A 46,106-nucleotide genomic window follows, 5' to 3' on the forward strand; every position below is an offset into this window, starting at 1 on the left:
TTTCTGTCAGGAGCGTCAGTATGACTTCTACCAGTATGCCCAGTCAGTGACAGAAAATACGGCCATTCAGCATTTTAAATTGATTGCCAAGGAACTAAAGGTCGTTTTACCAATCAGTTTCTATGAAAAAGATGGTAATGTCTTATACAATTCTATTGCTGTCATTGATTCGGATGGAGAAGTACTAGGAGTTTATCGTAAAATTCATATACCAGATGACCATTATTATCAGGAGAAATTCTTCTTTACTCCTGGAAATACTGGTTTCAAGGTCTGGGACACTCGCTATGCCAAGATTGGTATCGGGATCTGTTGGGACCAATGGTTCCCTGAAACTGCCCGTTGTCTTGCGTTAAATGGTGCGGAATTACTCTTTTATCCAACTGCCATTGGATCAGAGCCGATTTTGGATACAGATAGTTGTGGTCATTGGCAACGTACCATGCAAGGACATGCAGCAGCAAATATTGTGCCAGTTATCGCAGCCAATCGTTATGGTTTAGAAGAAGTCACTCCTTGTGAAGAAAATGGAGGACAAAGTTCCAGTCTTAACTTCTACGGTTCATCCTTTATGACCGATGAAACAGGAGCTATTCTAGAGCGAGCTGAAAGACAAGGAGAAGCTGTTCTGCTAGTAACTTATGACCTTAACAAAGGAGCAAATGAGCGCCTAAATTGGGGCTTATTTAGAGATAGAAGACCAGACATGTATAAAGATATTGTCAGATGAGAAAAGCCTAGTATAGGCTTTTTTCTGTAAATACTATAATAATTTTTGATAAAGTATTAGTATAATGATAAAATGGACTTAGTGTTAGCAAGGATAAAATAGACTGGAAAGAGCTAAATCATTTTTTCCTTGAAGAATTAGGCCACGACTGAGGGTTTTTATGGGTAAATGGACATGTAAATGTGGGCAAGCTATGAATGACCACCGAGCGCCCGATCCAAATGCTTATTCAGTTTATTCGGATGAGTTGCTTGAGGATATTTTTAACAATACTGACGAACATGATAGAATTTCCTATGTAGACATTTCGAAGGCTTCCTTTTATATATGGAAGTGCCCAAATTGTGGTAGTTTCATGGTTTTTGGTGAAGAGGATAATCCAAATTGTTTCACTTTTTATGAGCGCCAGACCAATGAAAAAGTTGAACCACTTTTCGATCCTGATCAGGAGTTGAATCTCGTTGTCGTTGAGTTTCAAGAAGGTGGAAATGGATATACTTATATCTGTGATGATCCAAGTATTCATATTGGGCATGGTGTGATTGTACCAACTGGAAAGAAAAATATTGAAAAAATAGCTCTGGTAGTCCAGAAATATCATGCTTACCCAAGAGATATCACTTATCCCGTTGAAAAGTTAAAAAGGGTCATCCGTAGGTATTCTATTTTTGATCCTGAGACTTCGAAAATAGTTTGTAAAAATATACTTGAGCACGGAAGAATTCTAAATGCTTGCTCGAAAAAAGTAAAAATTGAGTCTAAACAAATTTACCATGCAATCAAAACTCCTCTAGGCTATTTTTGGTTGGAGTTAAATAGAGTTCCAATTCCGATGAAAATCACACAAATTCAAGTACAAGATAAAAAGTATCAGGTTGATGGAGCCTTTTATATAAAGCCTGCCAAGGTAAACTACAGAAAATTGTTAGAACTTGAATTATGTGCAGATTTTGATATTGATGCCTCTCGCTGGATTGACGTTCTATCAGACGAAAATGTTTGGGGAAATACCTGGGAATTGAATGGCCTTCAATTTGGAATTACTGCAGGAGAGTCCCCAGAATTTGAAGATGAAGTAGTTGCAAGAAAATTTAGCCGTATCCCACTTTATTATGACTGGCATCCAGAATTTGAAGACTATTATGGCTTTAGCCTAGCATGGAAAAAATACGAGTCTGATAGTGATTTGTCGATTGATTTCTATACGACATAAAAGAAATGCTCGGTATTATTGTGTAAATTATAAAACAGTATTTGAGATTTTAGATGAAAAGTGATTTAATTTTACAATAAAAAGTAGCCCAATTAGGCTACTTTTTTAAAATTCTTTATAAACATAAGGATTATCGGGTTTGTCGACCTTGATGAAAGACTGGACTTCGAGGGTTGGGAGGATTTGGTTGAGTTCCTTGTGATAGTGTTTGCTAATCTTACCTTTGACTTTTACCCAGGTGTTATTTTCGTACTTATTAGTGTTTCCAGTGGTCAAAAGTCCAAAAACACCTGAATCAGCGATACAGTGCATGATACCAAAGCGAAAGACAAATTGACTATCGCTGTGACTAGGATCGTTATAGACAAAGCCAATAAACTCAATCTCTTTACCTTCAAATTCATTGGGATAATCATAGATAGCTTCCATGACCTCCAGGTAATTTTCATCATTTATAACTATACTTGATTGATCTAAGTATTTATCAGCACTCTTCCGAATAATATTTTCATGAGCTGTTTGTGAATAAAATCGACTGGTATTCGGTTTGAGATACTGACTGCTCGTTCCTTCACTTGCTTGGATTGCCTTGTCAGTTCCTTCCGACAAAGGGAAATAATATCCTTTTGCCGATACTGTTTGTGAATCCAGAGTGACAGTTGGAAATGTAAATCCAACTAACAAGGGTAAACTTAAGAGGGCAAAACTAGCAAGCTTGGCTGAATAACTATGCAAGTGACTGTGTTCTTTCAAACGCTTGAAGAAAAGATAGGCTTGAACGATGGCTAGTAACAATGACAAAACCATGGTGATATAAGCCAGATAAGAGTAATGGAGGTTTAGATACTGATTGAGTTTACCTGATATCTGCAGATAAAGGGTTAAGAAAAAATAACTCATCAGAATAAGAAATCGTATCATAGCATCACCCCGACTAAATAAGAATAGACAAGTACAACAAGAGTTACAATCATCATGAACTGCCAAATGAATCGCGTTTTGAGATAATTCTTCATCATGAGTAGATTTTTGACATCAAGCATTGGACCTATAACCAGAAAGGCTAAAACAGGAGCTAGACCAAAACTTGATAGAAGAGAAGACCCGATAAAAGCATCCGCTTCACTACAGAGTGATAGTAGGAAGGATAAGAGCATCAATAGAATAATAGCAAGCAGTGGGCTAGCGCTGATAGATGTCAAGATTCGAGTTGGTACATAGACTTGTACTAGGCTTGCAAAAAGACAGCCAAAGATCAAGTAACGTCCCATATCAAAGAACTCATCAATAGCTTGGATAAAGACTTGAAGAAGTTTCTGACCTTTCGTTAAATGAGAAAAATCATGTTCATGACAAGCCAGCCTATTTTCCTTTTGAATCGATCCCTCCCAGAAAAATCCAAGAAAAATACCCAATATCGTAGCAATGAGTATTGCCCCTAAAGCTCTTAGAAGAACCATTTGAATGGAATTACCAAAAGCTGAATAGGTTGCAAAGAGTACGATAGGATTGATGATAGGAGCTGTAACTAGAAAGGGAACAGCTGTATAGCTTGGAACCTTCTTCTCCAAGAAACGATTAATGATAGGAACAATTCCACATTCACAAGAAGGAAAGAGAAATCCTATAAAGGTGCCAAAAAAGATTCTCCCCAAGCGATTTTTAGGGAGAAATTGATAAACTTTTTCTGGAGTGATGTAGACTTCAATAGCACCAGAGATGATGCTACCAATTAAGACAAAGGGTAAAGCTTCAAGGATAATTGATAGAAAAATGGCACCAGCTTGTAAAACACTTGAAGGCAGGTTTTGAAAGAGATCCATCTATTTTTTCTTTTCTGCTTTTTCTTTCTTTTCTTTGTCATCAGGAAATGTTACTTGTTTTAAATCAGGAAGTTTGGCAAACAATTCGAACATTTTATCTAAGTCATCAGTTTTTGTAAATTTAACAGCCATAAGGCATACCTCGATTCTTTGTGTTACCTCTATTATACTATTATTTCTGGGAAATAGTTATATTTTATAATCAACTTCCTTTTTATCTTTATAAAGTTGAAATAAAGCAACAAATTAATGAAAACAAGCTTTCCTGCTTATGGTATAATAGTTTCATGGATAAAAAATATGAAAAAATTTCCCAAGATTTGGGTGTAACCTTAAAGCAAATTGATACTGTCTTATCTTTGACAGCTGAAGGAGCAACTATTCCCTTTATCGCTCGTTATCGGAAAGACATGACTGGAAGCTTGGATGAAGTAGCTATTAAGGCAATTATCGACCTTGATAAAAGCCTAACTGCTCTCAACGATCGTAAAGAAACTGTTTTAGCAAAAATCAAAGAGCAAGGCAAGTTAACCAAGGAATTAGAAGAAGCAATTCTTTCTGCCGAAAAATTAGCGGATGTAGAAGAACTCTATCTTCCCTATAAGGAGAAACGTCGGACCAAGGCAACGATTGCGCGTGAGGCTGGACTTTTTCCACTTGCTCGTTTAATCTTACAAAATGTATCTGACCTAGAAAAAGAAGCAGAAACATTTGTCTGTGAAGGTTTTGAGACTCCACAAGATGCTTTAGCGGGTGCAGTTGATATCTTGGTTGAAGCACTATCTGAAGATGTCAACTTGCGTTCAATGACTTATCAAGAGGTCCTTAGACATTCTAAGATTACTTCACAAGTCAAGGACGAAAGTTTGGATGAGAAGCAAGTCTTTCAGATTTATTACGATTTCTCAGAAACAGTTGCCAATATGCAGGGTTACCGTACGCTTGCTCTTAATCGTGGTGAGAAGCTAGGCATTTTGAAGATTGGATTTGAGCATGCAGTTGATCGTATTCAAGCCTTCTTTGCTGCTCGTTTCAAGGTTAAGAATGCTTATATAGACGAAGTGATTCAACAATCTGTTAAGAAAAAAGTATTGCCAGCTATCGAGCGCCGTATTCGCACTGAATTGACAGAAAAGGCAGAAGAAGGAGCTATCCAACTCTTTTCAGAAAACCTTCGTAATCTCCTTCTCGTAGCACCACTAAAAGGACGCGTGGTTCTAGGTTTTGACCCAGCCTTTCGTACAGGTGCTAAGCTTGCAGTAGTTGATGCGACTGGTAAGATGTTGACAACACAAGTTATTTATCCAGTCAAACCAGCTTCAGCTCGTCAGATTGAGGAAGCCAAACGTGATTTAGCAGATTTGATTGGCCAATACGGTGTTGAAATCATCGCTATCGGAAATGGAACTGCCAGCCGTGAGAGTGAAGCCTTTGTTGCTGAAGTTCTCAAAGATTTTCCAGAAGTCAGCTATGTCATTGTTAGCGAAAGTGGAGCTTCTGTATACTCTGCCAGCGAACTTGCCCGTCAAGAGTTTCCTGACTTAACCGTTGAAAAACGTTCAGCCATCTCAATCGCTCGTCGCTTGCAAGACCCACTTGCTGAATTGGTTAAAATCGATCCCAAATCCATAGGTGTCGGCCAGTACCAGCACGATGTAAGTCAGAAAAAACTATCTGAAAGTCTTGATTTCGTGGTGGATACAGTGGTTAACCAAGTCGGTGTCAATATCAATACAGCTAGTCCAGCCTTACTTTCACACGTTGCAGGACTTAACAAAACCATCTCTGAAAATATCGTTAAGTACCGTGAGGAAGAAGGTAAAATCACTTCACGCGCTCAAATCAAGAAGGTTCCTCGTCTAGGTGCTAAGGCTTTTGAACAAGCGGCAGGTTTCCTCCGTATTCCTGAAAGCAGCAATATACTTGACAATACAGGAGTTCACCCTGAAAACTATGCAGCGGTCAAGGAACTCTTCAAACGTTTGGATATTAAAGACCTAAATGAAGAAGCGCAAGCAAAACTCAAATCTGTTTCTATCAAAGAAATGGCTCAAGAGCTAGACCTCGGTCAAGAAACACTTAAAGACATTATCGCTGACCTTCTCAAACCAGGACGTGATTTCCGTGATTCTTTTGATGCTCCAGTCCTTCGTCAGGATGTCTTAGATATAAAAGACTTAAAAGTCGGACAGAAGCTTGAAGGTGTCGTTCGTAACGTTGTAGACTTCGGTGCCTTTGTTGATATCGGTATCCATGAGGATGGGCTGATTCATATTTCACACATGAGCAAGAAATTTATCAAGCATCCAAGTCAAGTCGTATCCGTCGGGGATTTGGTAACTGTTTGGGTGAAGAAAATCGATGTCCAACGTGAAAAAGTAAATCTGTCGCTCCTTGCACCAGATGAATCTAACTGATTACGTTAGGCAAGTTTCTTTAGAAGACTTCGGAAAACCTTTCAAACACCAGGCTCAATGGAATACTCGTCTGCGGTCGACAGGTGGACGATTTTTCCCTAAGGATGGGCATTTGGATTTTAATCCTAAAGTCTATCAAGAGCTAGGCTTAGAAGTTTTTCGGAAGATTGTTCGTCACGAACTCTGTCATTATCATCTCTATTATGAGGGAAAAGGTTATAAGCATAAAGATTTAACCTTTAAGGAACTGTTAAAAGAAGTGGACGGTCTCCGCTTTGTTCCTCCCTTATCAAGCACTCGTCAAAAGCCAGTTTTGGTTTATAAGTGTCACTCTTGTGGCCAAGCCTATCAGAGAAAACGTCGAATTGATACAAAACGTTATCGATGTGGTCTTTGTCATGGGAAGCTCATACTACAAAATCAGCCCAAGGACTGATGCAGGGAGCTTTAGTTCATGTTATACTTACTTCAAGAATACCGAAAGAGGTACAAATCATGAATAAAAATTTTTATAAAATGAGACGAAATCGTATGATATCAGGAGTTCTTGCTGGACTATCTGATAGATGGGATCTTGATGTGACACTGGTGCGCTTCATTTTCGCTATCTTTACAATCGCAAATTTTGGACTCGGAATCATCATCTACATCATCCTAGCCTATATCCTACCAACTAAGGAAGATATCGAAGCGGAGATGTACGGAACAGGCCCACGCAAGATCAAAGAAGCTCAACCTATCGATGATGATAAAGGTTGGTTTTGGTAAATAATAAAAAATCAAACCCTTGTAGAATCAAGGGTTTTTCTTTTGCTTAAAAATTTGTGGTAAACTAATAGTAGTTCATATCAAAAAAATAATCCAATCTTACAAAAATGTAAGATTACAGACCTCTTTTGTAAGGTTATGTTATGGAACCAACTCTTTTTTTAGAGTACACTTATATCATAAAGATAAAGGAGCGAAACTATGAAAAATATTATACAAAAGAAACAAACAAGTAAACCGAGTCCTAAGGATATCGAGCGAGTTGAGCTCGGCATCGAAATGATGCAAGCTCAGTTTCAATTAATGGGATATTAAAAAGGAGAAGTTAAAATGACACTATTAGATGTAAAACACGTTCAAAAGATTTATAAAACTCGCTTTCAAGGCAACCAAGTAGAAGCCCTGAAAGATATTCACTTTACCGTTGAAAAAGGCGACTACGTTGCTATCATGGGTGAGTCTGGATCTGGTAAATCTACTCTACTCAATATTCTAGCTATGCTTGACAAGCCAACGCGTGGGCAGGTCTTCCTAAACGGAACTGACACAGCTATCATTAAAAATTCTGAAGCATCAAGCTTCCGTCGTGAAAAGTTAGGCTTTGTCTTCCAAGACTTCAATTTGTTAGATACGCTTTCTGTTAAAGACAATATCTTACTCCCTTTGGTATTGTCTAGAAAGCCTATTACAGAAATGATGAAAAAATTGGTCGTGACGGCCGAAAATCTTGGCATCAATCAATTGCAGGAGAAGTACCCTTATGAAATCTCTGGAGGGCAAAAACAAAGGGTAGCAGTTGCACGGGCTATCATCACAGAACCAGAAATTCTTCTTGCGGACGAGCCAACAGGAGCCCTAGACTCTAAATCATCTGCAGCCCTCCTTGATATCTTCGATCAGATCAACGAGCAAGGGCAAACCATTCTCATGGTGACCCACTCAACAGCAGCTGCTAGCCGTGCAAAACGTGTTCTTTTCATCAAGGACGGTATTCTCTATAATCAAATCTATCGTGGTGAAAAGACGGATCGTCAGATGTTCCAAGAAATCTCTGACACTTTGACTGTTATGGCAAGTGAGGTGAACTAGTATGTTTCGATTAACCAATAAGTTGGCCATATCCAACTTAATCAAAAACCGCAAACTCTATTATCCGTTTGCTTTGTCTGTCATTTTGGCAGTCACTATCAGCTATCTCTTTTACTCCCTAGCCTTTAATCCTAAAATTGTGGATTTACGTGGTGCATCTGCTATACAATTTACCCTACAACTAGGGCTTGTCGTTGTGACACTTGCATCTGCCATTATTGTGCTTTATGCCAACAGTTTTGTCATGAAAAATCGCTCAAAAGAACTGGGTGTCTATGGTATGTTAGGATTAGAAAAGCGTCACTTGATTGGTATGACCTTCAAGGAACTCTTGATTTTTGGGATAGTAACAGTCACTGCTGGTATTGGGATTGGTGCCCTCTTTGACAATCTCATCTTTGCATTATTGCTTAAACTTGCAAAGATGAAGGTAGAGCTAGCCGCAACCTTCCAATGGTCCGTAGTTCTTTCAATCCTTATTGTATTTGGTCTTATCTTTTTAGTCCTTGTGTCCCTAAATGCCCTACGTATCATCCGTATGGATGCACTCCAACTCTCTCGTGAGAAAGCAAAAGGTGAAAAGAAGGGGCGTTTCCTAGTTCTTCAAACACTTGTAGGGCTAATTGCACTAGGTAGTGGCTACTATCTAGCACAAAGCGTAAAAGACCCAATTTCAGCAAGCCTTACTTTCTTTATTGCCGTCATGTTGGTAATAGTTGCGACCTATCTTTTATTCAATGCGGGTATTACAGTTTTCTTACAGTTACTCAAGAAAAACAAAAGATATTACTATAAACCCAATAACCTCATCTCTGTATCTAACCTCATCTTTCGTATGAAGAAAAATGCTGTCGGTTTAGCAACCATTGCCATACTTTCAACCATGGTTTTAGTTACTATGTCTGCAGCAACCAGCATCTACAACGGTTCTGAAAACATGAAAAAACTCATGTATCCTCACGATTTTGATGTTAAGGGAAAAAATGTAGAAGTTGAGGATTTAGAAAAGCTTTTGACTCAATATGCCAGTGAAAAGAACTTAACGATTAGCAACAAAGACGTTCTTAGATATGCCAGCTTCGGCATTTCCAGTCAAGATGGGACCAAATTAACCATCTTTGAAAAAGGGCAAACCAATGTCATGCCTAAGACAGTTTTCCTAGTTTTTGACCAAAAAGACTATGAAAAAATGACTGGACAAAAGCTTCATTTAACGGATAACGAAGTAGGTCTTTGGGTTAAAAATGACCAACTAAAAGGTCAGAAAGCATTTAGTCTTAACAAACAAGAGTACCGTATCAAGGAAGAAATCCAACAAGATTTTATCATCAATCATGTTTCAAACCAGTATGCTCTCTTGATTTCGGATTATAACTACCTTGTTGTTCCAAATTTACAGAGTTTTTTGGACAAATACCAGGATTCTGCTGTCTATACTCAGTTGTACGGTGGTATGGATGTAACCGCCAGTCAAGAGGAGCAGTTAAAACTAGCTAACGATTTTAATCGGTATGTGATCAACTTTAGTCATAATCTCAAGAGCGAAGACGGTATGGTATACGGTGGAGATACTGCAAGTGATGCAATTAGCCAAGCGAACGCTCTCTTTGGCGGAGTCCTCTTTATCGGTATTTTCCTCTCTATCATCTTTATGGTAGGTACTGTACTGGTCATTTACTATAAACAAATCTCAGAAGGTTATGAAGACCGTGAACGCTTTGTTATCCTGCAAAAAGTTGGCTTAGACCAAAAACAAATCAAGCAAACTATTAACAAGCAAGTCTTGACTGTCTTCTTCCTCCCTGTAATCTTCGCCTTTCTACATTTGGCATTTGCTTATCACATGTTAAGTTTGATTCTCAAGGTTATCGGGGTTATCGATACAGCCATGATGTTAACCGTAACACTTTCTATCTGTGGCGTCTTTGCTTTAGTCTATGTACTAATCTTTATAATTACTTCAAGAAGTTATCGCAAGATTGTTCAAATATAATAAGAAGTGTTTGTGAAGGAATCATAGTATTAACCCCAACGAATATTTTGGAAACTGCTAAAGTTTACGATAAAAAAGATTATAGATAAATATTTTCAAAAAAATCTTGGAACGATGTTCGATTAAATGCATATTGGGATTATTATAGATTTTAAAAATAATTTATGAAAACAAGAGACCCAATGAAAGGATAGGGTAGGTGCTTATGAAATTAAAATTATGTATCATTGGCTTTTTCTTTTGTTTGATCGCTGCAATTGGTCTGGTCACTATTAGCGATACCGAAACTCCCATACCTTTACCAATTGATGGTGCTTTTTCTATTCAAGGGAAAAGCAATCTTTCAAATAATGAAATATACGAAATGCTTCGTGACCTATCAAAAACGGAAAAAGTTACCATTTACAAGCCCATCGTTCAGAGCTCGGGTCAGTTGAAGTATGTAAATGTCGATGATGTAAATAATGAACAATTAAAGTCAGTACCGATAATAGGGATGTATTATACCCTTGGGGAAATGGATGTAGACAGTTTGAAACCACTTACGATGACAGGACTGCAAACTGTATATATGGCTTATCCTTGGTATATAGGAGGAATATTACAATTCACTGGAACTTTAAGAATACTGTTAATGGGTTCCATTTACTTAACTTTATTAGTTGTTTTATTTGTTGTTAGGACGAGGCAGATTAAAGAAGGAGTGATACGACGTTCTTTGGGATTGCCTGTATACGATTTAAGAAGAGAGTATGTCATTTCTCTTATTTTTGAACTGATTATGATGTCTTTATTGATGATTTCTTACAGTTCTTTTTTGGGAAATGGTTTCTTCACCTATAGTTCTAAGTTATTTTTCTCTCTGCTTTTAACGAATTTTATACTATTTCAAATCATTGATCTCATCACCTTTGTTTTATTTTGGTTGACGATTCAGATTGAAAAGCCCATTGAAATTATCAAAAACAAGGCAAAAAACAAGCTTATTTTTGTCGTATGGCTTGCCATTATTTCGATTATTATCGTTGTATCAGGAATTTTTTTACAAGAAACAAAGAGTAGTCAATCCAGTATCAACATCCAGATACAGAATTTAGTACCATGGGACACAGTAAAGAACTGGAGAAGAATTGAGTTCCTTGGAATAGAAAATAACTTTGCTAAAAATGGAGAAGTAAGCGATTCGGATGGTCAGTATCTACAGATAGCTGCTTCCTTAAAAAACTTAGATTATTTATATATAGAACGATCCTCGGCCTATGTACCAGATCTTATGAAAACATCTCATGTTTTAGAAGACTTTTCTAAACAATTAGAAAACGATGGAATAACGAATCCAGAAATAAATAAGGACCTGATTTATATCAATCAAACAGGTGCTAACCTACAAAATAAAGTGAATGGAACAAACTATCATCTTTTAGATAATAAGATAGCAACCATTTATATTCCTGAGAAATGGAAAGAAAACCAAAAATCTATTGAGAATACAGTTGTAGCAGAACAATTTATTGGAACACACTATACAACAGAAGAGCTTGCAGTACAAATAATTCCTGATGGTGATAAAATTTTTTATTTCAATGAGGATGCTGATATCGATCATAAAAATAAAGATATTTTACCAATGGAAAGTGTAGCAGATAGCAAAGATAATATTGTTGTTGTGTTAGACACAGACAAAATGATCGAAAACAACAAGTTTTCTTTGGCTAGTAATATACTATATAAATCTCTTTTTAGTCCTGAAGCGGTTAAAAAAATAAATGAGATGACTATCCCGTTAAATTTTTCAATGAATCCAGTAGATGTTTACCAAATTGTGAAGTTGAAGATCCAATCCTTAGAGCACCAAATTCTACTGTCACAAATCTTGCAGAAGATAATTTACAGTATTGTCTTTATACTCATTTATCAATATGTCCAACTTTATATTGCCCTAAAACAGAATGAATATGTGAAAAAAATCATTTTGGGTCTGTCAAAAACATATATAGCAATTTCAAGTCTCAAGTACTTTATGATGACTATTACAATGGTTATTCTATTTACATTTCTTATGACAGGGCAAATAGAGCTGCTATATATTGGTCTTGCTTCTATACTTGTTTTGATGTTGTCAATAACCATGAGTTTTAGAAAATTATCTGAAAGCTATACTAAAATTTTAAAAGGAGATGAAACATGACAATTGACCTTTTGAACGTTTCAAAAAGTTTTGGCTCAAAAAAGATCTTTACAGACTTAAATTTAAGATTTGAATCTGGGAAAAGCTACGCATTGATTGGAGGTTCTGGCTCTGGTAAAAGTACTCTTCTTAATATTATAGGAAGATTAGAAAAAATTGACAGTGGGAACGTTTTAGTTGATGAACAGGATATTTGGAAGATAAAAGAAAGAACCTTCTTTAAAAATACTGTTGGATATGTATTTCAGAATTATTCTTTAATAGAGAACAAAACAGTATATGATAATTTGAAACTTATCACTAAAGACAAAAAAATAATAACTGATGTACTTGAAAAAGTAGGACTGTCGAGCGACCATTTACATCAAAAAATATATGAATTGTCTGGAGGGCAGGCTCAACGTGTAGCTATTGCCAGAATGTTAATGAAACCACGTAAAATTATCTTAGCAGATGAACCCACAGGAGCTTTAGATGGTGAGATTGGAAAAGAAATTATTCGTTTATTATTAAATGAAAGAGATGAAGACAAATATGTTATAATAGCGACGCATGATCCAGCTGTCTATAACAAAGTTGATGTGATCATTGATATGAAAGATATAGGGGATAATGTATGAAAAAGATAATTTATATCGCTTTGATCTTTGTAGCTGGGCTACTTGCTATTTTCTTCTTTGGAAAACAAATGATCATAAAAGAAAATACCAATAAACCAACACTGGAGTTAACAGTTTATACGGTTTCTTCTAGTGATACAGAAAAATGGAATAAAGTGAAAAAAGTAGAAACAGAAGAAGCTACATACTTCATAACTGTAAAAGAAGTAGCGTCTTCAGAAGAAGTATTTTCAAACATCATTGCAAATGGAGCTGCTATGGGGTTCGGAGTTCGTGAAGAAGAGGTGAAGCAATTTAATAATAATTTAGGAGATACTATTGAGGACTCTAAGCATAATAAACTCATTGAAATAGAATTTTTTACTTTTTCTAATGATGACGAGGGATTTGTAGTAGCAAATTTTGACTACGGTAAAGAAGAGTTGAATTCTCAGAAAAAAGATATAAAAGACTTATATAAAAAATTATATGAATCTTTTAAAGAAAAAAGTAAGTGATTGCGATTTATTTGCCTGTTTTGATAGAAAAAAGTCAATTTTTAATTCTAATATCTTATCTTGATAATCGCGCTTTTTAGTTGATAAAACTTACAAATAGTCCTGAAGAAGACAATGACATTCAGTTTACTTATATGTATCATGTGCATACAAAGTTAGTTCCATCCCATCATCAATTTATGTTTATCAATAATTGAGCAGTTGTTGCATCATTTAATATTTCAGAGGTTCAGTACCAGTATTTTATGAAAGAATCACTTTCTCATGTCATGGTTTATAATTAATACTCTTCGAAAATCAAATTCAAACTGCATTAGCGTCGCCTTGATGTACTCAAGTACAGCCTGTGGCTAGTTTGCTCTTTGATTTTCATTGAGTATTAGAGGCAAATAAGCCATTTAAACAGAGTTAGGATTCACCTTCACGACTATAAATCTAGCAAAATTGGCCAGTAGTTTAGACTCTAAAAGGTCTACTATTCAAAAACCACACAGTATTTCTTTCGGCTTGATGCTATTCAAGCTTGAAATCACTGTGTGGTTTTATTTTTAAGCTAGTTTTTCTCAGCATTATTTTTTATCTTAAATACTAAACAACTGTCCAAATAGATAAGTGACACCCATGGTCAAAAGGCCGATACAAAGGTTACGAATCATAGCTGTTTTAGTTGGGGCTTTTCCAAGTTTGGCACTGGTGTAACCTGTAATCAATAGAGAAATCGCAACGATAAAAACAGTAGCAGGGATTCGATAGTCACTTGGAAAGATGGTGATGGAAAGCATTGGTGGTAAACTACCAAGAACAAAAGCGATGAAGCTAGATGCTGCAGCATGCCAAGGATTGGTAAACTCTTCATACTCGATTCCGTATTTTTCCTCAACTAAGGCTTTAAGTGGATTTTTAAGAAAAGCTTTATTGACTAAAAGTTGAGCTGAAGTTTCACACTCACCATTTTGAAGATAAGCAGCATATAGAGATTTCTTTGCAGCCTCGATATCCTTATCCAAAAGTAATTGCTCACGAGCTACTGCGGCTTCTTCGGTGTCTTTTTGAGTAGATACTGAAACATATTCACCTCCAGCCATAGAGAAGGCACCCGCTAAGATGGCAGCCAAACCTGAAAGAAAGATTATCCAAATATTACTGGTTGCACTGGCAACGCCGATAACAACTCCAGCGATGGAAATGATCCCGTCATTGGCTCCGAGCACACCAGCACGTAAAATGTTTAAACGACCAGCGAAGTTTGAATCAATTTCATGTGTAATTTCTGACATAGTCTTCTCCTTTTTATCCATTATAAAGTATAGGAGAAGTAAAAACAAACTTTTTAAACTTTCTGAAAAAAGTTCTACAATTTTAATAATAGCCATAGCTATTACTTATGCCAATATATAACAAAGTTGTATTTGTAACTGACTGACATAGATGATACAATTAAATTAATGAAATCTTTGGAGGTCTGATGATGACTCGTGAATTTAAATTTGAAACTCTTCAATTGCATGCAGGGCAAGTGGTAGATGCTACTACCAAGTCTCGTGCTGTACCAATTTACCAAACAACATCTTTTGTATTTGATGATACACAGGAGGGTGCAGAACTCTTTGCACTTCAGAAGGCTGGTAATATCTATACTCGTATCACTAACCCAACAACTTCAGCCTTTGAAGAGCGTATTGCAGCACTAGAAGGCGGAGTAGGTGCACTTGCCACAGCTTCTGGGATGGCAGCTCTTACTTATACTATTCTTGGACTTGCTCATGCTGGTGATCATGTGGTTGCAGCTTCAACTATCTACGGTGGGACCTTTAACCTTTTGAAAGAAACCCTTCCTCGTTACGGAATCACCACAACTTTTGTTGATATTGATAATCTAGAAGAAGTAGAGGCAGCGATTAAAGATAATACAAAACTTGTTTTGATTGAAACTTTGGGTAATCCAGTTATCAACATTCCTGATATTGAAAAAATAGCTGAAATTGCTCATAAACATCAGATTCCTTTGGTTTCAGACAATACCTTTGCAACGCCTTATCTTATCAATGTCTTTTCACACGGTGTAGATATCGCAGTTCACTCTGCAACTAAGTTTATCGGTGGACACGGTACAACTATTGGCGGTGTCATTGTTGATAGCGGTAAGTTTGACTGGGCTGCTTCAGGGAAATTCCCTCAATTAGTCGATGAAGATCCAAGCTACCACAATATCAGCTATACTCGTGATGTTGGTGCTGCAGCTTTTATCGTTGCTGCTCGCGTGCAATTGCTTCGCGATATGGGAGCTGCCCTTTCACCATTTAACTCATTCTTGCTCCTACAAGGTCTTGAGACACTATCTCTCCGTGTTGAACGTCATGTTCAAAATGCTGAGAAAATCGTTGATTTCCTTGTGAACCATCCAAAAGTTGAAAAAGTCAATTATCCAAAATTAGCTGATAGCCCTTACCATGCCTTGGCGGAGAAATATTTACCAAAAGGTGTTGGTTCAATCTTTACCTTCCACGTTAAAGGCGGAGAAGCAGAAGCTCGTAAGGTGATTGATAGCTTAGAAATCTTTTCAAACCTTGCAAACGTAGCAGATGCCAAATCATTGGTCGTTCATCCAGCAACTACAACTCATTCTCAATTGTCTGACTCTGATCTAGAAGCAGCAGGAGTAACTAAAAATCAAATCCGTCTATCAATTGGACTAGAAAATGTCGATGATTTGATTGAAGATTTACGACTAGCTCTTGAAAAAATCTAAAAATAACTTATATTTATCAAATTAAGCATCCTTCTCACGAATAATAAAGTGAGGAGGATTTTTATGTATAGTATTTCATTTCAAGAAGATTCGCTTTTACCAAGAGAGAGACTAGTCAAAGAAGGAGTAGAAGCACTCAGCAACCAAGAATTACTGGCAATATTACTAAGGACAGGCACAAAACAGGCTAATGTTTTTGAAATAGCGCAGAAGGTCTTAAATCAGCTGACATGTTTAACTGACCTCAAAAGAATGAGTCTACAGGAATTGCAGACTCTATCGGGTATTGGACGTGTTAAGGCTATCGAATTGCAAGCCGTTATTGAATTAGGCTACCGTATCCATAAAAAGGAAACAGTGGAAATGGAGAGTATTCTTAGCAGTCGTAAATTAGCTAAAAAGATGCAGTCTGAGCTTGGAGATAAAAAACAAGAGCACCTAGTGGCGCTCTATCTGAATACTCAAAATCAAATCATTCATCAGCAGACTATTTTTATCGGGTCTGCCACGAGAAGCATTGCTGAACCGAGGGAAATTCTCCACTACGCTTTGAAGCATATGGCAACATCTGTGATTCTGGTTCACAATCATCCATCAGGAGCAGTGGTTCCTAGCCCCAATGATGACCATGTTACGAAGCTTGTTAAAGAAGCCTGTGAATTAATGGGATTGGTCTTATTGGACCATTTAATCGTCTCTCATTCTGATTATTTTAGTTACCGCGAGAAGACGGACTTGATATAGGATTATTTTTTGAAGTTTAGGGAACCCTGCTCAAACGCTTGTAAAGCATAGGACTCAACTTCGTTCATATCAATTTTAGGAAGAGGATCAATTGTAGGGACCAGCAACTTTTCTTGTACGATAACGTCAATAATAGCATTGAAGTCTTCAATTTTATAATACTTTTTTGAGTGGATCAAGATATCTCTGTAAAAAACAAGCGAAGAACGAAATCTGCCTTTAAATTTAGCATCTGCATTTTTACAAAATGGTTTTGCCTTTTTAGACATTTCTTTCAGTTCTTTTTGTTTGTCTTTTAGTGAGAGTTTGTCTAGATACTCTTTATTCTTAGAAAATGATTGGTAACTTTCTGCCGTTAAAAGACTATATAGATTAGAAAGTTGAAAATAAACTTCTATTTTCTTTTCCTTATAGGTTGAGAAATGGTCAATTTCCTTGCTCTTAACAGATGAGAAAACATTAACATCTAAATCTCTCAAAAGCTCATGAGTAGAAGGTGGGTTAAGTTCATTCATAATTAATTAACTAATTTATCGAAATTATAATTCATTGACGACATAGTCGAAAAGTGTTTTATCTTTGGGGCGATTTTCAAAGAGAAATTCAGGATGCCATTGAACACCAAGATAAGGGAAGCCGTCCGTAGTTGTAACAGCTTCAATAATACCATCTTTAGGATCATGTGCTACAACCTTAAGATTAGGAGCTAAATCTTTGATGCTCTGATGGTGGAAAGAATTGATATGAGAGATTTCTCCATAGATTTCTCTTAGAATAGTATCTGGTTCGGTGACAAGCCGATGAGTAGTGTATTCAGCGGAAGTATCTTGCCAATGATCTTCGATATCTTGATAAAGAGACCCACCCATGGCTACGTTAAAGAGCTGAGTACCACGACAGACAGAAAAAATAGGTTTCTTTTGCTTGATTGCTTCTTTAATGAGGGCTAACTCAAAAATATCACGTTGAACGTGGTAATCGTCGCTATCAATAGCTTTTGGTTCACCATAGTATTTAGGGTCAACGTTTTGTCCACCAGTTAAAATAAGTTTATCAATTAAACTAATGTAGTAACCGGCCATTTCTTCATCACCAATTGGTAGGATAATGGGGATACCTCCAGCTTCCTTAACTCCTTCAACAAAGCCTTTGGCAGCATAACTCATCATAAGCTCATCGTCTGGATGGGCTTTTTCGTTTCCTGTAATCCCAATAACTGGTTTTTTCATAAATCAATTCGCTTTCTAATCCTCTTTTCGCATAAAATAGAGGAGGGTTTGAAGTTCGCTAGTAAGATCGACATACTGAACAACTACGTCTTTAGGAAGATGTAGATGAACAGGAGAAAAACTGAGGATACCTTTGATACCAGCATCAACCAAAAGTTCCGCAACTTCTTGAGATTTAACACTAGGAACAGTAAGAATAGCAGTTTTAACATCACTATCCTTAATTTTATCCTTTATTTGAGAGATTCCATAGATTGGAACACCGTCGGGTGTCTTGGTACCAACCTCAGGATGATCATCTAGGTCAAAAGCCATGATGATTTTCATTTTGTTACGCTCATGAAAGCGGTAGTGGAGGAGGGCATGTCCCATATTACCAATACCTACAAGCATCACATTGGTAATAGAATTATCATTTAAGAGATCAGCGAAAAAGTTCATGAGCTTTTTAACATCATATCCAAAACCACGTCGTCCAAGTTCCCCAAAGTAGGAGAAATCACGACGAACAGTCGCAGAATCAATACCAATTGCCTCCGCTATTTGTTTGGAATTAGCTCTTTCAATTTTTTCAGCATTAAATCTTTTAAAAATACGATAGTAGAGAGATAGTCTCTTTGCTGTTGCTTTAGGAATAGCAGACTGTTTTTCTTTCACAAAATCACAACCTTTCTATCTACTATTTTATAGAAAGTTTGTGAAAAAAGCAACAATAACGAAAAAAAAACTAAGAAAAATCTTAGTTTAGCTATTTTCGTGGTAAGATTTTAAAAAACGATAGAGATCACCAAGAAGCCCCTGATAGATTTCTACTCCATTATGTGTTAATGAAGTAATAAGGGTCGTATCAGGAAGAGTTACACAACCTGATAGAGAAAGCATGAGTGCTTCATAATCTTCATATTCTTGCACACGTTCAACTTTATAAGGATCCTTGTAAGTTAATCGAAACATAACGACCTTCTATCTTTCGCTTTTTGTAAATACACCACGTTCAACCAGACTATCCATCAAGAAGTAGAATTTCTCTTGGTGAATATGTGTTTCCTCAGACTTAAAAATATCAACTAAGCGGAGTCCAGATTTATCAGTGATATTAATCTTTGCGCCTGATAGGTCTTTATTGATGATAATCTTAAGCTGGAAACCTTCTCCACTATTTGGAACTTTTTCAAGTAGACGTGTGAGTTCATAATTACCAACTTTAGTTTCAAAGAAAGTATTATCTTTAAGAGTAAATTTCTTTACAGTTGGGCTAAGTGTGTAATCGTAACGGCAATTTTTAAGTTTAATTGTTTGTTCGAATGCCATTGAGTTATCCTCCGATGATATTTTTAAGAGTTTTAGCAAGAGTTATCATTTCTTGTTCTGTATTTTGAGGTGAAATGCTGACGCGGACAGATTCGTGTAAGCGAGGCGAATCTTCTCCATAAAAAGCCTGAAGAACATGACTGACTTGAACAACACCAGCAGTACAAGCAGAACCAGTCGAGATAGAAATTCCGTCAAGATCTAGACGAAGTAGCAGTAGGTCATTGCGTTGTCCTGGAAATCCAATGTTGAGGACATAGGGAAGTTGCTCTTTACCTTGGTTTAGATAGTAGTTTGATCCATCCATTTCACCTAAAAATGTTTCTTGTAGTTTTTGAACTTTTTCGAAATTAGGCTCTATATGTTCAAGATCATCCTTTAGAGCTGCGACCATCCCTATAATTGCAGGAAGGTTTTCTGTTCCTGCTCTTTTTTTCTGTTCTTGATCTCCACCGTGTAGATAAGAATCAAAATCTGTAGAAGCTGCATAGAGGAAACCAACGCCTTTAGGACCATAAAACTTATGAGCAGAAGCACTGAGAAAATCAATCCCCAATTCTTCAGGGAGAATCTCTAATTTACCCACCGCCTGGACTGCATCAACATGATAAACAGCTGGATGATTTTTTAGAACATCACCAATTTCATCAATCGGTAATAGAGTTCCTGTTTCATTGTTTGCAAACATAGTTGAAACTAGAATGGTATCTTCACGGAGTGCATTTTTGACTTGGTCTGCAGTGATTTCTTGATTTTCAGGTTCTAGAATTGTCACTTCAAACCCGAAATTTTCAACCAAATATTCAATTGGTTCAAGAACTGCGTGATGCTCAATAGCAGTAGTAATGATGTGTTTCCCACGCCCTTGGTGGCGAAGGCAGTAACCAATAATTGCTGTATTATTACTTTCTGTACCACCAGAGGTGAAGAAAACGTGCTGTGGCTTTGTTCCTAGTAAACTCGCTAACTCTTGACGCGCTTCTCGTAATAATTTACCTGCTTGACGTCCATGGCTATGAATACTAGAAGGGTTCCCATATGTTTCTTGCATGACTTGAGTCATTGCTGAGATAGCTACAGGTGACATGGGTGTCGTAGCAGCATTATCCAAATAAATCAAAAACTCACCTAATTTCTATTTAAATTTAAATAGTGGACTAACTGGTTTTCTTTCATGAATACGAACCATGGCATCACCAATTAATTCGCTTGCAGTAATGTATTGTACATTTTTTGGTTTTTTACTTTCTGTTACGACAGAATCTGTAACCAAAATTTCCTTGATATTAGCTGCATCAAGCAATTCTGCAGCACCGTCAACGAAAAGTCCGTGACTTGAAACTGCATAGATTTCAGTCGCTCCATCGCGTTCTAAGATTTTGGCAGCTTCAGAGAAAGTACGACCTGTATTTAGAATATCATCAATCAAGATTGCTTTCTTGCCTTCAACCTCACCGATAATATATCCTTGGCTACGTTCAGAATCATCTTGAGCATAGTCGATGATAGCAATCGGTGCATCAAGGTACTCAGCAAGGCTACGAGCACGTTTTACACCTGAATTTTTAGGGCTAACAACAACCACATCTGAACCTGTCAAACCTTTATCACAATAATGTTTTGCAAAAAGAGGAATTGTGTAGAGGTTATCAACAGGAATATCAAAGAAACCTTGAACCTGAACAGCGTGAAGATCAAGTGTCAATACACGACTAACTCCAGCTTTAACCAACATATTTGCAACAAGTTTAGCCGTAAGAGGTTCGCGAGAAGAAGCGATACGGTCTTGACGAGCGTAACCAAAATAAGGCATGACAACATTGATTGTATTTGCACTAGCACGAACACAGGCATCAACAGTGATTAAAAGTTCCATCAAATGATTGCTAACAGGATAAGAAGTAGACTGGATGATATAAACATCATAGCCACGAACACTTTCTTCTATGTTAACTTGGATTTCACCATCTGAAAATTGACGTGATGATAATTTTCCAAGTGGAACACCTGCAGCATCTGCAATTTTTTGAGCAATTTCATGGTTTGATGAAAGTGAAAAAAGCTTCATATTCTTTGTATCTGACATTGATAAACCGTCCTCTATAAACTAAGTGAATCAGCAAAAGGAAACAAATTTAAAACAAGTGTTTTCTGTTACAGATTCTAATATTTTTTATCTCTTTTATTTTATCAAAAAAAGTTGATTATTTCAGGATTTTTTCATATTTTCTATAAATCGAACTAATTTTGAAGGTGCATTCTTGTATTCGATATCATTTGCCTGTAAAAACTCCTGAAAATCAAGACTTCCCTGGTCTCCATTTTCGACTTCCAACTCTAGTTCATAATCAACAACATCGAAGTAGCTACTTTGATCAAGTGCCATCAGTCCGATAGAGGTCTCTTTCTCATAACGAACAGTGGTTAAACAACCTAAAACAATCCATCCACTTGGTGAAACACCTCGATTTGAAAGTTCTTCTAAAATCATTCCCTGAGGAAGTTTACATTCTTCCAAACATTTCTTTGCCTCTTCTAGAGTGAGCGCTTGATTGTATTCCATATTTCCAACTTTTTGAGGGATTTTTATGGTTAATTCGGCACTATTTTCAAATGTACGAATGCGCATGGCAATCTTATGTTGACGAAGATAAAAACCAGGTGTATCTAAGTAGTAATTTTTTTGTGTAATCGGTGAAATTTCTGAAAATTTGCCTTGCAATCTCTGATATTCTTCTTTACTGAGAAGTGTTTTCATTTCAATTTCTAAATGTTTCATTTTTTCAACCTTTTCTTTATATTTGAAAGCGATTTATGGTATAATAAGCATTGTATTTATTGTATCTGATTTTCACTAGAAAATCAAAAACTAGATAAATTATAGTGTAGAGAGAATTGGACGTAAGAGTTATATGATTACAGAATGGGAAGAATTTTTAGATCCTTACATTCAAGCTGTCGGAGAATTGAAAATTAAACTCCGAGGTATCCGAAAACAATATCGAAAACAAAATAAACATTCTCCTATTGAGTTTGTCACAGGTCGCGTAAAGCCGATTGAAAGCATCAAAGAAAAAATGGCACGTCGTGGAATAACCTATGACACGCTTGAACAAGATTTGCAAGATATTGCAGGATTGCGTGTGATGGTTCAATTTGTAGACGACGTGAATGAGGTTGTATCTATCCTTCGTAAAAGACAGGATATGAGAGTTGTTCAAGAACGAGATTATATCACTCATCGTAAGGCGTCAGGTTATCGTTCTTACCATGTAGTTATTGAATATACAGTCGATACTATAAATGGTGCAAAAACCATCTTAGTTGAGATTCAAATTCGTACGTTGGCAATGAACTTTTGGGCGACGATTGAACATTCACTCAACTATAAATACCAAGGAGATTTCCCGGAAGAAATCAAGGAAAGACTTGAGATTACTGCTAGAATTTCTCATCAGCTAGACGAAGAAATGAGTAAGATACGTGCTGATATCCAGGAAGCGCAAGCACTCTTTGATCCTTTGCACAGAAAATTAAATGACGGGGTAGGAAACAGTGACGATACCGATGAAGAATACAGGTAAACGAATTGACCTAATTGCCAACCGTAAACCTCAGAGTCAAAAGGTTCTTTTTGAATTAAAAGATCGCTTAAAAAAGAATAATTTTATCCTGAATGATAAGAATCCAGACATCGTTATCTCTATTGGTGGAGATGGCATGTTACTGTCTGCATTTCATAAATATGAAAACCAACTCGATAAGGTGCGTTTTATTGGGGTCCATACTGGTCACTTAGGTTTTTATACGGATTATCGTGATTTTGAGTTGGATCAATTAGTCACAAATTTACAGCTGGATAATGGAGCTCGAGTTTCTTATCCGCTCTTAAGTGTTAAAATATTTCTTGAAAATGGAGAAGTCAAGTCTTTCCGAGCACTAAATGAGGCTAGTATTCGTCGAGCGGATCGCACTATGGTTGCGGATGTTATTATTAATCATGTTCCTTTTGAACGTTTTCGAGGAGACGGCTTGACGGTTTCAACGCCGACAGGAAGTACAGCTTATAATAAATCACTTGGTGGAGCAGTACTGCATCCAACCATAGAAGCCTTACAATTAGCTGAAATTGCCAGTTTGAACAACCGAATCTACCGCACACTTGGTTCTTCAATTATTGTTCCTAAGAAAGATAAAATCGAACTAATACCAACTCGAAATGATTATCATACTATCTCTATCGATAATAGTATCTATTCTTTCCGAAATATTGAAAAAATAGAGTACCAAATCGACCACCACAAGATTCATTTCGTAGCCACTCCAAGCCACACCAGTTTTTGGAATCGTGTTAAAGATGCCTTTATTGGTGAGGTGGACGAATGAGGTTTCAATTTATTGCCGACGAACATGTTAAGGTAAAAACCTTTCTAAAGAAACATGAGGTTTCTAAAGGTTTACTTGCCAAGATTAAGTTTCGAGGTGGTGATATCCGAGTGAATGGGCATCCACAGAACGCTACCTATCTCTTAGATATTGGGGATGAGGTTGTCGTTGATATTCCTCCAGAAGAAGGTTTCGAGACACTGGAAGCAATTGATTATCCGCTAGATATTCTATTTGAAGATGATCATTTCTTGATTATTAATAAACCCTTTGGTGTTGCATCTATTCCTAGCGTCAATCATTCCAATACCATTGCCAACTTTATCAAGGGTTACTATGTCAAACAGAACTATGAAAACCAACAAGTTCACATCGTTACTAGACTTGATAGAGATACCTCTGGCTTGATGCTTTTTGCAAAACATGGCTACGCGCATGCTAGATTAGACAAGCAATTGCAGAGAAAGGCTATTGAAAAGCGTTATTACGCGCTAGTCAAGGGAGATGGACATCTGGAACCACAGGGAGAAATCATCGCTCCAATAGCCCGAGATGAAGATTCTATCATCACTCGACGAGTAGCAAAGGGTGGGAAATATGCTCATACGTCCTATCAAATCGTGGCATCTTACGGGAATATTCACTTAGTTGATATTCGTCTCCATACTGGGAGAACCCACCAGATTCGGGTTCATTTCTCGCATATTGGGTTTCCATTACTCGGAGATGACCTTTATGGTGGAAGTTTAGACCACGGCATAGAGCGCCAGGCTCTACATTGCCATTACTTATCGTTCTATCATCCGTTCTTAAAAGAACAGTTAGAGCTAGAAAGCCCACTACCGGATGATTTCGACACACTTATTACACAGTTATCAAATAATAAATTATCTTAAAAGGAGTCAAAACTCATGGAAGTTTTTGAAAGTTTGAAAGCCAACTTAGTTGGTAAAAATGCACGCATCGTTTTACCTGAAGGTGAAGAACCACGTATCCTTCAAGCTACGAAGCGTTTGGTAAAAGAAACAGAAGTTATCCCTGTCCTATTAGGAAACCCTGAAAAAATTAAAATCTATCTTGAAATCGAAGGAATTACAGAAGGTTACGAAATCATTGATCCAGAACACTACCCACAATTTGAAGAAATGGTAGCTGCGCTTGTTGAACGTCGTAAAGGAAAAATGACAGAAGAAGAAGCAAGAGAAGTGCTTGTTAATGATGTTAACTACTTTGGTGTAATGTTAGTCTATATGGGCTTAGTAGACGGTATGGTTTCAGGAGCTATTCACTCTACAGCTTCAACAGTTCGTCCAGCTCTTCAAATCATTAAGACTCGTCCGAATGTGAGCCGTACATCAGGTGCCTTCCTTATGGTTCGTGGAACTGAACGTTACTTGTTTGGTGACTGTGCTATCAACATCAACCCCGATGCTGATGCCCTGGCTGAAATCGCGATTAACTCAGCGATCACAGCTAAGATGTTTGGTATCGAACCTAAGATTGCTATGCTTAGCTATTCAACTAAGGGATCAGGCTTTGGTGAAAGTGTCGATAAGGTTGTTGAAGCAACAAAAATCGCTCATGAGCTTCGTCCAGACCTTGAAATTGATGGCGAATTGCAATTTGACGCTGCTTTTGTTCCAGAAACTGCAGCTCTTAAAGCACCTGGAAGTAATGTAGCTGGACAAGCTAATGTCTTTATCTTCCCAGGTATTGAAGCAGGTAATATCGGTTACAAGATGGCTGAACGTCTCGGTGGATTTGCTGCAGTTGGACCTGTTTTGCAAGGTCTTAACAAACCAGTAAATGACCTTTCTCGCGGATGTAACTCTGACGATGTTTACAAATTAACTCTTATCACTGCAGCACAAGCTGTTCATCAATAAGAATTTTATCCCTCTTTTCCTCTTGGATAAAGGGGGATTTCTCTTTTTACTGGCACAATTCATCTGCAAAAATAGCTGAAATATGGTAAAATAGTCAATAATCATCTATGTTAATTAGAATAAGTTTGTATGAAGAAAAGGAAATAAAATGGCAACTATTCAATGGTTTCCTGGACACATGTCTAAGGCGCGTCGTCAGGTTCAGGAAAATTTAAAATTTGTTGATTTTGTGACGGTTTTAGTTGATGCACGTTTACCCTTGTCTAGTCAAAATCCGATGCTGACTAAAATCATCGGAGATAAACCAAGACTATTGATTTTGAACAAAGCAGACCTTGCGGACCCAGCATTAACTAAAGAGTGGCGTCAATACTTTGAATCACAAGGTATTCAGACACTTGCTATTAACTCTAAGGAACAAATAACAGTAAAAGTCGTAACGGAAGCTGCTAAGAAACTCATGGCAGATAAAATCGCTCGTCAGAAGGAACGTGGTATTCAAATCGAGACCTTGCGTACCATGATCGTTGGGATTCCAAACGCTGGTAAATCAACGCTGATGAACCGTTTGGCTGGTAAGAAAATTGCTGTAGTTGGTAACAAACCAGGTGTGACAAAGGGCCAACAATGGCTCAAAACAAATAAAGATTTGGAAATCTTGGACACTCCAGGGATTCTCTGGCCAAAATTCGAAGATGAAACTGTCGCTCTTAAACTTGCCCTTACAGGAGCCATCAAGGATCAGTTGCTTCCAATGGATGAAGTGACAATTTTTGGTCTTAATTACTTTAAAACACATTATCCTGAAAAGCTTCAAGAACGTTTTAAACAAATGAATCTGGACGACGAAGCTCCAGAAATCATCATGGATATGACTCGTATTCTTGGTTTCCGTGATGATTACGATCGTTTTTACAACCTTTTTGTAAAAGAAGTTCGTGATGGAAAACTAGGCAACTATACATTAGATACATTGGAAGACCTCAATGGCAACAATTAAAGAAATAAAAGAAGAACTAGGAAAGATAACTGAACTTGATAGTCCTCTGTTTAAGGAGTTTGAAAAAGATTCTCGTTCAGGTGTTCAAAAAGAAATTGAAAAGCGCAAGAAAGCTATTCAAGCTGAAATTGATGAAAATCTGCGCTTAGAAGGCATGTTATCTTATGAAAAAGAGCTTTACGCTCAATGTATTAGCTTAATTGCAGGCGTAGATGAAGTTGGACGTGGACCTTTAGCTGGTCCTGTTGTTGCTGCAGCAGTCATTCTTCCCCAAAATTGTAAGATTAAAGGTTTGAATGACAGTAAGAAGATTCCTAAGAAAAAACACGAGGAGATTTTTCAGGCTGTCAAAGAGAATGCTCTAGCAATCGGTATTGGGATTATGGATAATCATGTCATTGACCAAGTCAATATCTATGAAGCAACGAAACTAGCAATGAAAGAAGCTATCTCTCAGCTTGAACCTCAACCAGAACATCTTTTGATTGATGCTATGAAGTTAGATTTGCCGATTTTTCAAACATCCATCATCAAAGGAGATGCAAACTCGCTTTCTATTGCAGCAGCATCCATCATTGCTAAGGTTACCAGAGATAAGATCATGGCTAACTATGACCAGGAATTTCCAGGTTATGATTTTTCTCAAAATGCTGGTTATGGAACGGCTAAACATTTAGAAGGTTTAGAAAAGTACGGTGTTGCACCCATTCATCGCACAAGCTTTGAACCGATTAAAACGATCGTTTCAGAAGCTGAAAAAGATAATTAAAGGAGAAAATTATGGAGGAACAGTCGGAAACACTTAGTTCCAAGAAAGAATTTGCCTTTGCGTCAAGTACAATTCTATCTCAAGTAGGGCGAGGAATTATCGTTGGATTAGTCGTAGGCCTTATTGTTGGGTCTTTTCGATTTTCTATTGAAAAAGGTTTTCATGTCATCCAAGGGCTTTATCGTGATCAAGATAATCTTGTACGTAACCTGTTGATTATCTCCTTGCTTTATCTTGTTATTTGCTGGCTTAGTGCTAAATTAACACGCTCAGAAAAGGATATCAAAGGTTCTGGTATTCCTCAAGTTGAGGCGGAGTTAAAAGGTCTCATGTCACTCAACTGGTGGAGTGTGCTTTGGAAGAAATACATCCTTGGTATTTTAGCAATCGCTAGTGGACTCATGCTCGGTCGTGAAGGTCCAAGTATTCAACTAGGTGCCGTTGGAGGTAAAGGAATTGCTAAATGGCTGAAATCTAGCCCAGTAGAAGAGCGCTCTTTAATAGCTAGTGGAGCTGCTGCTGGACTTGCTGCAGCCTTTAACGCTCCAATAGCAGGTCTGCTTTTTGTAGTAGAAGAAGTTTACCATCACTTTTCAAGATTTTTCTGGGTTTCAACTCTGGCTGCCAGTCTGGTAGCAAACTTTGTCTCTCTTCTGATCTTCGGCTTAACACCTGTTCTGGATATGCCGGATGATATCCCTCTCATGAGTTTGAGCCAATATTGGATTTATCTGGTAATGGGGATTTTTCTCGGGCTCTCAGGTTTTATTTATGAAAAAGCAGTTCTGAATGTAGGCAAGGTTTATGAATGGATTGGCCAAAGGCTTCACGTTGATAAAGCTTATCATCCGATTTTTGCTTTTATTCTTATTATTCCCGTAGGAATTTTTCTACCACAGATTCTTGGTGGCGGGAATCAAGTTGTTTTATCCTTAACAGAACAAAATTTTAGTTTCCAAATTATCTTACTTTACTTTATCATTCGCTTTATCTGGAGCATGATCAGTTACGGAAGTGGACTGCCAGGTGGTATTTTCTTACCAATTTTAGCATTAGGTTCTATACTTGGTGCTCTAGTAGGCGTTATTTGTGTCAATCTTGGCCTTGTTAGCCAGCAGCAATTTCCTATTTTTGTAATTCTTGGAATGAGCGGTTATTTTGGGGCTATCTCAAAAGCACCTTTGACAGCTATGATTCTTGTAACTGAAATGGTTGGTGACATCCGAAATCTAATGCCTTTAGGGATGGTGACCCTAGTAGCTTACATCGTCATGGATTTGCTCAAAGGAGCACCTGTCTATGAAGCCATGCTGGAGAAAATGTTACCTGAATCAGCAACTGATGACGGAGAAGTTACACTAATAGAAATCCCTGTTTCAGACAAAATAGCTGGAAAACAAGTACATGAACTCAATTTACCTCATAATGTGCTTATCACAACCCAAGTACATAATGGTAAAAGTAAGACAGTAAATGGATCTACAAGGATGTATCTAGGAGATATGATCCATCTCGTTATTCCAAAAAGTGAAATTGGAAAAGTAAAAGATTTGCTTTTATAAGTAGTATTAATTTACATAATTTTTATTACGAAAAGTTATAATATGTTTTGAAAGGTTTCTCTATGAAAAAAAATAAGGCAATTTTGGTATATTTGCTAGGAACATTTATCCAATTAGTATCAGTTTGTCTAGTTTTCTTTCTATTGAATCGTTACTCTGTTCATTCTGATTTATTAACTATTTCAGGAATCATTCTAGGTGGAATTTCTTCAGCTCTCTGGGGAATAATTGTTGCTAATCGATATTTTCATATTCATTTTAAGAAGATTTTAAAAGATTTTTTTAACATTCATACTAGTTATAAACACTATTTATTATCTTTCTTCCTAATTATATTTGATTTTTCTTTCATATTGTTTGGTGGGAAAATGTTAGAATTTAACTGGTATCTCCCTTTTTTGATGTTCTTCAAATTTATTTTATTTGGAGGAATAGAAGAGATTGGATGGCGATATGTATTTCAACCAATTTTACAAGAACATTTGCCGTATTTCCTCTCCACAATCTTAACCTTTTTTAGTTGGGCTATTTGGCATCTGTTGTACTTTTACATAGATGGTTCTCTGGCAATATTACAATTGACGCCGTTTCTAATTGGATTACTGACAAATTCTTTCATACTATCAGCACTATATATTAAAACAAACAATCTCTGGATTTGTGTAATGACTCATTCAATTATTAATGTCTTGTCTCAACTAACCATAGATACTAATCAATACGAAACTTACTTGATAAAAATCTTCGTCATCTTAGTTTCGTGCTATATGGTAATGAATAAAAAAGAAGAGTATAGTCGTAACTGATTGTATTAGTAAACTTTCATTTTAATAAAATGAAATATAAAACTCCAAAACCAAATCAAATATGATTTGGTTTTTATGATAATAAGAATCAAATTTTACTTGAATTACATTTACTAGAGTTGAAGATCGACAGAGGAGCATTTAGCAAAAAGTATAAAAAATTTTAATCATAATAAATTAATTAAAAGAAAAACTAAAAAAATTTTTGGTTACAATTGCAAAAATTTAGATATTGCATATATCACCTATTACATTTTTCCGAAAAACTATAATTTTCTTGAAAAATATATCTAGCTATGCTATACTACTAGTATAGAAAGATTTGGAGAAAAACATGAAACGCGAGATCTTATTAGAACGGATTGATAAACTCAAACAAGTGATGCCCTGGTATGTTCTGGAATATTATCAATCAAAATTAGCCGTCCCCTACAGTTTTACAACCTTGTACGAATATTTAAAGGAATACGATCGATTTTTCAGCTGGGTTTTAGAATCTGGTATATCGAATGCTGACACCATGGCAAATATACCTTTAGATGTACTTGAGAATATGACAAAGAAAGACATGGAATCTTTTATTCTTTACTTACGTGAACGCCCTTTGCTTAATGCTAATACGACAAAGAATGGTGTCTCCCAAACAACCATCAACCGTACTTTATCAGCGCTTTCTAGTCTTTATAAGTACTTGACTGAGGAAGTTGAAAATGAACAAGGGGAACCTTATTTCTATCGCAATGTTATGAAGAAAGTTGCTACCAAGAAAAAGAAAGAAACTTTGGCTGCTCGAGCCGAAAATATCAAGCAAAAGCTCTTTTTAGGCGATGAAACAGAGGGTTTTTTGAATTATATCGATGAGGAATACCCCAAAACTCTCTCAAATCGTGCCCTATCCTCTTTTAATAAGAATAAAGAGCGAGATTTGGCAATTATTGCACTCCTTCTTGCCTCTGGTGTACGTCTCTCTGAGGCAGTAAATCTGGATCTTCGAGACCTTAATCTCAAGATGATGGTGATTGATGTAACTCGAAAAGGTGGAAAACGAGACTCGGTCAATGTTGCTGCCTTTGCTAAACCTTATTTAGAGCAATATCTCGCTATTCGAGACAAACGTTATAAGACAGAAAAGACTGATACAGCTCTCTTTCTAACTTTATATAGAGGTGTTCCAAACCGTATTGACGCTTCTAGTGTCGAAAAGATGGTAGCCAAGTATTCAGAAGACTTCAAAGTACGCGTAACACCCCATAAACTGCGTCATACACTAGCAACTCGTCTCTATGATGCGACCAAATCACAGGTTATGGTCAGTCACCAGCTAGGACATGCTAGCACACAAGTTACCGACTTGTATACCCATATCGTTAATGATGAGCAGAAAAATGCCTTGGATAGTTTATAATGATACATAATATAGTTTATGTAATATTTAAAATAGAGCGATAGATTTTTGATTATCTAACGCTCTTTTTTTGTTATTATAAAAATTCAATCCAATAATTTCTGTGTGGCTCAATTATAACTGGCTTTCCCCAAAATGACTTTAGATAAGCCAGATTCGCAGGGGTTACGGGTCTTTTTTCTTCATTGTACTTCTCAGCACTTTCTTTCGTTAAAAAACATTTAACAGCTTCATATGGCGTACCGTCACTAGCTGTACGATCAATATCCATATAAGCAATTTCATCACCTTTTTGAGGACTGTCAGTAAGAAGTTTTCCAATAAAGTAGACTGTTTTATTTTTCATTAATTCATAAGCTTTACAATTTTCAAGTCGGTTATTCGCTGCTGCATACATAATACAAAAACTATCCACGATGTCTTTCATTGGCATTAACGCTTCTTTGCTTACGATGATTTCCTCAGGAGCAAGACCCCCAATAATCAAGTCTTTAAAATGAGCTTGCTGAATAACATTGTCTAAGGCCATTCCCAGAGGGATTTGTACAGCTTGAAAACCTAAAGGTTCTAACTCTTGTCTTTTCTTATCGAAGTGTTCTTGTGTGATACTGACATTCAAATCGTATGGATTTGTAGTTTCTTGTTTCTTAAAAAATGCTACCACAGTACGATCTAACTGTTCAAATAGACCAAGATTTTCAACTGGAATCTTTATCATTATTAATTTTTCCTCTATATATTTAAAATTTCCACTATATTATACTCTCATGATGATCGATTATCAAGTTTAAATAAAAAAGAAATCCACATTACATGGATCTCTCTTTCTTTATTCCACCACTGCCTCAGCAATTTCTTCTGCAGTGATTCCTGCGAAGTAACGACCTAGGTTAATGGTTTGAAGTGCTTTAAGTACATCTTCGCGTTCGTATTTAACACCACGAAGGACATCTTCTACTGCTGCTACATCTTCGATACCAAAGAAGTCACCGTAAATCTTAATGTCTTGAATTTTTGATTCAATAACATTAGCAAAGATTTCTACCTTACCGCTTGGGAATTTTGTGCCACGACGGACATTGTATTCAGGAGACTTTCCATAGTTCCAGTCCCAAGTCCCAAACTTAGTTTCTTTGATTCGATTAATTTCAGCCAATTCCTCATCTGAGAAGACATACTCTGTCATTTCAGGGTATTCTTTTTTCATGTATTCCAAAAGTAAGTCACGAAATTCTTCTACAGTAATTTTTTCTGGCAATTCGTCTACGATATTGGTTACTCGTGCGCGAACTGATTTAAAACCTTTTGATTCGAACTTGTCTTTAGAAACCTTAAGTGCGTTAGCTAGGACTGACAAATCTACGTCAAATAGAAGACAACCATGGTGCATGATACGGCCATTGATATAGGCTTGTGCATTTCCACAGAATTTCTTACCGTCGATTTCTAAATCGTTACGGCCTGTAAATTCAGCTTTAACACCAAGTTCAGCTAAAGTATTGATAACTGGAGTAGAGAAGCTCTTGAAGTCAAAGGCCTTGTTTTCATCTTCTTTTGAAATGATTGTATAGTTAAGGTTGTTCAAATCATGGTAAACAGCTCCACCACCACTGATTCGACGGACTACTTCAATTCCATTTTCACGAACATAGTCACGGTTAATTTCTTCAACCGTATTTTGGTGACGTCCTACAATAATAGATGGTTTGTTAATCCAAAGAAGGAAGATTTGATCCTCGTCCAAAAGGTGTTTAAAAGCATATTCCTCTAAAGCAATATTAAAGGCAGTGTCGTTTGAATGATTGATAATGTATTTCATAGTATTTCCAAAAATCTAGTTTTTAAATTCTGTTCATAGCAATCCAATTTTCTAAAGTGGTAAAAAGAAATGTAACGATAACACGTTACATTTCTCGGAAAAATTGAGACAAGAGGCTCAATTTTAAGGCATGGAACTCTAATAGAGGTCGCTGCCGTCCGTACTACTTTAAGAAAATTTAGTTAAAAACTTATTTATTTTTTCTTAGGTGAATGGATGGCCATTCCAAGAACATCAGCAAATGCTTCGTACATAACTTCTGAGTATGTTGGGTGTCCGTGGATTGTCTTAAGCATTTCTTCAACAGTGATTTCCATTTCAATGATACTTGACGCTTCATTGATCAACTCTGCTGCTGCAGGACCAATGATATGAACACCAAGGATTTCACCATATTTCTTGTCTGCAATGACTTTAACGAAACCTTGAGCCGCATCTGATGCAATGGCACGACCGTTAGCCGCAAAGTTGAATTTACCAATTTGAACATCATATTTTTCACGAGCTTGTTCTTCTGTCAAACCAACTGCTGCTACTTCTGGAAGTGTGTAGATAGCTGCAGGAGTTAAGTTCAATTTGGCAACAGCGTGGTTTCCTTTAAGGGCATTTTCAGCGGCAACTTCACCCATACGGAAGGCAGCGTGAGCCAACATCTTAGTACCGTTGATATCACCTGGTGCATAGATACCTGGAACAGAAGTTTCCATGTATTCATTAACCTTGATACGACCACGGTCTAATTCAAACTCAACATCTCCGATACCTTCAAGATCTGGAACACGACCGATTGAAAGAAGGGCTTTATCCGCGATGATATCATCTTTTCCTTCAACCTTGATACGGAGCTTGCCATCTTCTTCGATAATTTCTTGGAGTTTTGTATCAGTCAAGATTGTCATACCTTTACGTTCAAGGATTAAACGAAGGTTCTTAGATACTTCCGCATCCATAGCTGGAACAATACGATCCATCATTTCGATAACAGTAACTTTTGAACCAAATGTCATGAAAGCTTGTCCAAGTTCGATTCCGACAACACCGCCACCAATGATGACAAGGCTTTCTGGAACTTCATTCATTTCAAGGATATCATCACTAGTCATCACAAGAGATGATTCCATACCAGGAACGTTGATTTTGCTTACTTTTGAACCACCAGCAAGGATGATCTTCTTAGTTTCAAGCAATTCAGAACCATTTACCAAGACATTCTTATCTTTAGTAATAGTACCGATACCTTTATGAACATCAACGCCGTAGCTACGAAGTAGTCCTGCAACACCACCAACAAGAGTATTAACAACTTTAGATTTTGTTTCTAAAAGTTTGTCCATATCAACTGTGAAGTTAGGATTTTCAATCACGATACCTCGATTTGCAGCATGACCGATATTCTCGATAATTTCAGCGTTATGGAGGTAAGTCTTAGTTGGGATACATCCGCGGTTCAAGCATGTTCCACCAAGTTCAGATTTCTCAACAAGAGCAACCTTACCACCTAATTGAGCTGCTTTAATAGCAGATACATAACCAGCAGGTCCACCACCAATAACAACGATATCGTAAGCATCATCGCTCTTACCATCATCGTTTGAAGCACTTGCAGCAGGTGCTGGACTAGCTTCAGGTGCTGCTGCGCCAGCTGTTGGGATATTTTCCCCTTCCTCACCAAGATAACCGATAACTTCAGTAACAGGAACAGTTTCACCATCACCTTTAAGGATAGCGATCAAGTATCCATCTTCTTCTGCTTCTAATTCCATGCTGACTTTGTCAGTCATGATTTCCAAAAGGATTTCTCCTTCTTTTACAAATTCTCCGACTTTTTTATTCCATTGGACGATTTGTCCTTCTGTCATATCCACGCCGGCTTTTGGCATAATTACTTCTAAGGCCATATCTTACTTCCTTTATCTATATTTCTAATAATAAATACTTTAAACCAACATTGAGATTGGGTTTTCAATCAAAGCTTTCAGGTCTTTCATAAACTTAGCACCAGCCATACCATCTACGACACGGTGGTCAATTGTCAATCCAAGACTCATAATTGGACGAATCACGATTTCACCATTTACTACAACAGGTTTTTCAACTGTTGAGCTAACACCGAGGATGGCTGAGTTCGGTTGGTTGATGATAGGACCAAATGATTGAACACCAAACATTCCCAAGTTACTGATAGTGAAAGTTGAATTTTGCAATTCGCTAGGAGCTAGTTTACCATCCAAAGTACGTCCGATAACATCTTTAAATGCAACAACCAATTCAGACAAGGTCATCTTTTCAGCATTGTAGACAACTGGTGTCATAAGACCATTATCCATACCAACAGCCATCGCAAGGTTGACGTAGTTGTGGGTGATAATTGTCTTACCATCTTCCGTTAATGACGCGTTAATGTATGGGTGTTTCATAAGAGTCTTAACAACCGCTAGAGAAAGCAAGTCTGTAACAGTGATTTTCTTACCAGTTGCTTCCATAATTGGATCAAGAACTTTCTTACGAAGGGCAAGCAATTCAGACATATCTACATCATAGTTAAGCGTAAAGGTTGGAGCAGTTAAGTATGACTCAACCATACGTTGAGCAATAACCTTACGCATAGGAGTCATCGGAATGCGTTCGATTTCTCCATAAGGCGTTACGTTGTCTGGAACTTCTTCCACTTTCTCAATTTGAGCAGGTGATTTAATGGTGTCATTTTCGATATTTTCAGGAAGATAGGCCAAAACGTCCTTCTTCATGATTTTACCACGATGACCTGTTCCTTGGATTTCTTGCCAAGCAATATTATGTTCTAATGCAATTCGTTTTGCGAGTGGTGAAATGCGAACCACGTTAGTGTCTTTATATGTTTCCACGTCTTCTTTGTGGACACGACCGTTTGCGCCTGAGCCAGAAATGTCATAGAGATTAATTCCTAAATCATCCGCTAATTTTCTAGCTGCAGGAGTCGCTCTTAGCTTATCATCAGCCATGACCTCTCCTATTCTATTTATGATGCAAAGGGCATCAAAAGTCACAGTGAAAATGGGAAAATTGACGAAGAAACTTTAGTTTCTAAGAAAGTTTATCTTTTTCACACAGACTTTAGCCCGAGTTCATTTTTAAGATATCAAGAACGTAGAGGACAAAGAAAAAATAGGAGATTGAGGCTGTGTTCGATGAACACAAGGAAATCTATCTTTTTTCACAGTCCTCCGTCCGGATTCAATTCTACAAGCAACTTGGATACACACGTATCTCAAGTTGCTACGATTGCCGCTATCAGGCGGTCAACCTAGTAGACTTACTAATTCGTTCGTCGAATAGAATCGATTCGACTCACTCATGTCGCATTTTATCTATTTCAAAATGAAAGATAAAACCACGAATATGTTACATAATTTATTTTATGTATTATTGTTTGTTATGAGTTTTACGGATTGCATCTTTGATGCTTTCAACTGTCGGAATCATTGCATTTTCAAGATTTTGTGCATAAGGCATTGGTACATCCTCACCTGCACAACGGCGAATAGGTGCATCTAAATAATCGAACGCTTCTGATTCTGAAATAATAGCTGAGATTTCACCGATAAAACCACTTGTCTTGTGGGCATCGTTGACAAGAACTACTTTTCCAGTCTTCTTAACTGAATTAATAATGATGTCTTTATCAAGTGGAACCAAAGTACGTGGGTCTACTACTTCTACTGAGATGCCTTCTTCGGCCAATTCTTCAGCTGCTTGCATAACACGACGAAGCATTTTTCCGTATGTTACTACTGTTACATCAGTTCCTTCACGTTTGATTTCTCCGACACCAAGTGGGATAGTATAGTCTGGGTCAACAGGTACTTCACCTTTTTGGTTAAATTCTGATTTGTATTCAAGAATGATAACAGGGTTGTTGTCACGGATAGAAGACTTAAGAAGTCCCTTCATATCAGCTGGTGTACCTGGAGCTACAACCTTCAATCCTGGGATATGCGTAAACCAAGATTCCAATGATTGTGAGTGTTGAGCTGCAGAACCAACTCCATTACCGGCCGCACAGCGGATTGTCATTGGTACTTGCCCTTTTCCACCAAACATGTAACGAGTTTTAGCTGCTTGGTTGACGATATTATCCATGGCAATAACTGAAAAGTCCATGAAAGTCATATCAACGATTGGACGAAGTCCAGTCATAGCAGCACCAGCAGCAGCACCAGAAATTGCAGCTTCTGAAATTGGACAGTCACGTACACGTTCTGGTCCAAATTCTTCAAGCATACCTACAGATGTACCAAAGTCTCCACCAAAGACACCGACATCTTCACCCATCAAGAGTACATTTTCATCACGACGCATTTCCTCAGACATTGCAAGGATAATGGTATCGCGGAAAGACATTAATTTTGTTTCCATATTTCTCTACTTCTCCTTAGTCTGCGTAAATATCTTCAAAAGCTGATTCTAGTGGAGGGAATGGACTTTCTTCTGCAAACTTAACAGATGCTTCCACTGCTTCCTTGACTTGAGCCTGAATTTCTTCAAGTTCTTCTGCACTAGCAATTTTATTTTCGACTAGGTACTTGCGGAGGTTTTCGATTGGATCTTTTTCCTTCCACTCATCGACTTCTTCACGTGTACGGTATTTACCAGGGTCTGATGATGAGTGACCAAGCCAACGGTAAGTTACGCTTTCGATTAAGACAGGGCCTTTACCAGAACGAACATGGTCAACTGCTTTCTTAAATCCTTCATATACATCAATTACATTGTTTCCGTCAGGAATAAACATACCAGGAATACCGTAAGCAGCGCTACGCTCGTGAATATGCTGAACATTAGTCATTTTCTTGATGTCAGCAGAAATTCCATAACCGTTATTGATACAGTAGAAAATAACTGGAAGATTCCAAATTGAGGCCATATTAACAGCTTCGTGGAATACACCTTCGTTAGTCGCTCCATCACCAAAGAAGCAGACAACGATTTTACCAGTATTTTTCATTTGTTGAGTAAGGGCAGCACCTACTGCAATCCCCATACCACCACCAACAATACCGTTGGCACCAAGGTTACCTGCATCAAGGTCAGCGATGTGCATTGATCCACCTTTACCTTTACAAGTTCCAGTATACTTACCAAGGATTTCAGCCATCATACCATTAAGGTCGATTCCTTTAGCAATGGCTTGACCGTGACCACGGTGGTTTGATGTGATAAGGTCATCTTCATTAAGAGCTAACATAGCCCCAACGTTAGCAGCCTCCTCACCAACAGAAAAGTGCGTCATTCCTGGCACTTTCCCTTTTTTTACTAATTGAGCAATTTTTAAATCCATACGACGAATTTCTTCCATCTTACGGAACATCTCAAGCAAAAGATTTTTATCTAAAGTTGACATAATCTTGCCTTTCTATGTTTAATTTCTTACATTTCTATTCTAACTTATAGGTTAATGAGAGTCAAAGAATATGCTTGCTATTTTTTCACAATATAAAAAAAGAAAAGTCAATGAAATCAAGACTTTTCTTTACATAAAATGACTATTTCACAAAGTGATTTTCAAGGATACTTTCAACGAATTATTTGAATCTTTTCATAATAACTTGTAAACGCCACTGATAGAGTAAACCACTGATTACTAAACTTATGATAAGACCAATCCAGTACGAATAAGCGCCTAGATTTGTCGAATAGTCCAAAAGCCATCCAAGAGGAATAGCTACCCCCCAGTAACCAAGGAGACCGAGATAGAAAGGTATGCCTGTATCTTTATAGCCTCGTAAAATACCTTGTAACGGAGCAGCAAATGTATCAGCCAACTGGAAAAATAGGCTATAGGTCATAAAACTTGCAGTTAATTGAATAAATTCAGGATCATAACCGTAAAGTCTCGCAACATTTTCTCGGAAAATATACAAAAAGGAGAGAGTCAAAACTGCGAATACCATAGCAGATAAACGCCCAATTTTGATGTATTTCTTAGCATCTTCTAGCCTTTTGGCTCCAACTTCGTAAGACACCACAATCGCCATTGCTGTTGAAATACTCATAGGAAAGGCGTACATGAGAGATGAAAAGTTCATAGCAGACTGATGACTAGCTATTATCAATGATGAAAACTTCGCCATAATCAAGCCAACTGATGAAAAAATAGCAACCTCTGCAAATACGGTTCCACCTATCGGTAGTCCTAATCTAATTGCTTCTTTTATCTTAGCCTTATCTAAGGGTAAACGTTTCTCTAAATGCAGCTCTTTCAGTTTTTCTTGTTTAAGAAGAACTAGTATAGAAATTAACAACAAAGCCCAATAAGCCAAGGAAGTCCCAAGTCCTGCTCCTGCACCTCCTAACTCAGGTAAACCAAAGGCTCCATAGATTAGTAAATAGTTAAAACCACTATTGAGAGGTAGCAATAAAAGCATTAAATACATGGATAGTTTGGTCAGTCCCAGCGCATCAAGTAATGAACGAATAACACTAAAGAGTAAAAGTGGAATAATCCCGATTGCTAAAAACCATAGATAGCGTACTGCTATATCAGCTACTGCTGCTTCTAAACCCATATTGTTTAGAATTAGTGGCGCAGCAAGAAAAACTAAAGCAAATAGAACAATTGATAAACCAAGTGAAAGATAAAGAAATTGATAAAAATCAGAAGCCACTTCATTTTTCTTTCCTCGACCCAAATGATGTCCAACTATAGGAACCAAGGCTGAGACAATACCAGTTAGGAAGGTGAAAAAGGGATTCCATAGACTTGTCGCCATTGATACCCCAGCCAAATCTATAGTATTATACTGGCCAGTCATGGTCGTATCGACAAAAGAAGCGGAATAATTGGCAAATTGATAGACTAGAATTGGAAAGAAAATCTTAAGAAATAAGATAAATTTGTCTTTAAAATGATGGGTTGGGTACATATCGTCTCTCTCTAATTAATGATTCGAAAGAGCAGATTTCACCTAGTTCTTATAGACAATCTGTCCATTACAGATTGTGTATTTGACCTGCCCTTTCAAAGATTCACCGATAAATGGTGAATTCGCTGCTTTAGAAGCAAAATGACTATCCACGATTCGGTCCGCTTTATCATCAAAAATTGTAATATCCGCTGGACCGTTTTCTGATAGATAACCTGCTTCAAAGTTATAAAGTTTTGCTGGGTTGTAGGACATTTTTTCTAACAATTGCATTAAACTCAACTCGCCAGCTTCCACCAAATAGGTTAAACCTAGTGACAAAGAAGTTTCCAAGCCTGTCATACCTGATGGCGCTTTGGTAATATCCTCAACATTTTTCTCGTCAGCATGGTGAGGCGCGTGGTCAGTAGCAATGACAGAAATGACTCCAGATTTTAAACCTTCAATGACAGCACGACGGTCTGATTCCAAACGAAGAGGTGGATTCATCTTAGCGTTACTTCCTTTAGTCAAAAGCAGAGCTTCAGTCTTCGAAAAATGCTGTGGAGCAACTTCTGCAGTTACGTTTGCTCCCATATTTTGAGCAAACTCTACAACTTTAACACTCTCTTCCTTAGACAAATGCTGGATATGAACATGGGCTTTTGTTGCATAGGCGATCATGACATCACGTGCAATCATTGCATACTCTGCAACCCCTGTAGCGCCACAAATATGGAAGTGTTCTTTAGCAATGTTTTCATTAAAACCTAGCGTACCATTAAGACCAGGATCTTCTTCGTGCAGACTGATAAAAGTGTTGAGTTTTTTAGCCTCTTCCATAGCTTCTTTAACTACTTTACTACTTTCAAGAGGAATTCCGTCATCAGAAAAACCAACTGCCCCTGCTTCTAAAAGGGCTTTAAAATCAGTTAAGTCTTGACCATTAAAGTTTTTGGTAATTGTAGCCACAGACTTAACGTTAATTTTTTCCTTGGCTGCTGATTGAAGAACTTCCTCTAAAGTCTCAACATCGGAGATAGTTGGATTGGTATTAGCCATCATAACGACAGTTGTAAAACCACCTGCAGCTGCTGCTAAAGCACCTGTATGAATGTCTTCTTTATGTGTTTGACCTGGTTCACGGAAATGAACATGGATATCTACCAATCCAGGTGCTACAACTAAGCCTGTTGCATCAATGACTTCTGCACCTTCTTCACTAATTTGTGATGCAATTTTTATAATTTTCCCTTCATCAACCAAAACATCACAAACTTGATCCAAACCAGACTTTGGATCCATTACACGGCCATTTTTGATTAGTAACATATCTATACTCCTTTACTCGTAGAAATCCACTTGTGTGTCCAATAATTTATCACCATCATAGACAAACTTGGCTGAAAAGAAGGGTTTATCCTCTAAGAGCCACTCAACAAAGGTGTGGTCACCTTCCCAGGTCGGCTTGCTAAGAACTTCATCATAAGGAACCCATTCTAAGGTACCTTCATTACAATCAATCAATTCACCCTCAAATTCAGTCACCTTAAATACATAGGTGTACCAGTCTAAATCTGGTGTGAATTCAGGAAAAGTGATAACTCCCTTTAAAACCGGCTTAGCCTTCAACCCTGTTTCTTCTAATATCTCACGTGCAGCACATTCTTGTGGAGTTTCCCCGCGTTCTAACTTACCACCTACACCGATCCATTTTCCTTCATGAACATCATTAGGCTTTTTATTGCGATGAAGCATGAGCAATTCTTTTCCATTATCAATATAGCAAATTGTCGCTAACTGAGGCATTTTCTCTCCTTATCTAAGCCATTCGATTGGCTCTTGTCCTGTCTCTTTTAAAAATGCATTGGCCTTAGAAAAAGGCTTGGAACCCCAAAATCCTCTGTAAACAGAAAGAGGACTTGGATGGGCTGATTCGATAATCAAGTGGTGAGGGTTGGTAACCAAGGCCTTCTTTTTACGTGCATATGCTCCCCAGAGTACAAAGACCACTGACCTATCTAGATCATTGACAACCCGAATCACGGCATCAGTAAAAGGCTCCCATATCTGCCCAGCATGACCATTGGCCTGCCCAGCAGGAACCGTCAAGCAAGCATTGAGAAGTAAGACACCTTGCTCAGCCCAAGACGTTAAATCATGGGACTTCTTAGCTCCGATGTCATCCGACAATTCTTTCAAGATATTTTGCAAGGACGGCGGCGCTGGGATAGCATCGGGTACAGAAAAACTCAAACCCTGCGCTTGATCTGGCCCGTGATAGGGGTCTTGCCCTAGAATCACCACCTTCACTTCTTCAAGCGGTGTTGTCAAGAGAGCCTGAAAAACCTTCTCCTTAGGTGGATAAACAGTTCCCTGAGCATAGACCTGTTCCATAAATTGATTGATTTTCCCAAAATAACCTTCAGTTAATTGCTCCTTAATCAAAGCATGCCAAGATGAGTGTTGCATCGCCAACTCCTTTATCGTATCCATCTAAAGGCACGTCTTAATTCATCCGTACCATTTTTAAAAAAGCATAAACCATGTGCAAGAATGATCTTATCCGGTTTCCAGTTTAACATACGGGCAAAGGAAACCTTTGCTTCCCTTTGCCTTCCTATAAAAGTCATCCGATAGTCAATAGGAGTTTGACCATCAGGAGCTGTTACACGAGCTAAACGATAGAATCTTCTGCGAATTGGACTAGCTATTTTTTCAGGTTCAAAATTCTCTATAAGGTCTGTTAAAATAAGTGTTTTAGTTGATTTATGAAAAAACACCACCTCTTCGATGACAGAACTTCCCTTAAAAATAAGCTGTTCAATCTCATCAGACCATAGGTCGGGAGCCATATCTGTTAAAGGAGCATCAAATTTTACCTTGACATTCTGACTTTTCGCTCTCTCTTCAACTCCTGGACTAGACCATGCTTGTGCATGAGGATATCTTTTTCTCCAATCTGAAATATAGGCGTAGTGAATCTTATTTGGTGAAATCAGGTAAGCGACTTTGCCCAAAGCGTCCAGTTCAGTAAACAGTCCCTCATTTGGCGCAATCGGAGAGTGAATCCAAAGTTTGCCATCATTTAACTTAACCACCGTCATACGTGTCTGAAAAGGAAGTTTGAAGATCTTCACGTCCATTTGAATCAAATCACCATCTACTATCCAGATATTTTGATCAACTTCCTTTAGTGAATACAACGGTTCATAAAGAGAAAGAATTGGCCTAGACATCATTTACTGCTACCGCTCCTTCATTTATACTGCCTCTATTATAGCAAAAAGTGGCTATCTAAACCACTTTTTACAGTTTATCTAAGATTTCTAGCAAAGCCTGATAAGAGTCGACTTCATAAGTTGGATGAGCTTGGGTCATATTTTCCAGATGATGAGGATTGTACCAGATAGTATCGATGCCAGCATTATTCCCCCCCTGAATATCAGCTGATAAGGAGTCGCCAATCATAAGGGCATGATCTTTATCAAAGTTAGGGATTCGAGCTCCAATTTTCTCATAAAATGCTGCATCTGGTTTTTGGGTATGGAGTTGCTCTGAAATGAAGATTTCCTTGAAAAATGGTGCAATACCAGATTGTTCCAAACGTCCTGTCTGAATAAAGGTAATTCCATTTGTAGCACCATAGAGTTCATAGCCCTTTCTTATCAATTTTTTTAATAAATCTTCTACACCTGGGAAAGTCTGCCCCTGTTTCGATAGGAAAAACTGGTAGCGCCCTGCTAAGTAGGCCCCATCTTTTTCAATACCAAAATGAGCAAACAATTTTGCAAAACGTGTATTGACCAATTCTTTTTTTGTAATCTTTTTTAGCTCCAAGTCCTTCCAAAGTAATTTGTTCATAGGTACATAATAATCCTTGTACGCTTGGATATCCTCTACTCCTTCTTCTTCTAAGAGTTGCGTCAGAGCTATATCCTCACCAGCATCAAAATCGAGTAGTGTGTGATCGAGGTCGAAAAGTAAAAATTTATAATACAATTTAGAAATTTTCCTTTCTAAAAATACATTTAAAATATTATAGCATAATTGCATTTCTATAGACAAATAGCTATTGCTATTAGCAATGATTACATAAAATAAGTTTTTGTTAAACGAATATCAACTTTTAAAACTATAGAAATTATTTAAAAATTTCTTAAAAAAATATATACTCAACTTCCATTTCACATATTTAAATTTGCTGTTAATATTATTTTGTGATATAATTCACCTATAGGATAGTTTTAGTAATAGACTAGGAGGAGGCCAGTAATAAGGGTGTCTATAAAATCATCCTATATAAAATAATTGATTCAGGGAGTATTACTTAAAGTACAATATTTTTTTGTATCTTAAGAATACCAATCTAACAAAAGGGAAGGAAAATAATGAATAACAAAAAGAAATTGGGAATCTTTTCTTTTATTATTTGCTTATTGACAACTGTCTTTGTATTTAGTTTGAATAAAACTTTTGCTGAAACTCCTGAGATTTCAGTAACTGGAAAATTTGTAGATGCAATTACAGATGTCAAAGTTGTAAATAATGAAGGTGGAGATTTAACTTGGGATTTAGCGCAATGGGCTACATTCCGTATCAATGCAAATTTTGATTTATCTGGAAAAAATGTCAAAGCAGGGGATACTACTGTTATGACTGTACCAGACGCTTTGGTGATTAATTCACAATCATTCGAAATTCGTGATATCAATACAAATGAGATTATCGCTTACGCTAAAGTAAATGCGGATAACAAGTCCATTTCTTTAACTTATACAGATTATGTTGAAAAACATGACGATACAAAAGGCTCTTTCTTCTTCTATGCTCGTGTTGATTTCAAAAAACACCCTCAACAAGGAGAAATTCCTGTTGAAATTACGATAAACAAAGAAACAAAACCTGCTGGGAAGATTACATTTAAAGGTATCGGAGATGGAGATCCAAAAGTTTTAACAAAGACTAGTTGGGTTAACGAGGGAGACAAAAGAGAGGTCCAATACACTATTTCAGTCAATCGTACAAAACAAAACATCAAAGATGTAACGATTGAGGACCACTTGCAATTTACAAATGCTAGCTATGTAAAAGATAGTATTAAAGTTATCAAAGGTAAATTCTCTTTCGAAACTGGTGAATGGGTATTCTCGAATCGTGTTGATGTAACTGACCAACACAAGATTACCGTTAGTGAAGACGGTCAATCCTTCGTTATTGAACTAGGGAACATTACAGAAGAAGACCAGTATCGTATTTCTTATAACGTTCGTTTAAATTATGATCCTGTAGATGGTGAGGTCTTGAGAAATGAAGCAACTCTTAAAGGTGTTGGTATTGAAAGTAACAGCGTAACTAATGCTGCTGCAGTTCAAATTGCTGGTGGTGCTGGTCTTGGTTATGTATACTCAATCAATATCCATAAAGTAGATGAAGCGAATCAACCACTTAAGGGTGCTAAATTTAAAGTAGTTCGTCAAGCTAACAATCAAGTTATTGGTGAGTTTGTATCAGATGATAATGGTAATATTGCTGTTAACAAACTGTTGAAAGATAAATATATCATCTCCGAGGTTGAAGCACCATCCGGCTATGTCATCAAGGATGCGGATACAGAAGTTAACGTTGAAGATTTTGGAGCTGATCGTTCAGTAACTAAAACAATTGTGAATCCAAAAGAAGAAACCACTACTACGACAACTACTACGACAACAACTGAAGAGCCTACAACTACTTCAACTACGACAACAGAAGCTCCTACAACAACAGAAGCTCCTACAACAACAGAAGCTCCTACAACAACAGAAGCTCCTACAACGACAGAAGCTCCTACAACAACAGAAGCTCCTACAACAACAGAAGCTCCTACAACAACAGAAGCTCCTACAACAACAGAAGCTCCTACAACGACAGAAGCTCCTACAACGACAGAAGCTCCTACAACAACAGAAGCTCCTACAACAACAGAAGCTCCTACAACAACAGAAGCTCCTACAACAACAGAAGCTCCTACAACGACAGAAGCTCCTACAACGACAGAAGCTCCTACAACGACAGAAGCTCCTACAACAACAGAAGCTCCTACAACGACAGAAGCTCCTACAACGACAGAAGCTCCTACAACGACAGAAGCTCCTACAACGACAGAAGCTCCTACAACGACAGAAGCTCCTACAACGACAGAAGCTCCTACAACGACAGAAGCTCCTACAACAACAGAA

The 46,106-nt window shown here is 37.3% G+C and carries 46 protein-coding genes (1 of these 46 only partly in view); 22 read left to right on the forward strand and 24 right to left on the reverse strand.

Features of this window, described 5'->3' with window-relative positions; genetic code table 11:
- Both aguB and TZ94_RS09020 read left to right on the forward strand, forming a co-directional pair.
- A protein-coding gene (aguB, locus tag TZ94_RS09015; protein ID WP_045616077.1) for an N-carbamoylputrescine amidase crosses the window boundary here: on the forward strand, positions 1 to 730 show its 3' portion. 146 nt of this gene lie to the left of the window's left edge; only the last 730 of its 876 coding nucleotides appear in the window; its start codon lies off the left edge, out of view; its stop codon occupies positions 728 to 730.
- Between the two features lie 160 nt (positions 731 to 890).
- A complete protein-coding gene (locus TZ94_RS09020) occupies positions 891 to 1,943 on the forward strand; it encodes a hypothetical protein (RefSeq protein WP_045616080.1) in 1,053 nt (350 codons plus the stop codon).
- Positions 1,944 to 2,048: 105 nt separating this feature from the next.
- Here the strand turns inward: TZ94_RS09020 and TZ94_RS09025 are convergent, their stop codons facing one another.
- Genes TZ94_RS09025 through TZ94_RS10130 form a run of 3 tightly spaced genes read right to left on the reverse strand, consistent with a single transcriptional unit; the run spans position 2,049 to position 3,898 of the window.
- Positions 2,049 to 2,864 (reverse strand): TIGR03943 family putative permease subunit, encoded by an 816-nt coding sequence (locus TZ94_RS09025; protein WP_045616081.1) that lies wholly within the window; start codon positions 2,862 to 2,864, stop codon positions 2,049 to 2,051.
- Complete coding sequence (locus TZ94_RS09030) at positions 2,861 to 3,766, reverse strand: permease (protein WP_045616082.1); 906 nt, start codon at positions 3,764 to 3,766, stop codon at positions 2,861 to 2,863. The genes TZ94_RS09025 and TZ94_RS09030 overlap by 4 nt, the downstream gene beginning before the upstream one ends.
- Positions 3,767 to 3,898: an SPJ_0845 family protein gene (locus TZ94_RS10130; protein ID WP_045616084.1), complete on the reverse strand. Its 132-nt coding sequence runs from the start codon at positions 3,896 to 3,898 to the stop codon at positions 3,767 to 3,769.
- Positions 3,899 to 4,053: 155 nt separating this feature from the next.
- Here TZ94_RS10130 and TZ94_RS09040 point away from each other — a divergent pair, with 155 nt between their 5' ends.
- The 8 genes from TZ94_RS09040 to TZ94_RS09075 all read left to right on the forward strand — a co-directional run bounded on the left by TZ94_RS09040 (position 4,054) and on the right by TZ94_RS09075 (position 13,338).
- Positions 4,054 to 6,183 (forward strand): Tex family protein, encoded by a 2,130-nt coding sequence (locus TZ94_RS09040; RefSeq protein WP_045616085.1) that lies wholly within the window; start codon positions 4,054 to 4,056, stop codon positions 6,181 to 6,183.
- On the forward strand, positions 6,170 to 6,619 hold the full coding sequence (locus tag TZ94_RS09045; protein WP_045616087.1) for a SprT family protein: 450 nt from the start codon (positions 6,170 to 6,172) through the stop codon (positions 6,617 to 6,619). The genes TZ94_RS09040 and TZ94_RS09045 overlap by 14 nt, the downstream gene beginning before the upstream one ends.
- Before the next feature lie 59 nt (positions 6,620 to 6,678).
- Positions 6,679 to 6,951 carry a PspC domain-containing protein gene (locus TZ94_RS09050; protein WP_045616089.1) on the forward strand — a complete coding sequence of 91 codons (273 nt, stop codon included), beginning with the start codon at positions 6,679 to 6,681 and terminating at the stop codon, positions 6,949 to 6,951.
- Positions 6,952 to 7,281: 330 nt separating this feature from the next.
- The gene (locus tag TZ94_RS09055) at positions 7,282 to 8,040 is read left to right on the forward strand and encodes an ABC transporter ATP-binding protein (protein WP_045616090.1); all 759 of its coding nucleotides are present in this window, start codon (positions 7,282 to 7,284) and stop codon (positions 8,038 to 8,040) included.
- A 1-nt stretch (position 8,041) separates the two neighbouring features.
- Entirely contained in the window at positions 8,042 to 10,033 is a 1,992-nt protein-coding gene (locus TZ94_RS09060) for an ABC transporter permease (RefSeq protein WP_045616091.1), read from the forward strand.
- 205 nt (positions 10,034 to 10,238) lie between these two features.
- Entirely contained in the window at positions 10,239 to 12,221 is a 1,983-nt protein-coding gene (locus tag TZ94_RS09065) for a hypothetical protein (RefSeq protein WP_045616093.1), read from the forward strand.
- Entirely contained in the window at positions 12,218 to 12,841 is a 624-nt protein-coding gene (locus tag TZ94_RS09070) for an ATP-binding cassette domain-containing protein (RefSeq protein WP_045616094.1), read from the forward strand. The genes TZ94_RS09065 and TZ94_RS09070 overlap by 4 nt, the downstream gene beginning before the upstream one ends.
- The gene (locus TZ94_RS09075) at positions 12,838 to 13,338 is read left to right on the forward strand and encodes a hypothetical protein (RefSeq protein WP_045616096.1); all 501 of its coding nucleotides are present in this window, start codon (positions 12,838 to 12,840) and stop codon (positions 13,336 to 13,338) included. Before TZ94_RS09070 ends, TZ94_RS09075 begins: the two co-directional genes overlap by 4 nt.
- 581 nt (positions 13,339 to 13,919) lie before the next feature.
- Here the strand turns inward: TZ94_RS09075 and TZ94_RS09080 are convergent.
- Positions 13,920 to 14,615, reverse strand: coding sequence for a VIT1/CCC1 transporter family protein (locus TZ94_RS09080; RefSeq protein WP_045616098.1), 696 nt, complete (start codon positions 14,613 to 14,615; stop codon positions 13,920 to 13,922).
- Positions 14,616 to 14,806: 191 nt separating this feature from the next.
- Between TZ94_RS09080 and TZ94_RS09085 the strand changes: the two genes are divergently transcribed.
- A complete protein-coding gene (locus TZ94_RS09085; protein WP_045616186.1) occupies positions 14,807 to 16,087 on the forward strand; it encodes an O-acetylhomoserine aminocarboxypropyltransferase/cysteine synthase family protein in 1,281 nt (426 codons plus the stop codon).
- 63 nt (positions 16,088 to 16,150) lie between these two features.
- Positions 16,151 to 16,831 (forward strand): RadC family protein, encoded by a 681-nt coding sequence (gene radC, locus TZ94_RS09090; RefSeq protein ID WP_045616100.1) that lies wholly within the window; start codon positions 16,151 to 16,153, stop codon positions 16,829 to 16,831.
- 2 nt (positions 16,832 to 16,833) lie between these two features.
- Here radC and TZ94_RS09095 read toward each other — a convergent pair whose 3' ends face one another.
- From TZ94_RS09095 to TZ94_RS09130, 8 genes are all read right to left on the reverse strand, one after another.
- Positions 16,834 to 17,310, reverse strand: coding sequence for a hypothetical protein (locus tag TZ94_RS09095; protein WP_241767296.1), 477 nt, complete (start codon positions 17,308 to 17,310; stop codon positions 16,834 to 16,836).
- Positions 17,311 to 17,370: 60 nt separating this feature from the next.
- Positions 17,371 to 18,060: a gamma-glutamyl-gamma-aminobutyrate hydrolase family protein gene (locus TZ94_RS09100; RefSeq protein WP_045616104.1), complete on the reverse strand. Its 690-nt coding sequence runs from the start codon at positions 18,058 to 18,060 to the stop codon at positions 17,371 to 17,373.
- A gap of 15 nt (positions 18,061 to 18,075) precedes the next feature.
- Positions 18,076 to 18,717 carry a redox-sensing transcriptional repressor Rex gene (locus TZ94_RS09105; RefSeq protein ID WP_004252929.1) on the reverse strand — a complete coding sequence of 214 codons (642 nt, stop codon included), beginning with the start codon at positions 18,715 to 18,717 and terminating at the stop codon, positions 18,076 to 18,078.
- 87 nt (positions 18,718 to 18,804) lie between these two features.
- A complete protein-coding gene (locus TZ94_RS09110; protein ID WP_045616106.1) occupies positions 18,805 to 19,014 on the reverse strand; it encodes a DUF4649 family protein in 210 nt (69 codons plus the stop codon).
- A 9-nt stretch (positions 19,015 to 19,023) separates the two neighbouring features.
- Positions 19,024 to 19,371 carry a DUF1831 domain-containing protein gene (locus TZ94_RS09115; protein ID WP_045616108.1) on the reverse strand — a complete coding sequence of 116 codons (348 nt, stop codon included), beginning with the start codon at positions 19,369 to 19,371 and terminating at the stop codon, positions 19,024 to 19,026.
- A 4-nt stretch (positions 19,372 to 19,375) separates the two neighbouring features.
- Positions 19,376 to 20,491 carry a cysteine desulfurase family protein gene (locus tag TZ94_RS09120; RefSeq protein ID WP_045616110.1) on the reverse strand — a complete coding sequence of 372 codons (1,116 nt, stop codon included), beginning with the start codon at positions 20,489 to 20,491 and terminating at the stop codon, positions 19,376 to 19,378.
- A gap of 15 nt (positions 20,492 to 20,506) precedes the next feature.
- Positions 20,507 to 21,457 (reverse strand): ribose-phosphate diphosphokinase, encoded by a 951-nt coding sequence (locus TZ94_RS09125; protein WP_016465844.1) that lies wholly within the window; start codon positions 21,455 to 21,457, stop codon positions 20,507 to 20,509.
- A gap of 123 nt (positions 21,458 to 21,580) precedes the next feature.
- A complete protein-coding gene (locus tag TZ94_RS09130) occupies positions 21,581 to 22,150 on the reverse strand; it encodes a CYTH domain-containing protein (RefSeq protein WP_045616112.1) in 570 nt (189 codons plus the stop codon).
- 133 nt (positions 22,151 to 22,283) lie between these two features.
- On the opposite strand from TZ94_RS09130, the gene TZ94_RS09135 reads away from it, so the two are divergent.
- The 9 genes from TZ94_RS09135 (at position 22,284) to xerS (ending at position 31,185) form a co-directional block, all read left to right on the forward strand.
- Positions 22,284 to 22,955, forward strand: a complete 672-nt coding sequence (locus tag TZ94_RS09135) for a GTP pyrophosphokinase (protein ID WP_045616114.1) — start codon at positions 22,284 to 22,286, stop codon at positions 22,953 to 22,955.
- Positions 22,939 to 23,757, forward strand: coding sequence for an NAD kinase (locus TZ94_RS09140; RefSeq protein WP_016465841.1), 819 nt, complete (start codon positions 22,939 to 22,941; stop codon positions 23,755 to 23,757). Before TZ94_RS09135 ends, TZ94_RS09140 begins: the two co-directional genes overlap by 17 nt.
- Positions 23,754 to 24,653 carry an RluA family pseudouridine synthase gene (locus TZ94_RS09145; RefSeq protein ID WP_045616117.1) on the forward strand — a complete coding sequence of 300 codons (900 nt, stop codon included), beginning with the start codon at positions 23,754 to 23,756 and terminating at the stop codon, positions 24,651 to 24,653. The genes TZ94_RS09140 and TZ94_RS09145 overlap by 4 nt, the downstream gene beginning before the upstream one ends.
- A gap of 15 nt (positions 24,654 to 24,668) precedes the next feature.
- A complete protein-coding gene (pta, locus tag TZ94_RS09150; RefSeq protein WP_045616119.1) occupies positions 24,669 to 25,643 on the forward strand; it encodes a phosphate acetyltransferase in 975 nt (324 codons plus the stop codon).
- 148 nt (positions 25,644 to 25,791) lie between these two features.
- The gene (gene ylqF, locus TZ94_RS09155) at positions 25,792 to 26,643 is read left to right on the forward strand and encodes a ribosome biogenesis GTPase YlqF (protein WP_045616120.1); all 852 of its coding nucleotides are present in this window, start codon (positions 25,792 to 25,794) and stop codon (positions 26,641 to 26,643) included.
- Positions 26,630 to 27,412 (forward strand): ribonuclease HII, encoded by a 783-nt coding sequence (locus tag TZ94_RS09160; protein WP_045616121.1) that lies wholly within the window; start codon positions 26,630 to 26,632, stop codon positions 27,410 to 27,412. The genes ylqF and TZ94_RS09160 overlap by 14 nt, the downstream gene beginning before the upstream one ends.
- A gap of 11 nt (positions 27,413 to 27,423) precedes the next feature.
- On the forward strand, positions 27,424 to 28,974 hold the full coding sequence (locus tag TZ94_RS09165) for a ClC family H(+)/Cl(-) exchange transporter (protein ID WP_045616122.1): 1,551 nt from the start codon (positions 27,424 to 27,426) through the stop codon (positions 28,972 to 28,974).
- A 62-nt stretch (positions 28,975 to 29,036) separates the two neighbouring features.
- Entirely contained in the window at positions 29,037 to 29,780 is a 744-nt protein-coding gene (locus TZ94_RS09170; protein WP_045616123.1) for a CPBP family intramembrane glutamic endopeptidase, read from the forward strand.
- Between the two features lie 334 nt (positions 29,781 to 30,114).
- Entirely contained in the window at positions 30,115 to 31,185 is a 1,071-nt protein-coding gene (gene xerS / locus TZ94_RS09175; RefSeq protein ID WP_045616124.1) for a tyrosine recombinase XerS, read from the forward strand.
- A gap of 76 nt (positions 31,186 to 31,261) precedes the next feature.
- On the opposite strand, the gene TZ94_RS09180 is transcribed toward xerS, so the two are convergent.
- The 12 genes from TZ94_RS09180 to TZ94_RS09235 all read right to left on the reverse strand — a co-directional run bounded on the left by TZ94_RS09180 (position 31,262) and on the right by TZ94_RS09235 (position 43,887).
- Entirely contained in the window at positions 31,262 to 31,903 is a 642-nt protein-coding gene (locus tag TZ94_RS09180; RefSeq protein WP_045616126.1) for a hypothetical protein, read from the reverse strand.
- A 111-nt stretch (positions 31,904 to 32,014) separates the two neighbouring features.
- Positions 32,015 to 33,004, reverse strand: a complete 990-nt coding sequence (locus TZ94_RS09185) for a lipoate--protein ligase (protein WP_045616128.1) — start codon at positions 33,002 to 33,004, stop codon at positions 32,015 to 32,017.
- Positions 33,005 to 33,198: 194 nt separating this feature from the next.
- Positions 33,199 to 34,902: a dihydrolipoyl dehydrogenase gene (gene lpdA, locus TZ94_RS09190; RefSeq protein ID WP_045616130.1), complete on the reverse strand. Its 1,704-nt coding sequence runs from the start codon at positions 34,900 to 34,902 to the stop codon at positions 33,199 to 33,201.
- Between the two features lie 39 nt (positions 34,903 to 34,941).
- On the reverse strand, positions 34,942 to 35,985 hold the full coding sequence (locus tag TZ94_RS09195) for a dihydrolipoamide acetyltransferase (protein ID WP_045616132.1): 1,044 nt from the start codon (positions 35,983 to 35,985) through the stop codon (positions 34,942 to 34,944).
- A 421-nt stretch (positions 35,986 to 36,406) separates the two neighbouring features.
- A complete protein-coding gene (locus TZ94_RS09200) occupies positions 36,407 to 37,399 on the reverse strand; it encodes an alpha-ketoacid dehydrogenase subunit beta (RefSeq protein ID WP_006150669.1) in 993 nt (330 codons plus the stop codon).
- A gap of 16 nt (positions 37,400 to 37,415) precedes the next feature.
- A complete protein-coding gene (locus tag TZ94_RS09205; protein WP_045616134.1) occupies positions 37,416 to 38,384 on the reverse strand; it encodes a thiamine pyrophosphate-dependent dehydrogenase E1 component subunit alpha in 969 nt (322 codons plus the stop codon).
- A gap of 181 nt (positions 38,385 to 38,565) precedes the next feature.
- Positions 38,566 to 39,906: an MATE family efflux transporter gene (locus TZ94_RS09210; RefSeq protein ID WP_045616137.1), complete on the reverse strand. Its 1,341-nt coding sequence runs from the start codon at positions 39,904 to 39,906 to the stop codon at positions 38,566 to 38,568.
- Positions 39,907 to 39,948: 42 nt separating this feature from the next.
- Positions 39,949 to 41,217, reverse strand: a complete 1,269-nt coding sequence (locus tag TZ94_RS09215; protein ID WP_045616139.1) for a dihydroorotase — start codon at positions 41,215 to 41,217, stop codon at positions 39,949 to 39,951.
- A gap of 12 nt (positions 41,218 to 41,229) precedes the next feature.
- Positions 41,230 to 41,694: an NUDIX hydrolase gene (locus TZ94_RS09220; protein WP_001135775.1), complete on the reverse strand. Its 465-nt coding sequence runs from the start codon at positions 41,692 to 41,694 to the stop codon at positions 41,230 to 41,232.
- A gap of 9 nt (positions 41,695 to 41,703) precedes the next feature.
- Positions 41,704 to 42,357 carry a uracil-DNA glycosylase gene (locus TZ94_RS09225; protein WP_045616141.1) on the reverse strand — a complete coding sequence of 218 codons (654 nt, stop codon included), beginning with the start codon at positions 42,355 to 42,357 and terminating at the stop codon, positions 41,704 to 41,706.
- Between the two features lie 11 nt (positions 42,358 to 42,368).
- Positions 42,369 to 43,124 carry a DUF4336 domain-containing protein gene (locus TZ94_RS09230; protein ID WP_045616188.1) on the reverse strand — a complete coding sequence of 252 codons (756 nt, stop codon included), beginning with the start codon at positions 43,122 to 43,124 and terminating at the stop codon, positions 42,369 to 42,371.
- A 70-nt stretch (positions 43,125 to 43,194) separates the two neighbouring features.
- Positions 43,195 to 43,887, reverse strand: coding sequence for a YjjG family noncanonical pyrimidine nucleotidase (locus tag TZ94_RS09235; RefSeq protein ID WP_045616143.1), 693 nt, complete (start codon positions 43,885 to 43,887; stop codon positions 43,195 to 43,197).
- Positions 43,888 to 44,276: 389 nt separating this feature from the next.
- On the opposite strand from TZ94_RS09235, the gene TZ94_RS09240 reads away from it, so the two are divergent.
- The coding region (locus TZ94_RS09240; RefSeq protein WP_045616145.1) for an Ig-like domain-containing protein at positions 44,277 to 46,106 on the forward strand (1,830 nt) is incomplete at its 3' end.

Source organism: Streptococcus infantis (genome assembly GCF_000960085.1).
Classification (GTDB): domain Bacteria; phylum Bacillota; class Bacilli; order Lactobacillales; family Streptococcaceae; genus Streptococcus; species Streptococcus infantis_C.

Coding starts and splice junctions, on each gene's coding strand:
- TZ94_RS09020 (WP_045616080.1), top strand. CDS start 891: ATGGGTAAATGGACATGTAAATGTGGGCAAGCTATGAATGACCACCGA.
- TZ94_RS09025 (WP_045616081.1), bottom strand. CDS start 2,864: ATGATACGATTTCTTATTCTGATGAGTTATTTTTTCTTAACCCTTTAT.
- TZ94_RS09030 (WP_045616082.1), bottom strand. CDS start 3,766: ATGGATCTCTTTCAAAACCTGCCTTCAAGTGTTTTACAAGCTGGTGCC.
- TZ94_RS10130 (WP_045616084.1), bottom strand. CDS start 3,898: ATGGCTGTTAAATTTACAAAAACTGATGACTTAGATAAAATGTTCGAA.
- TZ94_RS09040 (WP_045616085.1), top strand. CDS start 4,054: ATGGATAAAAAATATGAAAAAATTTCCCAAGATTTGGGTGTAACCTTA.
- TZ94_RS09045 (WP_045616087.1), top strand. CDS start 6,170: ATGAATCTAACTGATTACGTTAGGCAAGTTTCTTTAGAAGACTTCGGA.
- TZ94_RS09050 (WP_045616089.1), top strand. CDS start 6,679: ATGAATAAAAATTTTTATAAAATGAGACGAAATCGTATGATATCAGGA.
- TZ94_RS09055 (WP_045616090.1), top strand. CDS start 7,282: ATGACACTATTAGATGTAAAACACGTTCAAAAGATTTATAAAACTCGC.
- TZ94_RS09060 (WP_045616091.1), top strand. CDS start 8,042: ATGTTTCGATTAACCAATAAGTTGGCCATATCCAACTTAATCAAAAAC.
- TZ94_RS09065 (WP_045616093.1), top strand. CDS start 10,239: ATGAAATTAAAATTATGTATCATTGGCTTTTTCTTTTGTTTGATCGCT.
- TZ94_RS09070 (WP_045616094.1), top strand. CDS start 12,218: ATGACAATTGACCTTTTGAACGTTTCAAAAAGTTTTGGCTCAAAAAAG.
- TZ94_RS09075 (WP_045616096.1), top strand. CDS start 12,838: ATGAAAAAGATAATTTATATCGCTTTGATCTTTGTAGCTGGGCTACTT.
- TZ94_RS09080 (WP_045616098.1), bottom strand. CDS start 14,615: ATGTCAGAAATTACACATGAAATTGATTCAAACTTCGCTGGTCGTTTA.
- TZ94_RS09085 (WP_045616186.1), top strand. CDS start 14,807: ATGACTCGTGAATTTAAATTTGAAACTCTTCAATTGCATGCAGGGCAA.
- radC (WP_045616100.1), top strand. CDS start 16,151: ATGTATAGTATTTCATTTCAAGAAGATTCGCTTTTACCAAGAGAGAGA.
- TZ94_RS09100 (WP_045616104.1), bottom strand. CDS start 18,060: ATGAAAAAACCAGTTATTGGGATTACAGGAAACGAAAAAGCCCATCCA.
- TZ94_RS09110 (WP_045616106.1), bottom strand. CDS start 19,014: ATGTTTCGATTAACTTACAAGGATCCTTATAAAGTTGAACGTGTGCAA.
- TZ94_RS09115 (WP_045616108.1), bottom strand. CDS start 19,371: ATGGCATTCGAACAAACAATTAAACTTAAAAATTGCCGTTACGATTAC.
- TZ94_RS09125 (WP_016465844.1), bottom strand. CDS start 21,457: ATGTCAGATACAAAGAATATGAAGCTTTTTTCACTTTCATCAAACCAT.
- TZ94_RS09130 (WP_045616112.1), bottom strand. CDS start 22,150: ATGAAACATTTAGAAATTGAAATGAAAACACTTCTCAGTAAAGAAGAA.
- TZ94_RS09135 (WP_045616114.1), top strand. CDS start 22,284: ATGATTACAGAATGGGAAGAATTTTTAGATCCTTACATTCAAGCTGTC.
- TZ94_RS09140 (WP_016465841.1), top strand. CDS start 22,939: ATGAAGAATACAGGTAAACGAATTGACCTAATTGCCAACCGTAAACCT.
- TZ94_RS09145 (WP_045616117.1), top strand. CDS start 23,754: ATGAGGTTTCAATTTATTGCCGACGAACATGTTAAGGTAAAAACCTTT.
- pta (WP_045616119.1), top strand. CDS start 24,669: ATGGAAGTTTTTGAAAGTTTGAAAGCCAACTTAGTTGGTAAAAATGCA.
- ylqF (WP_045616120.1), top strand. CDS start 25,792: ATGGCAACTATTCAATGGTTTCCTGGACACATGTCTAAGGCGCGTCGT.
- TZ94_RS09160 (WP_045616121.1), top strand. CDS start 26,630: ATGGCAACAATTAAAGAAATAAAAGAAGAACTAGGAAAGATAACTGAA.
- TZ94_RS09165 (WP_045616122.1), top strand. CDS start 27,424: ATGGAGGAACAGTCGGAAACACTTAGTTCCAAGAAAGAATTTGCCTTT.
- TZ94_RS09170 (WP_045616123.1), top strand. CDS start 29,037: ATGAAAAAAAATAAGGCAATTTTGGTATATTTGCTAGGAACATTTATC.
- xerS (WP_045616124.1), top strand. CDS start 30,115: ATGAAACGCGAGATCTTATTAGAACGGATTGATAAACTCAAACAAGTG.
- TZ94_RS09180 (WP_045616126.1), bottom strand. CDS start 31,903: ATGATAAAGATTCCAGTTGAAAATCTTGGTCTATTTGAACAGTTAGAT.
- TZ94_RS09185 (WP_045616128.1), bottom strand. CDS start 33,004: ATGAAATACATTATCAATCATTCAAACGACACTGCCTTTAATATTGCT.
- lpdA (WP_045616130.1), bottom strand. CDS start 34,902: ATGGCCTTAGAAGTAATTATGCCAAAAGCCGGCGTGGATATGACAGAA.
- TZ94_RS09195 (WP_045616132.1), bottom strand. CDS start 35,985: ATGGCTGATGATAAGCTAAGAGCGACTCCTGCAGCTAGAAAATTAGCG.
- TZ94_RS09200 (WP_006150669.1), bottom strand. CDS start 37,399: ATGGAAACAAAATTAATGTCTTTCCGCGATACCATTATCCTTGCAATG.
- TZ94_RS09205 (WP_045616134.1), bottom strand. CDS start 38,384: ATGTCAACTTTAGATAAAAATCTTTTGCTTGAGATGTTCCGTAAGATG.
- TZ94_RS09210 (WP_045616137.1), bottom strand. CDS start 39,906: ATGTACCCAACCCATCATTTTAAAGACAAATTTATCTTATTTCTTAAG.
- TZ94_RS09215 (WP_045616139.1), bottom strand. CDS start 41,217: ATGTTACTAATCAAAAATGGCCGTGTAATGGATCCAAAGTCTGGTTTG.
- TZ94_RS09220 (WP_001135775.1), bottom strand. CDS start 41,694: ATGCCTCAGTTAGCGACAATTTGCTATATTGATAATGGAAAAGAATTG.
- TZ94_RS09225 (WP_045616141.1), bottom strand. CDS start 42,357: ATGCAACACTCATCTTGGCATGCTTTGATTAAGGAGCAATTAACTGAA.
- TZ94_RS09230 (WP_045616188.1), bottom strand. CDS start 43,124: ATGTCTAGGCCAATTCTTTCTCTTTATGAACCGTTGTATTCACTAAAG.